Here is a 48341-nt window from a genome sequence, read left to right as displayed (position 1 = left end):
AAACAACACCACCGACGGCACCGCTAACCTTGCTTTAGGTTCTGGCAATACCGCCAAAGGAAAACTCGGACTGGCGTTGGGTAAAAACAACACCACCGACGGCACTGCTAACCTTGCTCTTGGCTCCGGTAACACGGCCAAAGGACAATTAGGCGCGGCTGTCGGTATCAACAACACCACAGATGGAACCCTTAATCTTGCTTTAGGTTCTGGCAATACTGCCAAAGGAAAACTCGGACTGGCGTTGGGTAAAAACAACACCACCGACGGCACCGCTAATCTTGCTCTCGGCTCCGGTAACACGGCCAGTGGTACACATGCCGTTGCTCTAGGTACAGATAACACCGCGAAAGGAACCCAAGTATTAGTTGTGGGCAAAGGCTCTTCCGGCGTTGGTGATAAGGTCTTGGTGTATGGGAATAGCAACTCTGCAACGGGAAATAATGCCGTCATTATCGGTGAGGGGTCTTCAAGCCAAGGGAACAATACCCAGATACACGGCGATGGCTCTTCAATAAAGGGCAATGACAATACCATCGCCGGTAACCAATCCCAGATTGTAGGCAACACCAACAGTATTCAGGGGCATAGCGATCGTATCGAAGGTAATAACAACCAGATTGTTGGCGAGAAATCCAAAATAGTCGGCAATCGTAACCAGATAAATGGCGATGGCTCTACCATCCGCGGCAACGATAGCCAAATAGCAGGAAATAACTCGGCATCAGTCGGCAATAGCACACGAGTGGAGGGTAATCAGTCTTACGCCATCGGTAATAAAACCGCCGTTACAGGTAATAACAGCGTAGCCATTGGACACGGTTCTCAAGCGACAACGGATAATGAATTCTCCGTCGGCGGTAATGAAACCGGCAATCGTCGTATTACGCATGTCGCTCCCGGCATTAATGACAACGATGCGGCAACCGTTGGTCAGACCCGTCAGTGGACTAACCATCTAAACAAAAAGATTGACCACTATCAAAAACGCGCTAATGCAGGGATCGCCAACGCGGTCGCTTTAGGCGCAGTGCCACAAAACTGGAGCTATGACTCTAACTTTGGTATCGGTGTGGGGCAATACGAAGGCGAAAGTGCTTTTGCCGCGAAACTTGGCTTTAAACCTCGAGAGAATATTGCAGTTTCAGTCGGGGCCGGATTTGATTCGCGCAACAATCAGGCATTCTCGGCAGGTATGTCGTTTGGCTTTTAATATATAGATTACGCCCGCTAAATAGCGGGCGTTTTTTTATCGGCAATTTATCATAGGCCGTTGACTAACGGCTCTTAGTTACTTAGCCAATTTATTTGCGATAGCGTTAAACATTAGCGAGGCTTCAAGCGGCTGAGCGTTAAAGGAAGGCTCTGCCTTTGGCCAGGTTGACCACTGAACAATCACCAATTTTTCTTTCTGGTTCACCACAATCATTTGGCCGAAAATACCTAGCGCCCACATAGTGTCTTTGCTTTCCAAACCGTGCTTCGGCGCAACATCACTCGCGGTAGCCGGTACGCTATTATTCCACCATTCATAGCCGTAACTGCCATCAGGATGGGCAGGCGTTACTGATTTCTCTGCGGTATTCCATGTGCGAGCCTCTGCCACCCAGTGATCAGGCAGCATTTTGGTGCCGTTTGGTAAGATACCGTTGTTCATTATGAATAAACCGAATTTCCCCCAATCCTCCAGCGTCGCATTAAATCCGTGTGCTCCCACATCATGCTTACCCAACTGATAGCTGTGCCATACTCCATCATGGATCATTCCATCAGGCTGCCAAATCTTTTCCTGTAGATTTTGTGCTAGCGATTTTCCCGTTGCTTTTTCCAGCGTATCCCCCAGCAGCCACGCACCACCAGATGAATAAGACCAAGTTTGCCCCGGTTTTGCATAGGCTTTACGCTGCGGGTCTTTAACCAATTTGTTTACACAGCTATAGGTATTACTGTTCGCTTCACATTGAGTCAGTTTAGCGAAGTCTGAATTCGGATCGGTATAATCCTCTCCCCAGCTTACGCCAGAGGTATGCTGCAGCAGTTGGCGTATGGTGACATGTTCCCACGCCGTTCCTCGTACATCAGGATTATATTTGACCACTTCATCATCCAGCGACGAAATTTTCCCTTCCTTGAGCGCAATCCCAACCAGAGTAGAAACCACTGATTTTCCAACCGAGCGTGACGTCCACAGCGTGGTTGGCGTATTGCCATTGCCGTAGTAATCCCAAACAATCTTACCGTCTTTGATGACCATCATACCGGTCACACTATTGCGTTTCAGGTAGTCGCTCAGCGTAATATCATTGCCTTGATAGTGATATGTCACCGCTGATAAATCTTGGCTAACGCGAGGAATCGGCTGCGCTTTACCCGCCTTAAACACATCCCCCTCATAGGAGCGGTAATCATTGCGGAATCCCACCACTCGCTGTTGTTGATTCCATGTCAGCATATCTTTCACGTCAGGTAACTGCGCATCCGCTGGCGCAGGACAGGTTGCCAATTGCAACGTTTGGCAATCGTTAGCTGCAGGAGCCGCATTCACCTGTAGTACAGCCCCCAAACAGAAGGCAAGCAGGCAAATTCTGGTTTTTATTTTAATCATTGGAGTTCCTTTAAGTTCGAGTGTTAGCTTGATTGAACAAGCTCACTCTACTGCACTTAACAGGATACGCAGGGTCAGATAGCGAGGGAAAATCCCACACAGCGTTCTGCTAAAACCCGAGAGTTTGAGGTGTAAAGGAAGGAGTGGGAGAAATTGGAAGAGACTGGGTAGGGAAAGCCCCTCTGTCTGAAGCAAAGCCCCAGCGCAGAGGGTAACATGGGTTACAGCGCCATATCGTGCTGTGGAGAATCTTGATGTTTTTCTTCTACTGCTTTTTCCGCAGGAGTATTTGCTTTCATCTGAATCACCGGCGGTTTGGTCAGTTGCAGCGTAGACGCCGTATCATCCCAAACCTGCTGTGTTAACGCAGCATTTCCATTCAGCTTCTGACCGTAGCTCGGCACGATACCGCGGATTTTGCTCTGCCATTCAGGCGAGTTAAACTGCTCAGGGAACATCTGCTTAATCACATTCAGCGTGATAGGTGCAGCAGTGGAAGCCCCTGGTGATGCTCCCAACAGAGCAGAAATGGTTCTCTGTTGATCGACAACCACTTCAGTACCCAGCTTCAGCACCCCGCCCTTCTCTTTGTCTTTTTTGATGATCTGTACACGCTGACCCGCCTGAATCAGTTTCCAGTCCTCTTTACGCGCCTGCGGATAATACTCTTGCAGCGATGCAAATCGGTCGTCATCGCTCAGCATCACTTGGCTGATAAGGTATTTCACCAGATCAAAATTATCCAAACCGACATCGGTCATTGGAATAAAATTGCTGGTCGTCGTGGTGCTCAGCAGATCAAAGAAAGATCCATTTTTCAGGAATTTAGTCGAGAAGGTCGCGAATGGCCCAAACAGCACTACGCGTTTGCCATCGATGAAACGCGCATCAAGATGCGGCACAGACATGGGTGGCGCACCCACGGATGCTTGACCATATACCTTTTCTAAATGCTGTTGAGTAATTTCTGGGTTTTCCGTCATTAGGAAAGAGCCACCGACAGGAAAACCGGCGTAGTTTTTCGCTTCCGCAATGCCGGTTTTTTGCAGCAACTTCAGCGCTCCACCGCCGGCGCCAATAAACACGTACTTCGCGTCAATCGCGTGCTCATCGCCGCTGTTAACGTCTTTAATAGTGACATGCCATGAGTTATCGCCGTTGCGCTTAAACTCGGTCACTTCGGCTGAGGTCTGCAAAGAGAAATTGTCGCTTTTCTTCAGGCTGCCGATCAATTGGCGGGTGATTTCACCATAGTTAACGTCGGTTCCCGCGGGAGTCCAGGTGGCTGCGACTTTCTGACGGGCATCACGCCCTTGCATCACCAACGGTGCCCACTGCTGAATCTGTGCATGATCGGTTGAGAATTTCATCCCTTGGAACAGCGTAGTTTCCTGCAGTGCATCATAACGTTTGGTCAGATAATTGACGTTTTTATCGCCCCACACAAAACTCATATGCGGCGTAGAGTTAATAAAGTCATGAGGGTTATTTAAAATACCGCGCTTGACCTGAGCCGACCAGAATTGACGAGAGATCATAAACTGCTCGTTAATATCCAGCGCCTTGCTCACATCGATGCTGCCATCAGCACGTTCCGGCGTATAGTTAAGTTCCATATTGGCGGAATGTCCGGTTCCCGCGTTATTCCAACCATTAGATGACTCAAGCGCAACGCCATCTAATTTTTCGACCATGATCTGTTTCCACTCGGGTTGCAGCTCCTGCAACCAAGTCCCAAGCGAGGCGCTCATGATGCCGCCGCCAATGAGTAGGAAATCCGTTTTTTGCGTTGTCTCGTCCTTAGCCCAAGTGGCTGAACTGACAAATAATGCAAGCGTGGTGAGCGAAAGAAGAGTTTTATTGAATGCAGGCATAATAAGAATTTTACATAGCATAGATAAACAAAGTGCATATATGTTAACGCATTTTTACGTTAATTTAAAACCGCATTCACAATTTTAATAATCCACACACTTAGTGTTTATATATTTTGCAACAATAACAATGTCGACAGGGGTAATAATTCTATACACGCGCTATATAAATTATCTTTAAATTGGCACTTATCACTCAAATAATTAACCGGCGCTAAACACCACGCCGGTTAATTGACACTCAATATTTCTCAGATTTATTTCATCTTCTTACTGCGTATTTCTTGGGTTATTCAGCGGGTTACTTGCTGATAACGACTTACGTGCGTTAGCGACATCTTGCGTATTAACCGCCGGAGCCTGATTTCCCCACCCGTTACGAATAAAGGTTGCTACATCAGACAGCTGCTGATCATCAAGTTTCCAAGCAAATTCAGGCATCGCTGCCGCAGTTGGGTTACTGTGCGTCGCGACACCTTGCCCCCCTAGCATAAGCGCACGCAATACATTGGTCGCTGATGGTGCCTGAATACCACTGTTTCCCGCAAGCGCAGGGATCATGCCTTCCACACCGCTTCCATCTGCTTTATGGCAGGCCATACAGTTATCTTGGTAAATCTTACCCCCCCGCTGCATTGTTTCCTGCGCTGCCGTTAATGGAACAGAATTATCACGACTGCCCGGCAAGCTTTGCAGATATTCTGCCATCGCGCGTAAATCATCTTTGTTCATATACTGCAATGAATTATCGATTGCCTCTCCCATTGGTCCAGCGGCAACTACGTGGCTATTGCTTCCCGTTTCGAGATAGCTCACGACTTGATCTGGCGTCCAACGGCCAATGCCTTGACGTCTATTGCCAGTAATCTCTGGAGCAAGCCAACCTTGTAGTTCGCCCCCCTGTAGATACTTACCCGACCGATCGGCTCCTAGAAGATTTTTAGGGGTATGACAAGATGTACAGTGACCAAGCCCATCAACCAAATAAGCCCCACGATTCCACTGTGACGAACGCTGTGGATTTGTCTTGAACGGCGCTGCATCGAAGAAAAGCAGGTTCCAGCCCCACATCATTTGCCGGATATTGAAAGGAAACGGCAGATCAGTTTTCGCCACCTGATTATGTACAGCAGGGATAGTATCCAGATAGGCTTTCATATCTTTTAAATCTGCGTCACTAACTTTGCTATAAACATTATATGGCATAGCCGGATAAAGATTTTCACCATGAATCCCTTTACCATTACGCACTGCATCAATGAATTGCTGATCGCTCCACCCGCCGATCCCTGTTTCTTTATCGGGAGTGATGTTGCTAACCATTATCTTCCCAAACGGTGTATCTAGCCCCATGCCTCCGGCATAAGGTTTCCCCCCCTCAGCGGTATGACAGGCAACACAGTCTCCTGCACGAGCGAGATACTCACCACGTTCGAGCGCGGTTTTACCCGTGCTACTCAACGACGGTGGCGCTATAAAATCGTGTTTTTGGCTCGCATTGTGCCAGGTTTTATAGCCGATAAAACCTGCACCAGCGACTACTGCAACACCCACTACAGCGGCAATTACTTTTTTCGCAGTCATGATTACGCCTCCACCAATGGACCCGGCGCCTTCAGATAACGCGTTTTAATGGCCTCTGCAGCCCAAAGCGTTAGCGCTCCTACTGTTCCTGTGGGGTTATATCCCCCATTATTAGCAAATGCTGATGCGCCAACGACGAACGTATTATGTACATCCCAGCTTTGTAGATAGCGGTTTAATGCACTGGTGCGCGGATCGTCTCCCATCACGGCGCCACCTGTGGTGTGTGAAGACAAGTTATCCATTGGTGAAAACGGTCGAGTGGTTGGCTCTGAACGCACCACCGTTTCTGCTCCCATTGCCTTACCCAACTCGACAGAGCGGTCAGCCATAAAGTGAGCCGAACGCTTGTCATTCTCGTTCCAGTCAAAGGTGACTCGCAATAAAGGACGGCCATGGCGATCTTTATACTCAGGGTCCAGATCGAGAAAAACATCGCGATGCGGATAGCTATTACCCTGACAGTACACCGAGTTCGCATTTTGGTAGTTTTGTTGGTAAGCCTGCTTCCATTCTCGCCCCCACTTAGGTGTTCCCGGAGGCACCAGATTGCCCGAAGCAATCGGGCGACCGTTTGTAGAATGCACGAGTGCAACCGCGCCACCGATGAAATCATGCTGGCTGTGATCGAAATTATCACCGTTGAAATCATCAATGGCCTGCGCCAAAGCGCCAGCTCCGATAAACGGATTGAGATGCTCATTTTTGAAGAATACGCTAGCGCCTGAAATAGTTTGGTAAGCGTAGTTTCTCCCGACCACGCCTTCTCCTGTTTGGTGGTTATAAGGTTTACCAATCCCCGACAACAGCATCAAACGCACGTTATCCATTTGATAAGCCGCTATGACCACAATATCTGCGGGTTGCTCCCACTGCTCACCCTCGTTATCAATATAAGTAACGCCCGTCGCCGTCTTTTTATCACTAGTGAGATTGACGTGCAGTACTTCAGATTCAGTGATCACCTGAAAATTATTACGTTGCATCAATGCTGGCAGAATGCATGCTTGAGGACTGCTTTTTGACCAGTTCCCACAGCCAAAGAATTCGCAGTAGCCACAGTAGGTACAAGGGGCCATTTTTATGCCCAGCGGATTGGTATATGCGCCTGAAGTATTCCCCGCGGGAACTGGGAATGGATGGTATCCCAATCCTTTGGCCGCCTGATCAAAGATCTCCGCCATGCGAGTGCGCTCCAGCGGAGGTAACGGATAATCTCGCTGGCGGGGTCCTTCAAAGGGATTCCCCCCTATTTGGATTTTGCCTTGAATGTTCCCTGCTTTTCCCGATGTTCCAGCATAGCGCTCGAACTTATCGTAAAAAGGTTCTAAATCTTGGTAGGAAACGCCCCAATCCTGTACCTGTAGTCCAGGTAAAAACTTATCTTTACCGTAACGTTCGACGGTCATGCTGTAACTCTGAAAATCGTAGGGTAGAAAACGCCACGTCATACCATTCCAGTGAGTCCCAGCTCCACCAACGTTCCAGCCAAACTGGTAGGTGTTCCACTCCCGTAATGGCAGTGCGCGCTGCACTGGCGTATTACGGAAGGTCAGCGTTTCCACTGCAGGTGGTTGCATAATGGCGCGACGGCTGACAAAGCGCAGTTCATCGGTATCAATAGTGGTTGGAAAATCGGTGCTGGTATCGCGCCAAGAACCGCGCTCAATGGCAACGACGTTCAAACCTGCCATCGTCAATTCATTTGCCATGAGCGAGCCTGCCCATCCCAGCCCAACAATGACAACATCAGCCTTTTCTCTTTTATTGCTCATACTCTCTTCCCAACAGAATTCTACTATTTCTTTATTATTAGGCGTCTTTTTGTGCGCCAATCATGCTGATCGGCACAAGATTCAAGTCCTTGCCACGGAGCTTAATCTCTTCGCGATAGTCATACCGAGCCCCAGGAAAACCGAGCATTTTCCAGCCAGCCATATCTTTATTGCCACCGTATAGCGGATCGGCAAAGAAGCCTTCTCGAACGTTTTGAATCAACATGGCAAAAAATGCCTGTCCGTTGAGTCCTGGCAATGCCAGCGTTCCGTTTTCAATGGATTGCAACATTTCAATTTGCTGCTCTTCTTCAAGCTGATGGAACTCTTTTTGGTACTGTTTTTTAGCCACGTTTCCGATCGCCGAGAGCCCCAAACGATAGCGTTCAGCAGGCGTATCTTTGAACTGAGGTCCCTGTTGTGGTAGCCCTTCTACCACTGGGCCAAGGCGATAAACAGTCGTAGCGTTACCAAAGTCACCGCTTAGCTGGCGATCGATAAACAGAGTGCACCCTGCCTCTTTCGCACCAATACTGAGTTCATCAGGAGGAATAATGAGGTCGACCAATGAATCCATCAAAATGACTTCATTATTGTTAAAGAAATGCCACTCGCCGGGGATAACCGGCTGCGGTGGACGCACCGCATGTGCTCGCCAAGGCATCCCGCCGGATATAATTTTTGCTTTCACTTTCAGTGCAGTACTGGCAAGCAAAACCGCCAGTGAAAGGATGAAATGTCTCCTTTTCACCTTCTATCTCCAAATCAAAATCAATCAATATGGCAACCACTATGTCACCGTTTTTTTACAACAAGGCCATTATGTACCAAATGGAACGTTTTTAATGCGTACATTAAGTGCGTATTTTCGCGAGTTCGAAAAAAGAGGAGAATTCACCAAAAAGAAACGTAATAGCAGTAGCGGAATTTGTGTTGCGCTCAATAGGTAGTTATTCTGACATGCAAGAAGATTCCGAAAACGCCAGAGAATGACATCGACATGCCTACAGACAGCAAACGTAAAAACGATCCTGAAGGCCTCAAAAAGAGAATTCTTTCCGGTGCTCTAACGGTTTTTGCAGAGTTTGGCATGCAAGGGGCTCGTCTAGAGCAGATTGCCTCAGAGGCCGCGACCACAAAACGCATGGTGGTCTATCATTTTCAAAATAAAGAACAGTTGTATATTGCCGTGCTGGAGAAAGTCTATGAGCAGATCCGTCAGTATGAGCTCGGCCTTAATCTCTCCACACTCCCTCCTAAGGAAGCCCTCATAACGTTGGTTGAGAAGAGCTTTGACTATCATATTTCTCACGCCGACTTTATGCGCTTGGTATGCTGCGAGAACTTATTGCGTGGCCGCTACATTAGCCAGTCATCCCAAATCCAAAGCGCAAACCAGACTGCGCTTGACGTTCTAGAAAACATTCTAAGCAGAGGCAAAAGTGGCGGTGATTTCTATAGCGATCTGAATGTGATAGATGTACACCGTCTAATCAGCAGCATCTGTGTACATCAGGTATCAAATCGCTACACCTTCAATGCACTATTTCACAGCCAGCAGTCTAATGAAGAAATTCTTGCTCGTAATCGACAGTTAGCTGTGACCGCCGTATTACGCTACGTCTGTATAAAATAAGATAAAGCCACACCCAAGGGCGTAATGCTTGTCAGTTAAGCCTGATTTTAGGGGAAGTACACCGATGGGGTCGTAGCGGCGAAGCCGCCGGAGCGCCCCGCGGTGTGCTAGCCCCGTGTATCTCGATCTCTTAAATGAACAGCATTACACCCAAGCGCACGGCTTTAAAGATGCCGATATAGCATGAATGATTAATTCAACCCCAGCGAATACTGAGCAATTTTGAAGTAAATAATCAAACCGGTGCCGTCGATAAAGGTGGCAATAAACGGTGCAGATACCACGGCAGGGTCGATGCCTACACGTTTTAGCACCATCGGAATGACCGACGAAACAACCGCACTCCACAGCGTGATACACACTAATGTCAGGCTAACAATCAACGTAATTTCAGGGCCAATACCCATCATCCACGCACGCAGACATCCTGCTAACCCGAGGGTGAGTGCAATCATCAGTGACGTCGTCACTTCTTTGCGAATAACTTTACCCAAATCCCTTAAATGCACTTCTCCCAGCGCCATTGATCGAACCAAGGTTGACGTTATTTGTGTACCGCTGTTACCACCGGTGCCGATCAATAAAGGAATAAAGAAGGCTAAAGCAATCGCTGACTCTAACGCATCTTCAAAATGCTGTATTACGCTGCTGGTGTAGGCTTCTGCGACAAACAGCAAAAGCAACCATACTGAGCGTTTTTTCCACAGGGTAATGGGGCTAGTTTCTAGATAAGGTTTATCTAGTGGCAAACTCGCGCCCTGCCGCTGTGCATCTTCAGTCACATCATCTTCCAATAGATGAGCAATTTCTTTTTCCGTCAAACATCCCACCAGCTTCCCATTGTCGATAACGGGAACAATATCTAGCTCCTCTTTTGACAATAATATAATGACGTCCTGCCGCTCATCTTCTGGGCTAACATGATAAAAATTAACGTCCATTAACGCTCTGATCGTCTGCATAGGATCAGACTCTTGCAGCAGCTTTTTAATGGACAAAACACCACAAAATTTATCACCATTAACCACGAAAACCTGAGCTGGAATATCATCATCTTTCAGACGAGATAAAAATACCTCACGAGCTTCTTGAACACAAAGTATATGTTCTAACGCAACAAAGTCAGTGCGCATATATTGTGCAATGGCGTCATCGTCATATTCTTTATTGTGATTATGAATAGCATTCTTTACGCGGTAAGACATAGTTTGATTCCCTATAGAATTAAAACCTCATAGGGGCGAACAAGACTAATATAGGAAGTGAGATCCCTACGTCTTGGGTTTAGCACTATACAACGTATCTAGCAATCTGTTGATTTAACTAGAAGTTACCTTGGCAACACCTTGATTCGATGGATGCCTGTATTTCCCTGTGTGGCCTCTCTCGATGCCATCAGGGCGATAACTTGTGTTTGTATAGGAGCCTCGCCATAACGAGATCGTTAAAAACGAGGCGATCTTACACCGCAAAAAAAAATCAGATTTGATAAATGGATTTTGGTTTATTGAATATTTAGAAAAATCTATTTTTGATTAAAAAAACCATTTTCTTATTTAAAATTAACGCAAACGCCATTACCCTGAACAATGGAAATCCTATTTTTACCTTTTATCCTAAAAAAATAACGCGCTCACTCTCTTCTGCAAGCGGGTTATTTTAGCCAACGATAAATCACACGCTATCGACAAGAGTGACCTAACCGCCACACTCTATTTTTGGCAATTTCGCTTCTGAGGAAATTAAAGATTCAATATCGCTAAACATTGATTCCCACTCATTTTGTTCAATATCCATCAGACCAAAATAACGCAGCATAAAAGCGCCCTCGGTAGCTAAAAAAGCGATACGCGCCTGCTTGCCCGCTGGCGTTGTCATATCTAACTTTGCAATACGATCGCGATACCAATGACGAGTATTTTCCAAATGCTCTTTCGTCTGCATCAATGTCACCAACAAGCCTGCCGCCTTAGCACTAGAGGCCTGATCGTACTTATGCGTGGCCATAACATGAGCCGCTACTCGATTTTCTGGGGAGTCGTCCTGTCTGGCAACCAAATCAAAAACCTGATCGTAGGCCTTCCCCCAGCGTTCAAACATTGCGTCAATGAGCGCATCTTTGTTGCCAAAGCAGTACTGAACCCCACCCTTTGAGATCCCCATTGCTCGAGCCACAGAATCGATAGTCAGCGCCGCCGCACCTTGAGTGGAAATAATCTCTTCAGCGACATCCAAAACCTTTTCACGATCGATGCTACGTTGACGCCCCATTTAAGTGCCCTCGATTTAAATACATACGTATGGATTGAAAGTTAGCATTATAGCCCATAACATGTGGGCCTTGAAATTTAACAGATGCGGCAGTATGCCACATCGCCATTTAGAGACATGATGATGAATGCCAATCAACGCTGGCTAACCTTAGCAATCGTATCCAGCGCATTGTTTTTAATCGTTGTAGATATGACCGTGCTCTACACGGCGTTACCAAAACTTACGCTATCGCTGAACGCAAACGCATCTGAAAAGCTTTGGATTATCAATGCCTATCCGTTAGTGGTAGCCGGTTTGTTACCCGCCGCAGGTATGCTAAGCGATCGTATCGGCCATAAAAAACTGTTTATGTATGGCCTGCCCGTTTTTGCGCTCGCTTCGTTGTGCGCTGCATTCTCACCCAACGCGCCGCTGCTGATCGCATCACGTGTATTCTTGGCGGTGGGTGCAGCCATGATGATGCCACCTACGCTGTCGATTATTCGCCATACCTTTACTGAACCCAAAGAGCGCTCGTTGGCGATAGGCATTTGGTCCGCCGTCGCCTCTGGTGGCGCGGCAATTGGCCCAGTCATTGGTGGAATGCTGCTGGAATATTTCTGGTGGGGTGCCGTATTTCTGATCAATGTTCCAGTGGTGTTGATCGTATTGCCCTTTGCTAAATGGTTAATTCCGACAGACCGTCAGACTAAGCAACGCCCATGCGATTATCTTGGTTCTGTGCAGGTGCTGATTGGGCTAGTCGCGGCGATTTACGCCCTGAAGGAGCTGAGTAAAACGCAGCCTTCGCTTCTGTTAATGCTGACCTCCGCTGCGCTAGGCATCGCATTTCTAACGATTTTTGTGCGTCGCCAACGCCGTTTAGATACACCGATGATTGATTTCTCGCTGTTTAGCAATCGTATGTTTACCAGCGGCGTCGCAATTGCGCTGGTTGCCATGCTGGCCATGGTAGGTATCGAACTCGTATTAAGCCAGCGTCTCCAGTTAGTGGTGGGACTTTCCCCCTTAGAAGCCGCGCTCTACATTTTACCGATCCCATTAGCTGCAGCGCTGGCTGGCCCCTTGGCTGGCGTACTGCAGCCTAAATACGGCGAACGAAATCTCGTGATGGGTGGACTAACGATCACCGCATTAGGCATTGCCGGATTAGCCTTACGCTATAACGAAAGCCTGCTAGAAATTTTGATCTATCTTGCGGCCATCGGTTGCGGTATTGGTGCCTCATTTACCGCGGCATCTACGGCCATTATGTTTAATGCACCGAACGAAAAAGCCGGCATGGCGGCGTCGATAGAAGACGTTGCCTACGAACTGGGCAGCGTGCTGGGTATCACATTGCTGGGTGGAATGATGACCGCGGTTTACAGCAGTAGTCTGGTATTGCCCGCACAGATATCGCTAGATTCTGCCGCATTCGACAGCATTGATGAAACGCTAAAATTGGCTAAAACGCTGAACGTTGAACAAGCCCAGTGGGTCATTGGCCAAGCACATTCAGCCTTTGACAACGCTTTTGTTTACGTCTTGGTATCTGCCGCCATTTTGCTCGTGGTTAGCGCCATTACGCTTAAACGCATTCGCTAGGCGAATGTCCAGATAGGGGCCAAAAGCCTAATGCTGATCGTTTAAGAGATCGAGATACACGGGGCTAGCACACCGCGGGGCGCTCCGGCAGCTAAAGCTGCTACGACCCCATCGGTGTACTTCCCCTAAAATCGCGCTTAAGTGACCAGCATTAGCCAAAAGTCCTATTTCCCGATGAAACGAATACGAATAGGAGGACAACATGGCATGGCTAGAACCGCTATTGGCGCATTTTGCCCTTTATCCAGCGCAGCTGTTCTTATTGCTGTTCGGCATTGCACTTAGCAAATCGACCGTTGCCCTCTCTTCTTTGCTGCCACCTGCTTCAGTGATGCTACTGGCGAGTATCTCCATTAGCCAACCCAGCCTGACGGTTGGCGAAGTGTGGCTAGCCATTACGTTAGGCGCAGCGCTAGGTTCAATTCTAAGTTTTCATCTCGGCGTACTGATTATGCGCAACAAACTGTTCGAGGGATTACTCACTCGGCATGAAGAAAAACTGCAAAACATAAGGCGTAAATTGGAAAATAACAGCCTAGTGGTGCTGTTCAGCTCGCGTTTTATCGCGGTGCTGCGCTATATGGTTCCGCTTGCTGCTGGCATGTTGCCGCTAAACCGACTCAGGGTTTACTGCGTGAGTCTATTTTCAGCGGCAATTTGGGCGGCTTTATTTGTGGGTATTACCTCAGGCGCACTGCTGATTATCCCTGCGATGATCTAATCAAAATGCAGGAAGGGATGGAATCTCGCAAGCCAATACATGTATTATAAATATATATTATACGTATCGAAAAGTGAGTACCAACCGGGGAATAAGCGCCATGCCAGACAATCGTATTCAGAGGGAAAAACTCACCATTCGAAAAATGATTTCGCTATATCAGAGGCGTTGCCCCGAGGCCAAAGCGGATGAACAGCACTACGATCTGCTTTACGCCTATGCGGCCAAACGCCTCGACCGTTGCGTTTTTGGCGCAGACAAACCCGCCTGTAAGCAGTGTCCTGTTCACTGCTATCAACCAGCCAAACGTGAAGAGATGAAACAGATCATGCGTTGGTCTGGGCCGCGTATGTTATGGCGACACCCTATTCTCACCGTGCGTCATCTCATTGACGACAAACGCCCTGTTCCTGAACTGCCTGAAAAGTATAGGCCGAAGAAATAGCGGAACTTTTCAACCTAGGCGTCGTTACTGTCTGCCCGTTTTGAGCGATACCATTTAACCCCAATCAAGATCAGCAGTAGCGCCACCATCAGCACCACAAAAGCAATTCGCCGTTGGTGCTCATGAGCAAATAGACGGAATAACACTTCGCTGGCAGCATAGCCCAGCGTCACCACGCTAAACGCCCAAACCGCGGCGCCTATAACATTAAATAGGACAAATTTACGCAGCTTAACCCCAGATGAACCGATAATAATCGGCCCAACGGTACGAAAACCGTAGGCAAAGCGCATCCCCAAGATCAGCCATGTTTCATGCTCGCGCACTCGCTGCTGGAAGTACTGGATTTTCTTCTGCTGACGGCGAAAACGGCTCAAGATTTGCGTGCCAAATCGACGTCCAACCATATAGAGGGTAAAATCTCCCGCCGTCGCGCCCACGAACGTGAGCAGTAAAACGAGCGGATAAGACAGCAAATGTTTATGCGCTGCAATACCCGCTAAAAATGCAATCGTTTCGCCCTCAATAATGCTGCCGACAACCACCGCAATATAGCCGTAATCGGAAATCCACTGGCCTGCATCTGTCATATTCTTGCCACTCCTACGCGATGTTCACATAGAATGATACCGCAAAAAATACCACTCCATTATTTTTCATCACCGGTGCGGCAGAACTTAAAGACTGGATATAGCGCTCAAATTAGGTACCTGATTACGACGCTCAGTGATGATGGCGCTACACATGGTATCCGGCCCGATAGCTCGCCAGAGGATTCCAAGAGCAGCGACAGAAGCAAAGATAAATATTTTCGTAATGGATACCATTACGGTTTAGCGCTTTAAATGCGTCTTTTAATGTCACAATAAACGCTACCTTTGGCGATCTCACTGAAAGAACATCCATACGGCGATGATTGAAGGTTGGTAATTTCTCATCACACGCATGCATATTGAGTTCAATAAATTGCCTGATGCTGTGATAGTCATTTTCGGTATCTTTTTCATATTTCACCAGATAATAATTCCTATAGTTTTTTCCTCCTGCAGTACCCGCCACACTCTTTAAGGATTGGCTATGTTCAGCAAAAAAAGTGAGGCCCCGACGTTTTTCGTTCTTTCCTTCATAAACCTGTCCACGATTAACATGACCAAAACCAAAATTCTGGTTATTCACTTTGGCATAGGGTTTAAATGATGCTCCCATAAGTGTAGTTAAACCAGGATCAAACAATGCATGTCCATGGGGCCCCAACACATTCAGCGTCGTATTAGCAGGAATGGAAACAGATCCTAGCCAACCCGCAGAGGTGCCGTGACTGGTGATAATTAAATCCTGCCCCTTGCGATTAGTTTCCGTAAAGAGCAGAAATTTATTCTCAAGCTCCCATCCTTGACTGCCAATATTTTTTTTATAATATATTCCCGCATAAGAGCGAAAATTCATTTTAGCCCGAGTACCCGGGAACACACCTGATTCTAACTTTTTCATTAATACTCCTTGTCAAAATGCAAAAAAACACCAACTCATCATTGATGGGGTAACTCACTTTATATTTGAATTAATTTTATGTTTCCATTCTGCCCTTTGGTCACACGAAACCTTGCATTACGTGAAAAAAGATACTCTGACTCATCACCGTTATAATAGACATTGGGTATATACGCAGCTCGTCCGATTATTTCAATGATGATGCCACCGCTATCAGGTGCAAACCGCGTTGCCGTATTGATTGATCGGGAGGCGGCAAAAAATCGCTGGGGTTGATAGATCTCGCCAACGCTTGGGATATATCTCGATGGCATCCCCCTATAAAGGATGGAAGTTTGCGATTTATTCGTTGTGACATAGCGTTCTAACTCTTCGAACATATAAGAGATTGGTTTATTGTCATACTCTTCAATGGCATATTTCAAATAGACCTTGTCATCCGAAAAATAATCAACGCGCATTTCTGATTTAGGGTTTAATTCTTTCAATTTGTTGATGGTTCTTCGAGAAGAAAAATTGCCATAAGGATCATTCTGCGATAGTGAACCTGCAGCCCAAATATAAGCGATAGCTGAACACTCATAGCCTTCTTTTTTGGCTAGCAGTTCATTTTTTTTCTTCTCCCTCTCTTTAGCTTCCTTGTCACTAATATCTCGGTTCGTTCTTAATAGTAGCTGCGCAAATGACTCTCTTCTCAGGGCCGGCACATCAGAATACATATATTCTAAAATGCAAGATTTACTCACACCGGTTCCTAAACGCCTCCGCTCATATTCTTCAATGACTTTATATTGATAAGTAAATACTTCTCGCAACGTTTTACCCCAGTCGCCAAAAGAAACGGAACGATCGAGAAGGATGCTCTCACAACACTCTGTTGCTCTAGGGCCTCCAGGGCGAGTATTAAAGATCTCACCACGACATTTTGTGTATTTTTCACATAACCGACGATAAGCCAAATAGCGCTTCTCATCAATTTCTCCACTACTGAGTGTTTTTTTCTTTTTAGTTGGAAAACAAAAAAATGGCATACTGCCTCCTAAAAATTGAATGTTTAATAGATTAAATTCAAAACCCAAGCAGAGATGAATATTCACATCCTCTGTGAGATAAATATTGTTATTATTCGTCGCCTTTTTTTAGCGACTGTGTTTTAAGCAATGTATATTTTGCCAATAGTGCATTAATTTGCTCTTGTATCTGGTATAGCGCGGCAGGATGAATGTCCTGCCGGTTATCAATATATTGCTGCAGATCGTTAAGCTGATCGCCGACGGGTTCCCCCTGCTGCTCGAAATCTTGCTGTATCTGATAAATCGCCGTTTTGAGTTCAGAAATCGTCAGATATTGGCTATGGGCTTTCTCACTCTGCTGCAAGCGCCCTTCCAGCTGTGCCAACGCCACCATACCGTGCTTCCAATGATTAGACGTTCCTACACTGCCCGCTTTTTCCTGCATTTTTTGTTGCCAACTGGCCGACGCAGGATTTCCCGGATAGATTTCTTCTAACCGCCGCGAAAGGCGTTCACCTTGCATCATCCACTGCTCAGGCGATCTGGTCGCTAGCCACAGCAGTTGCTCACGCATGACAGGAACCGTTTTCTCCCGCTCTTCCCGTGCTTGCTGAATATCAAAGCGCGAGTCCATATCGATTGGCGCGCTAGCACTGCGCTGCAATAAGCCAATAGGCATCTGGATCTTATCCCTCCAGCGGTACGTACTGCCCCACTCCACCAGCCACAACGTCAGTGACGTAACCATAACGCCCACTATGCCGCCAAGCAATGCGGCCCTCAGGTAAGGACGTCTTGGATTAGCTAACGCCGGTGTTGGAGTAAGGGCGGTGAATGGCACCGATTCAGCGATAACCGCATGATTCTCAACAGACTCCTCAGCGCGCCGCTGTCGAACCGCAACGGAGTTACGTACGCTAGGTGCGACGACCGAATGAGTACGCACCTGCAAAAAATAGCGCACGTTTTCCAAAGTAGAATCGCAGCGTGCCTGCAAAACTTTCGCCTGTTCACTGAGTAAACGCAGCACACATTCAATGCGTTGCACCACGGTGATATCTGATGAGGTTATCGGCATGGTGTACATCAACGTAGCGACATGCTGACTGAACCACTCCAAAATATTCTGGCGTAATGCCACTGCGCCAAGCGGCGGCCAGCAACGAGCGCTATGGTTTTCCCACGCGCCCGTGAGCAATTCCAGTGACTGTAACAGACCGCCCCAGCCCTTAAGGTGGCTGTTAATCAAGCAAAACCAAACACCGGTTTGCAAATCATAGCCATAGTCATGAAACTGCTGATAGCACAGCAGTTCTAACGCATCCCAATCAGAAATTTTCTGTACATTTTTATGGCTAAGTGATTCGCTCAGGTACTGAAATGCTTTGCTAAAGCGTGGGTCATGCCCATTGATTTTTAACGCTGTCAAGTTCACCCGAGCTTTCATTGCACCACCGCCTTGGCGCTCCGTCGCGCCGCTTTAAGCACAATGTGGTCATCGCTTAACGACAGTGTGAGCTTGCCTGGTTTCAGCTTGACGCTAAGTAAGCTATCAGCCAGAACGGGTAACAACGCTTGCCCCAGAATGGCATCAATATCGCGAGCCCCGCTTTGTGCCACTAAACAGCGTGCCGCCACATAGTCCACCACCTCAGCCTGATAGCTCAACGTGTAGTCGCCTTGCCCCGCCTGCACGAAGCGCTGAATCAAACGATCCAGTTTTAGACGAATGATGTTAGACAGCGTTTCTCCCTGAAGCGGTAAGTAGGGAATAAGAGTCACTCGTCCCATTAGCGCAGGACGAAACACCCGATCAAACTCGGGTCGAATAATTTGAGTCAATATTTTAATATCATTGTCGCCCATACCCACATGGCCTGCATCCGACTGGGCGGCATTCACATGGTGCATCAGTAAATCAGAAGCTAAATTGCTCGTCATAATGATGAAAGTATTACGAAAATTAATCTGCTGGCCTTCAGCATCCTCCATCACACCTTTATCAAATACCTGATAGAACAGCTCCATAACATCAGGATGGGCTTTCTCAACTTCATCCAGCAATACCACGCTGTAAGGGCGACGGCGTACGGCCTCAGTCAAAACGCCCCCCTGCCCGTATCCTACGTATCCTGGAGGAGAACCTTTCAGGCCAGAAACTGAATGCGCCTCCTGATATTCCGACATATTGATGGTAATCAGACTCTGTTCACCACCGTACATCAAATCTGCTAGCGCCAACGCGGTTTCCGTTTTCCCCACGCCAGAAGGCCCCGCCAGCATATACACACCACACGGTTTGAGTGGATCGTGTAAATTGGCACGCGCAATGCGAATTCGGGTCGCCATCTCCCTCAGCGCATGTGGCTGTCCCATGACTCGACTCTCCAGTCGTTCAACCAATTCGTCGAGCTGATAAGACTGCTGTTGTACTACTCTACCCAACGGAATCCCCGTCCAACCCGCTACAATATCGGCCACGCATACATCATCCACTCGTTCAAAAACTAACGGATGTTGTTGGTGGCTGGTCGCAAGCGCTGAACGCCACTCGGCTTTCTGTGCAGCATCATCGCAGCCGGCAATATTGGCGACTAATTCACGCTGTTGCTCCCACAGCGGCATCAGCAACGTGAGCTGTTGCTCGATCTCCTGCTCGCGCTGCGCAATCCACTGTAACCGCCGCTGATGCCCCTGTTCACCTTCTTGACTCAAGCGCACAGACTCTTGATTCAGCGCCTTAAGCTGAGCATGCAGATCTTCGATTTCTTTAGGCTGATGCGATTGAGAAACAGCCACGCGGGCACATGCCGTATCCAGCAGACTGACCGATTTGTCTGGCAGCAAACGGCCTGTGATGTAGCGTTGCGAAAGCTGAACCGCCGCATTCAACGCGCTTTCCTGAATCTGCACACCGTGGTGAGACGACATGGCCGGCGCCAATGAACGCAGCATCGCGGTTGCCGTTTCAGTATCCGGCTCTAACACTCGCACGACTTCGAAACGCCGAGCCAACGCGGCATCTTTCTCAAAATATTTCTTATATTCCGCCCACGTAGTCGCCGCAATAACACGCAGTTCACCTCGCGCTAGCGCGGGTTTCAGCAAATTAGCCGCATCGTTTTGTCCAGCCTGACCACCCGCGCCAACCAGCGTATGGGCCTCATCAATGAATAAGATCACCGGTACAGGCAACGCCTTAATTTCGCGCAGCAGAGTTTGCAGGCGATTTTCAAACTCCCCTTTTACACTGGCTCCGGCCTGTAATAGCCCCAAATCGAGGGTCAACAGCGCCATGGATTTAATGGCTTCCGGCACCGTGCCTGCCACAATGCGCTGAGCTAACCCTTCAACCAACGCAGTCTTACCTACACCGGCCTCGCCGGTCAGCACGGGGTTGTTCTGTCGGCGCCGTAGCAAAATATCAATCATCTGCCGAATTTCTGCTTCACGCCCTGGCGTGGGGTCTAAAGCACCATCGCGCGCCAGCTCGGTCAAATTACGCGTATATTGCTGGATCGCACTGTTTGACTGGCGAGGATCATCGCTCGATGTCCGGAGGCTCTCACCTTCCATTCGTTCTTCAACGTGGCGTTGGCTTTCGGCGCATAACAACGTTTCTGCGGCATCCGCCTGACAGGTTAGCGCCTGCAATAACGTGGTACTCAACGCAAGGTGACTGTCAGGTGTTTTAGCCAATAGGCACCCCAGCAACGCCGCCGGCGTGAGCTGGCGCTGGTGCCAGTTTACGCTGGCGTGTAGCCACGCTTGCTCGAGATAGGTCACCAGCTCAGCCGACAGCAGTGGACTGCCGCGATGACCGCCACGTATCACCCGCATTGAGGTTTTCAATGCGGCCAACACCTGATCGGCACGTAAGCCACTGGCGATCGATAAACGTTCCCATAGCTCAGTTTGCTGCAGCATCAAGGCCATTAGCATGTGTTCAACCTCAACCTGATGGTGCTGATGCTCAACGGCCAAGCTGATGGCTTTATCCAAACACTCGCGAGTGGGTTGCGTAAAAGTCTCAACGATTTTCTTCAGGTAATGACTCATAAATTTCCTTAGCCGTTATTTTAATTGCTGCATTGGGCGACAGTCGTCGGCACCTGAGACAGATTGCCGGTTAAACGCGGCTGCTGTCGTTGTGCCTGAGCGTTTTGTAGCACTGTCCGCTGTTCATTTGTCTGATTGAGTTGTTCTGTCGTCTGCTGCCATAATCCCCACGCCTGTTGGGTTGGCGCCCAATCGGACAGTTGATAGCGCACCAGAATGTTGCTTATACCTAAAGCTCGCAGTTGGGTTTGTTGATCGTCAAACTCGTCAGCGGAAAACGTGTGCTGTCCCTGAGAAAAATCGCGTAGAAAATTAGGCCACGCGGCGTCTCCAAGGTAGTCGTAATGCAGATCGAACTGAGGGAAACGGATCACTAACTCAACGTGTGAACAGTGCGCTGGACGCCAGTGGAAACGCGCCTGTTCACTAAAGTTCATGCTGGCCAGCGTGACGCTTTGATCGTCACAGGTCAGCGTCAGTTTGGTACCCGTTGGCATAATTCGCGCCATTCCCGGAACGGTGGCAGGCTGGCTGTTGAGCGTGACATCGACAGACTGTGACTCCAGCGCCGTTTTCTGAGCGATGAGCGTTTTTTGCTGCTCGTCCAGTCGCGCCAGCTCATCCTGATTTTTTGACTCGGTGCTTAACGGCGTAGCCAGCACATCGTCAGGACGAAGTACGTGATTCACTAATGAGAGAAATTCGGGGGTAAGCGGTAAAGCCTGTCCACGAAAACGCGCCGCCTGAGCTTCTCCCTGCGTCATATCCAGCAAGCCTTTTGCCGTACCACGCATGAAGTTTTGCACGCTTTGTGAAGCCAGCATGAACGGGTCATCGGGAGTCTGTTGTTGATTATTGTTCGTCAGTGGCCATAACACCTGTTGCTGCCAGCGTTGCTGGACTTCACAGGCGGCGCTGTTAATGGCATGAGCCAGTAGCAAATCCGCATCGCTTTGGTACAGACTCCACAGCACGTTGATGGCGTAGTCATCGCGCTCGGGTGAAATGCTTTGGCGCAGCTGTTCAAAGCGACTGTACATCTGGCGAATTGCGTTATCCGTTGGGATATCCTGCGGGGCAAATAGCCCGCCGATCAGCATCAGACTTTTTTCCGGCGCGGCCAACGCAGCGGCCGTGGCATGACGCTCGCTGCTGCGCCACGCCAACCATGACGCCGCCATACTTGGATTAAAGGCGCGAGGCGTCGTTCCTCCCGTGTTTTTCAGCACGCTAGCGGTTTTTTGGCGTAGTTTTTGATCTAAGCGCGACAGTTTGCCAAGATAAACGGCCTGCGTAGCCTGCTGCTGTAGCTGTTGTAAATAACGTAATTCCTGTAGCCATGGCTGTGCCTGCGCGTCATTGAGATCGGCCAGATCCTCATGCATGGCTCGCGCCAAACGCATCGCCGGACTGTTGCCACGATCAATATCCATTAGCAGTGCTTGCCGCGACTGAGAGCCATCGACGTGAAACCCTTCATGGCTTAGCGCCAATAGCCACTGTAGCCAATGCGACTGCCGCAGTTCAGGCAAGCGCTGTAGCTGCGTATCCAGCACAGGCTCAAGCTTCGATTGCGCTAGCGCCTGCATCACCAATGCCGCACGGGCATGAATTTCATCACTCCCTTGGCGCGTCCAAATCCCGTCAAGCCTTTGCGATGAATCAGATTTGAAGCCAAAGTCACCCGCGCTTACCGTCGACAGGTGACTGTCGGCAGCAAACAACCACTGAGGATTAGATTCCACTAAGCGACGCAAGAGCTGGCGCTGCGCAGTTAGGCGTGTATCTGATCCCGCTTGATTTAGCAATGCACGTTCGAGCGCGAGTTCGGTATCCGTAGATCCCGCGTCATCCATACCCGTAATGCGCAATTCAACTGGGATCGGAGGCTGCTGCTTAGCGTCTACGAGCAGCATGCCCTGCCGTAGGTTTTGCTCACTCACGATGCTTTGCGCCAACTGCATAATCAGGCGATATTGTTCGTCTGGAACAGCGGTCATTACCCGTTGTTGGTAAGACGCCAATTGCGCTGTGGTATTCTGCATCGCCTGAGGCGTTTGCAGCAGCAGGCGGTTTTCTAACCATTGGTGCTGCAGATCGAGTAATGGGATAAAAGGAAGATAGCGCCATACTGCCTGATGCCAACTTTCGTTGCGCTCTAGCTGATTAACCAGCTCATCGCGGCTGAGCGCTTTCGGTTGCCAAGCAAACAGACTCGCGCTCATCACGGCGCTGGAACCCAATCCAGCAAGGCAAAGCAACATAAGAAAACGACGCCCCAAACGGCGCGAGCGATAATGAATATCGGCCAAGGCGCGCCGGTGATAGTGACTAAGCATGGGTAAATGGCGGCTGACAAGCTCATGCATAAACAGCGATCGTCGTTGCTGGCTGTGCTGGCTTAGACGCTCACTCGCAGTAAACCAAACCCCACCCAGCATGCCAGGCTCAAAATAAGCATCAGGTTGCGCCAAGGCGCTAAGGTAGTGATTCAACGCAGGCTGTAGTTGGGATATTTTTTCAGGAAAATCTAATACGGGTAATGCCTCGGCATCGCTGTTCAAGCTCGAAGCCATGGCCACACGCGCCAAATCCATTCCTTTGCGAAGCGCATTAAATAAATCATTAAGACAAGCGGGATCTTTGCTGTCCATAATTGGCGGGCGATCCCAGTGATGCCCCAATGCCTGCTGGCTCTGCGCGGGTGAAAGCTGGCGTACCCAAGCACTAAAACCGGGGATTTCATCACAGCAAGTTATCAGGATATAAATCGGCAGATGTCGCCCTAATGACCGAGTCAGCGGTTCAAGCTGGGCGCGGATCTGGCGCGCATCAAGATGCAACTGCATAGCATCATTGCGTAATAGATCGGCTACCGAGAGACAAACAATAACCCCAGCCGGTGGCTGTCGACGGCACCAGCGGGTGAGATGCCGCCAAGCACGTTCATAGGCGGGGCTTTTCAGCAAAAAATGGCTGGAAAGGTCGAGGAAGGCGATCGTCTTAAAAAAACTCCAACGTAATGTGCGCGTGGGAACAATAGGTTCATGCTCTGTACGCGCAGAGACGATTGGCAGCCCCGCCCCTGCCACTAACGTGGTTTTGCCACACTGTTTTCCCATCAGCACAAACCACGGTAGCGCGTGCTTGCGGCGCACAATACGCTGTACCACGGCAAGTCCCTGATTCCACTGTTCAAGCAACACGCGCTCCATGCGCGTTAAGCGATGCCGAGAAAATAGCGATGTTATTTTCCCTTCATGGTAGAGGCGTAATAAATATAAACCGACAGCGCGCAATAAAATGGTTAAAACAATTAATGCGGTCCAAAGAAGCAGCGCATAAGGTGTTGCCCAATTTAACCATACCGAAATAGCCAAGCTAAATGTCAGTAAAAGGCACAAAAGAATGCCCCATCCTAAAAAGGAGATGAGTTTTAAAAACATCGTAATAACCTATGAAAAATAGATAAAACCGCTTAAGAGCATTAACCCATATGCACTGACAGGAATAATTAGCCACAGCCATCGGCTATTTTTGATTATTTGCCAATGCGTTAATTGATTAATTTTGAGCTGCTGCCCTGCCAAGGTTAAATGCGCTTGATTAGGCCAATCGCGCCACTCCGGTGGTAAACACGCTTTCGTTTTTTCAATTCTCTGCTTTAATCGAGTTTTATCTTGCTGGGTATACTTTCCATGAAACCCTGTTAATAGGCAGAATAAATAAACCCGATGCAGTGAAATATTTGCATCAGGGATCGCCGCTAATCGGGTAAAAAACAGCTCACCGCCAATAGATGTCTGGAAAAGCTGCATCTGTAATAATGCCGAACGCCACTGGGCAACACAGGATAACGTTGAACACAGCACTCGCTCATCCAACCAAATAACCACGGCTAATAGCGCCGATTCGCAGTCGCTTTTATCGTGTTCAAGCTCAGCATTTAGTGCACTCTGTTTTAGCAACTCAATACATGTTTCACGCAAAAATGCGTAATCTGCATATTTTTCAGGATGTTGAGTAAATTCATATCCCAGCCGGAAAACGGGTAAATAACAATTTAAAAGCTTCATCATTGAGCGGCCATAAATACGATTTGTACTTGAAGATCGGCCGGGGCTTCCGGCCAGTAAAATGCAATGCTTTGCTCTTGCAATGCGTTTTTCCACAGGTCGCTATCTCGGGTCAGCTCCCAATAGCAGGAGTCGCTGCGATTTGGCACACCACGTGGAACCGGTTGGCATAATTTCAGCGGAATACCCGGTAGCGCGTGCTGGATAAGCGCTTCTAACGATTGCCTTGACGCAAGTTTTAAGCTTTCCGTTGGCTCGCTGGCACGATGCTTAGTAAACAGCGCTGAACGCAGCAGTAGCAGGATACTTCCCACTGGCGTTTGACCCAGAGGCTGATCCAAGGCGCAGTGATAAACGCCATGGTGCTCATGCTCCAGCGTAACGTACGTGTTTTCTTCAAGAACCAATCCATTGAGCAGCGCGACAATCGCCTTTTTGGCGCTGCCAAAGCAAGCAATCAGATTCTGGTGATCGTACGGCAATAAGGCGTCGCCGCCCTGATGCCATTCGCCAAGAAATGAGCAGGCGTCGTTGAATGATGACAATTCCCCCACCAACTGACACAACAGGCCATAAACCTCCCATGGATGGACACGGCGCGCATCACGATAGTGTTTTAGCATCGGCAAAGCCCGGTTCAGCGAACGCATAGCTAACAACTGCGTCATTTGATCGTCACCGCCGCTGACGCGCGTTAACCGTTCGGGGCGCTTGTACTCTTCTAATTTTTTTGCTCGGTGGCTAAGTTCGTAATAGATGTCATCAATCACTTTTCCTAGCATTGGCATGGCATACAACGTAAGCGCTGGGGGGGAGAAGTCAGCATCAATAGACACACCATCATCGTCGTAGCGTAAACGCAACAACGGTATGCACTGTGCATCAACAAGGTTGTCACGTTCCTGATCCCAGACGATACGTGCGTTGTAATAAATACGCGCGATAGATGCATCTGGCCCACGGTCATAAACGTCTTTCATCACGCTTTCATCACCCGCATTGATCCAACGGGTATTCGTCTGCTCTCGATCGTCACCGGCAATGGCCACGTTACAATGTGCAGGATCAAATTGTCGCAAAGCTAACCACAGTGTGAATGTCTGTTCTTTTTGTTTCCATGCATCTCGGAATATACGCTTTTCGACGCGGCAATTTCCCGGATACATTAAATGCTCGCCGTGCGGTAATATCACGCTTAGCGACTCGATATCGATAATATAGTCGGACAATACGCTCTGGTTAATTCGACAATCAATGACACCCGCATAATAAGGATGAGCAAGGCAACGCTGCTGCGCTAATATCCACTCTTGATGCAAATCCATCGACTGAAAATGTTGTGGCTGTAAATACAACCCCGAATACCAATAAACTTTTTGCTGTTCGGCATAAATGCCCTGCCCTGAGTTTCTTGGCGGCGTTACATATGGCTGCTGTTCGATATTCATATAATTAGTCCGCCGTCTTTTCTGACGCAGGAGTACCGTTGTCACCCGCATCAGCATTGTCGTTATCGTCAGACAAATTAACCGTTTCGGCCTTCACCAGTGCCTTACCACCTAACGTAATATTCGCTTGCAACGGCGCTAGCTGCGCCTGCCACTGAGGGCTTATCCATCCGTGGCTACTGGTCGCAACGGGAATAGCAAAATGCGCCATGTGTTTCTTGCTGGGGAACGGAAAATATCCTGCCACGATTGCGATATTTCGGGTTTTCTCAGCGCGATCGATATGTAGCGTATTTTTTTGCCCCGGCATGACGGTATATCGATCAACCTGTAAGATCTCATCCGCTGTACCCGCGCCGTTGAACAGACTTTTTAGCTGCATCGGGTCATCGAGAATTTTGTCCAGTGCTGGATTGTTGGCCGCCTGAATCACCAACACGGTGCAACTGTTGGACATTTCGTTCCATAGGTTGAGCTGTGGCTCGGCGGTCAAATTGAGCGTTATTGCGCTGGCTGCAAACGGTGCCGTTACTTCCGCAATAGCTTGCTTTTCCTGCTGCGTACTCTCTGCGCAGCCCGACAGTAGCGTAACCGCCAACGGCAGCATGAACACCAGCCAAAATGCAAAACGGTTACGCGGGATCATTCACGCTCGCTCCCCTTCAAGACATGATTGATATCGCGCAGGCTGCTGTCGTCTTGCAGCATCTCTTCTAACCACTCGGTTAGCGTCATATTTGCCCAACGCGCTGCGCGCTCCATCAAAAAAGGCACTGGGCTTGATGGCTCGGTTTGGCGGAAGAAATGCGCAATGGTCAGCATTTGGCTGACGGCTAAATCACGCGACATGGTTTGACGTGCCATATCACTCGTTTCTGCATGTCCCAGCGGCGCAGCATCGGGCTCTAGCACGTTTATCATCATCACATCGTCATAGTGGGTTGCCGTCTGTTCACCAATTCGCTGTAGAAATGCATCCATCTCCTCCAATGTCTGCGCGGTAGCGCTGAGCATATCGCTATGTATATCCGCATGGTGTCGCTGATAACTTGTCTCAAACTCAACCCGTGCGGCGCTAACCTGCGCTAAAACCTGAACAGCCTGCGCAACCGTTGCCGCAGACATACCCGCCGCCCAGCGCTGGAACGTGGACAGCGAAAAATCCCCTTCGTTAAGCAGCGCTTCGCGCTGGTCAGGATACATCGCGACTTTATGTTCAAAGGCTTGTACCTGACGCCAATATTCCAGCGTGCTTTCCGGCTGCCCCAACAACGGCAAGCGCATCAAAGGCAGCTGCAGTTGGCGGTCGAGCCATTGCAGTTTGTTGTGATGCAGACTCTCGCCGTCTTCGTCCGGCTCCGGCCAGCAGCTATCGCCATAAGCCTGCACAAACGCCTGCATAAACTTGATGCCGCTCGCCAAGCCCGCTAACCCATATTGATGAAGCAACGCTTCGGTTAACCAACACACCACCTGCAGATCTTTGCTCTCATGTCTTAACAATTTCTGGCTAAGACGGATGACTTGTAACCAATCCGCCTTGCGCAATACGCTCGACCATTCATCCTGAGGTAAATCATCCGGATCGCTTTCTCTCGCTTCACGAATAGCATCGTAGCCAGCCTCAAATTCCATATTGCAACCACGAGGATTTTCCGGCGCAATAGGCGCCAGCATGGATCCAAGATCCAGATTCAATGTAGACATAACGTTTCTTTTCACTGGTTAACTAATTAAAACCGTTGGACAGCCGGCGACGATAGTGCCGCCATGGGCACAACTGTCACCCATGCGCGCTGCGGGCTTGCCGCCAATCATCACGGTCGTGCTGCCCATCACGATACTGTCTGGCGGACCGACACAGACGGCCATCGATCCCAAGGCTGCAGCGGGCACTCCGCCGATCATCACCGTGGCGCAGGCTGGACTAGAAATCGGCCCCCCAACGTGTGGAATCGGAGGTACACCCGGTGTCACCATCGGGCATACGTGCATATCGCCTACGCGAGCGGCAGGTTGTCCCATGACATGCTCCCCTGTTGAGATTGACTCTGTTGTCCAAACCAGTGGCTAAGCAACCTATGTGCTCCCTGCGGTAATGTGTCGTCAGCGGCGAGCTCGCTGCAAAGCAGCTTAAGCGCACAGAGCAGCATCAGTCCTGACAGATGAGGTTGTGGATAAACCGGCTCAAGTTCGGCCGCAGTCATGCTGCCTTGCGACCAAAATAGCGATAACCCCAGTGCGCCGACGACATGGCTAAAACCAATGGTTTGTGCCTGAGTAAATATCTGGCGCCGGAGATCTTCGTCTGGCTTGGCGATCCAACGACGCATATCGTTTAAGCAGCGCTGGCTCTCAGGGTTTTCATCAAGTGGGAAATTTACTATCCACGCGAGTACGTCCTGATAGGGATAACGCTCGGTAAAATCACGCAGCGTTTCCTCCCACTCGCCTGCGGCCAAAGAACGGCTGAGCGCAGTGGCAACGGTCTGTTGTTCGCAGGGGGTCGCGGCGGATATCAATGAGTAACCATTCATTCTCGTTTCTCCAGCTATCCAATCATGATGACGCCGCCCTTGAGCTCCGCCATACCACTTCCGTTAATCGTAACCATGGCCCCTTTCAGCTCCGCGGTGCCCGTACCTTCAATGCTCAGCGTGGTGGCGCTTAAGGTGATGCCCGTCGGCGTAATGCTGATCTTGCTGCTGCCGACTTTAAGTTCGATGGACTGCATCGACTCCAGTGACATCGCCTTATCCGTTTTCATCTGACTGCCGCCACCGGACACCGATAGTTTGTGGTCACCGTTGCTTAACGCCGCATTGAGATTACCCATCACATTGAGCGCATAGTTGCCCTGATTCAGCGCCAGTTGGTAATCCCCCTGTTTGAGCGTCAGGTTGTCATTGCCTTTGGTGATTTCAACGCTGCGATCGGCACCAATTTTGCTGGTTACCGTTTGGGTAACATCGCTAACCACCGCGTTTTTTACCGTTAGGCTGAGATCTTTTTGTGCGACGATAGTCAGCTTCTCTTCGCCCTTTTTATCGTCAAAACTCAGAGTGTGACCTTCATCCACCGCGCCGTTTTGACTGCTACGCGATACAAACCCCGATAGCGTTTTATCACCGGGTAAACTCATAGGGGGATGATTCAGTCCGTTGTAAACGCTGCCGGTAACCATTGGCATATCAGGATTACCTTGAATAAAGCTCACGATAACTTCGCTGCCAACGCGCGGTAAAAACACCGCGCCAAAACGTTCTCCAGACCATGGCTGTGACACGCGAACCCAGCAGGAGCTGCTGTCATCGCGCTTGTTCTCTTTATCCCAAGGAAACTGGATCTTGATCCGTCCGTACTCGTCGGTATAGACCTCCTCAGACTGGGGGCCGACCACGCTGGCGGTTACCACGCCCGAAACCTGCGGCGCTGGCGTGCGATTTTCTGGGCGATATGTTTTATCGTTATCCAGCGCGGTGATTTGGCACTGATAATCCGTAGTGTCTTGCTCCAGATTGCTGGTAATCGACAACGTTAATGAACGGATGCGATAGTCTCCCGTCGCCGACGGATGGTCGGTCAACGTGAAACGCTCGCCGCAGGAAAGCCAGTAGGCGTTGATATCCCCCGTGAATAGTTGGGTATCAGACTCTAAGCGCTCCATTTTCAGACGCGCCGCCGCCGAGAGATCGTCACGCTGAGCGCACCAAACCGCATCGGTGAAGGTGACTCCGTCAGCGCTGTGGCCCGCATCAATGCTGAGAGATTCCCCCTCAATCGCCGCTGCCTGATCGGGATTGTATCCAGACAGTGCAACCCCAGAAGCCGACATCCCACTGCGGATATTCCAACTCAGTACGCCCATCCCGTCCTGCTTACCCGCCACGGGGTGAAAAGGCAGGCTCGCCGTCGTGGCACTGGAGTGACTGGATGGGTGGTCAGCCAACACCAATGTGTGTTGGCCTGCTGCATGCTGGAAGTAGTAGTAAATGCCCTCTTGCTCCAGCAGACGGTTAATAAAATCGAAATCGGACTCACGATACTGGATGCAGTACTCGCGAGGCTGGTAGCTGGAACGCAGCCGTAAGTCGATCTGGCTGATGTTATGTTCACGCAGGATCTTGCTGACAATATCCGGCACCGCAATTTTTTGAAAAACCCGCAGATTGCGCCCCAAGCGCAACAGAGAAATCTGCGGCTCAAGCGTCATGACAAAGGTGCTAATCCCCTGCATATTGTTCACTTCTTCCAACGCGGTCACCACGCCGTGAATATAGCGACTTCGCTGCGCATCACCGATCTGGCAGGCCAGAGGTTTACCCAAATAGCGAGCCGCCTGCGCCGAGGTTTGCGTACTGCGTGAATAGGCGCGATAGCAATATGGCTGTGATAGCTGCTCTTCTCCCGAGAGTTCAAACAGCGCAAAATCATTAGCCGTGTCACCTACCCAGCGAATCAAACGTTGAGCCTGTCCTAATTGCATGTTGTTACCTTAATTCAAGTTAACCGGCAAACTGACGCGACGAAACTCCGGCGCCATTTGGGGTCCAAGACAAATATCAAAACCTAGCTCGCCGCTGCCTAAACGCGTCGCCGCGCTCTGCTGGTTTTCGATAAGCAGATCCAACCCGAAATCCAGCCCGATGCCGACGTAATCACGTACGTGACTGAGAAAGCGCTGATACTCTTGTCCTAGGGTTAAAAAGCTCCGCGCATCCTGTTGCGATAACGGCCCCAGTTGGATGGTGAAATAAGTTTGGCGATCCCAGAACACCGCGCCAATCGCGGGCGATTGGCTTAACGTTTGCCTCGCATTGCCTAGCTGGCAGCAATCGCTCGTTTCAAGTGCACTCCAGCGACCAACAAACGGTTGAATCTGTACCGGCAGTGAAAACCGGTGCTGTAGCCACTGCTCAAGGCAGACCAGCGATCGCACCGATTGAGAAAACAGCCCCGCGTATTCTTCTTGCTGCATTCTTGCTGAGCTCTGCAACACGCCAGATAAAGCACGTACCGGCAGCGTTAACAGCGAAACGCCGTTAAACTCATGGCTGGCATAAAAGTGATATTTTTGCCACGCCAGAAAACGCAGGGTATGCAAACGGTGGTTAAAAATATCGATGAACGCTTTACCTGCGCGGTCGCCATAGCGGTAATAACGTTCGATCAACCATTCCGTATACGCCGTGGGCATGGCTCCCAGCGCTCCCGTCAGCCCCTGGGTACAAACTTCAACCTGCCAACCTTGCTGATGCTTTAACTCGCTGACCTCGCCCACTTCACCTTTTGGTGCATCAAGAGAAAGCGGAGAAACAAACTGAAATTGCTCCTCTAGCAAACGCTGCTTTTCTTCAGGTTCTGAGTGCCCAGCCTCTACGCGCGATAATTTGCGCAGCATCACGCGCACCTGTTGGAAAAAATAGCTGCGGCTAAAAACCTTGATTACAGCCATAGCAAGCGCCCCGCACGAATCGGCCAACGCCGTAACGTTGCGTCATTTGACACAATCGCAGTTACGACTTGCGAGAAGCTATTCACCGGTGCATAAAGCGCCAGAAAATGATCTAAAAATTGGCATAGCAGGAAATATTCAGCCTCTTGGCTCGCCTCACGCGCAAAAACAATGCTGATTTCCACTCCCCGCGCCACCGAACGAGGATCGGCGGCGGTGAGTCGTGCCATGATCGGCTTGACCTCAATCTGTGAAATGAGATCGATCAGCCGCTCGTTGGCCGGATTTAAGCTATAGAGGGTGAGCGTTTCTTTTAACACCCGAAGACCTTCTGGACCGCTCAGCAATTGATGGTTCAGCGCCAACTGTGAAATCAAACGCCAGCGCATTGCCTGTTCTTGCTGTGGGCGAATCGGTGCCGTTGGCCGAGTTAATGCCGAAATTTTTATGCCCGCCAGCGGCAGCGTGGATTCAAAATCGCCGTTAGGATCGCCATTGATCAGGTGAGCAGGCAAATTACGATTAGTGCAGGTCAAATTCAGCCGAACCATATCGCACTGCGGTGCGGACAGCTTTTCGTAGCGATCTGAAAATGCGATAAACCAATCGACAGAGACGCCCTGATCGAGCACGCTTTCTCGCAAAATGGCCTGCCACCAAACATCCATCTGGGATTCACGCTGGGAGTGATCGATACCAAACAGAGGCAAAATCGGCTGAGAGATCATCTCATTGCCTTGTTTGTGGAGGGCAAGCACGCTGTCTATCGCCCACACCTCTAGATAAGACTGATAGCGCACATCGGGGATGACTGGATACTCCAGCGTACTATCGTTAAGCGTGATCGGCTCAGCACGTTGGGAAAAAAGATTAATCGCCGGTGAGCAACCGAGTTTGAAGAAATCGGCATCAATCAAATTCGCCATGCTCTCTAAATATTTTACGCTTGGGCAGGCGTTGAATAAAAAATCCAAAGTGAACGAAGTCTGACCTACCGCGCTAAACGCCTCTGGCAAGCGAATATCAATAAAATGAAATTTCTTCTGAAACCAAAAGTACTCTTGCAACAGTGAGTGAGCAGGTGAAATCGCGGTATTGGCTCCCAGTAGACTTTCATCTTGCGCAAAACCCACTGGCGTAATATTCCCCTTCGCCAGTGACATCACGCGGCCATCAACGGAAACTGAGGCCGACGACACTTCACTGCATAACAAGGTGTAAAGTACATTAACAACCGGTGTCGCACCGTTGAGATAAAAACGTAGCGTATCTTCTTCCACCCGCGCTTTAGGCCATACCGTAAAACGCAGCTGTAACCGCCAGCTCATATCATTTTCGTTTTGATTTATCTGAGCCTGCTCTAATGTCATGGGGAACAAAGACAGCGGAAACACCGTGCGAAATCGGCATGCCTGCCCTTCGACCGGACGAGAGTAAAGTTCCGTCCCCGCTTCAACGAGGCTTTTAGCCGTCATCGCCGCTGCGCGTGAGTCCGGCTTCATTTGAATAATGCAAACCGAGGGTAACTGACGTAAAAACTGAGGAGCCAGCGCGGTAAACAGCGCATGAGTCACCTCCGGCATATCTTCATCAAGTCTTTGCTGTACGTTAGCGCATAATAAAGCGAAGGATTCAATTAGGCGTTCAACGTGCGGATCTTCAGACAACCCTTCGGAAATCCCCAATCGACGAGCAATCTTAGGAAAACGCAGCGCAAAGTGCGCCCCTTTCGTTTTCAGATAGGCGAGCTCTTTTTGATAATAGGCCAGCAATTTGCTCGTCAACATGGGTGGTTACCACTTAAGTATGCAGAATCAGTAATGACAAAAAAAATGGCTCATGGCGTCGTCCCAAACCAACGTAAATTCCAGCGGTTGGTTTTGACTCACGCCTTTAATAATGAACGTGATGCGAGATAACGATTCAAAATGCGACGTTACGTCTACGTCTTGTAACCGTGACTCGAACCGTTGCAGCGCAACCACAATTCGCTCTTGTAATATTCGCGCACGGTCAGTACGCGAAATATTTTCGCTAAAATGTTCGTCAATGCCGTAATTCAGCACCGACGTATTAAGCCCTGGTATTGACTCGATATATCCAAGACGTGGACGAGAGGACAGCAGCATTACGATTTCATCAATAAAATCGTGTGCATTATTTTTCTCACTCAAATTATCTTCCACGCTGTCGGGAAAATTATCTGCCAGTCTTAGTAACAATGAATTCAGCATTTCTAGAGTGAAAGACAGTGACTAACACTGCCTTTCTCCAAATTACATTTTAGTATTTTCTAACAGATTCCAACCAACCGGCCCCTGCTTACTCACTTTACCGCCAGGTTCAACGGTGTTGGTTTCGAAACTGACCGAACTGAAGGCAAAGCTAATGCTCTCACTTGGATTACCGGACGTGTTTTGTACCGAAATAGAATAGCCATTGAAGATACAATCGGTATATGTCCAACGAACCATTTCATGGTTTTTATCATCGGTTTTGACGGCAAAAGCCACGATGATTTTTTTAACGTTTGTCCCTAATGCCACCATGTTTGAAATTTGCGTGGAGGTTGAATCCATATCTTTAGAAAAAGAGATGTGTTCAAAATTAACGCCATCGCTATTCAGCTGGCCACTACCATTATCGATGTTAACGGAGCTGAATACGCCTTGATTAATATGCTCAATGGCAATCCAGTCTTTGTACTGTTTGTCACTTACCGTTCCCTTCACGCCATCAATTTGCATAAAAATAGTTGCTGCCTGAGCCATATAAATACCTTGTATTAGTCATTAATTTAAAAAAATTACGCGTTGGTTGAGTTTGGTAACTCTGCAACCAAGCGTAACGACAAACTAAGCCCTTCCAATTGGAAATGAGGTCTTAGATATGCAACTGCACGATATTTTCCTGGTGAGCCGGGAACATCTAATACTTCTACACGCGCCTCTCGAAGCGGATGGCTTGCTTTTATTTGTGGCCCAACGTTATCTGAACCAACCACATATTGATTTATCCAGCCTTGCAAATAGGTTTGGCATTCAGTACGCGACATGAAGCTACCGACTTTATCGCGTACAATGGCCTTCAAATAATGGGCAAAGCGCGACGTCGTTAGAATGTATTGCAACTGGCTAGACAGTTTGGCATTCGCGTTAGCGAGGTCAGAATCATATTTACGAGGTTTATTCACGGATTGCACAGCGAAAAACGCCGCATAGTCCGTCCCCTTGCAATAGACCAACGGAATGAAGCCCAGCTCGGCTAACTCTTTTTCTCGGCGGTCTGAAATCGCCACTTCCGTCGGGCATTGCATAACACGTTCACCTGTTTGAGAGGTGTAGTTATAAGCCGGCAATGATTTCACCAAACCGCCTCCTTCTACGCCACGGATAGCCGCGCACCACCCATACTCTTCAAAGGCTTCGACCATGCGCCCAGCCAGCTCATATGCGGCATTAATCCACAGGTAGCTCGCGCCATGATTGTCTTCACGGATTTGCTCTTCAAAATTGAAAAGTTCGACCGGTACAGTTTTACTGCCATACGGCAAACGGCCCACGATTCGAGGCAATGTGAGGCCGACATAACGGGCATCGTCAGTTTGGCGAAATGACTTCCAGCGAGCGTAGTCAGAGGTGTCGAACAGCTTGCCTAAATCACGCGGACGCGGCAGTTCGGTATAATGGCTTAGGGCAAACATCCCTGCATTGGCAGCGCTGAGAAATGGCGCATGAGCAGCAGCGGCCACATGTGAAATTTGTTCCAGCAGCACAATATCTTCAGGATGGGCACCAAACTCAAAATCGCCCACAAACGCAGAGTAAGGTTCACCACCGAAGGTGCCATACTCACTTTCGTAAATACTTTTAAATAATGCCGACTGATCAAAATCAGATGCAGATTTAAAATCTTTTAGCAGCTCTTTTTTAGTGCAATTAAATACGCGTACTTTGGTATTTTCTGTCACACTGCGCTGAACCAGTCCTTGTAAACCACGCCATGATGACTCCATTTGCTGGAATTCTGGTGCATGGATAATATGGCTGATTTGCTCTGATAATAGAGCATCAATAGCGGCAATTCGGTCCTCAATACTCCCAACCAAATCGCTAGAAATGACAACAGCGCCTGAGGATACTTCAGCCAAAAAACTATTTAGCTGATTCTTGACTTTTTTTCTATCAGCTTCACGATAAATGGCCTGTGTATTATCGATAATGTCATCTAAATATTGGTCAGACGACAGCAACACTGGATTTTGATTTTCTGCTGCTACGGACTCCATAACTATTCTTCCTCCGCGCTGGCATTGACTTCAGATTCATTCAGTCGCTTTGCTAATAGCTCAGCCAGTTCGTCTTTGAGGCGATCGTTACTCGCGGTACGATTGCGTAAATCACTTAATTGCTCGCGCAGCTCAATGAGTTTTCTCAATGGCTCAACCTGCATAGCAATATTTTCTGGGGAGAAATCATCCATGGTATTAAATGACAGAGAAACCGGTAATTTCCCCTCTTTTTCAGGCAGCGCACTTTCTACCAATAAAGAAATAGACGGGCTCATCCCTTCCATAATGTCATTAAAGTTATCTTTATTGATGTGCAAAAAACGGCGATCTCTTAATGCATTCTCATCCTCAGCAAAATTTCCTATTACGCCTAAAACCAGAGGCAATTCTTTTTTGTTTTCAGCCCCCCCTATTTCGACATCATAGGTAATTTGTACCCTCGGTGGCCGCGCCTTATCTAGTTTGTGCTGTGTATTAGACACACGTTCTCCTCTCCACTGAAGATGGATTCTTAAATTAAGTATTGTTGGTACGCATGAATGATATCAACTGACATAAAAAACATTCGACGCGCTGTTAGGTGAGGGAGTATAGCGGTGAAAAAAATATTAACTCAAACATTTTGTCGGTCTATATTTGGAGTTTTGTAATAATTTAAAACATATTCACCTAGTGTAATTCAAATAAATTAACGGTTTTAAATAGGCTATTTAATCCTTAGGATGGAATTAGTTTTGAACTTATTAGTCACTACTGAAATTAAATCCATAGTGAAAATCTGTTCCATTTCACCCTGCAAATAAACGCTCCCCCTATAGCACTATGAAACCTTCGCACCAGCTCATTTGCCCCAATATCATGATTTAAGTCAGCAGACCGTGATAAAAATGCATAAAATAAGTAAAGCTAAGTAAAAACTAATCGAGAAAATCGTTTTTTTTGATAGGCTGTGCATAGTTTTATCGAACTATTGATTGAGTTTTACGATGAAGCTTTGCGATTGACCGCCTGCGCCTAGTGATATGGAGAATAATCATAATGAAGTCAGAAACTGAAGCATGCCGAGTAAAAACGCGGCATAGCGAGTACTCATTAGCCCTACCTGTTATTGCCTTAGTGGTTCTTACTCTTTGGGGAAATACCCAGAATTTACCTGCTATCGCAGGCATCAATATTCTGGCACTGATCGCTATCCTGAGCAGTGCCTTTAGCGTAGTACGTCACGCTGACGTGCTGGCTCACCGTTTGGGTGAACCCTACGGTTCGTTAATTCTGAGTCTGTCCGTGGTTATCCTCGAAGTCAGCTTAATCTCCGCGCTGATGGCTACGGGAGACGCCGCCCCTGCGTTAATGCGTGACACGCTCTACTCTATCGTGATGATCGTCACCGGCGGTTTGGTTGGTTTCTCTTTGCTGCTGGGTGGGCGTAAATTTGCTACCCAGTTTGTAAATCTGGCCGGTATTAAGCAGTACCTGATTACGCTGATCCCTCTGGCGATCATCGTGCTGGTACTGCCAATGACGTTCCCTAACGGCAATTTCACTACCGGTCAGGCGCTGATGATTGCAGCAATCTCTGCGGCGATGTATGGCGTATTCTTGCTGATTCAGACTAAAACCCACCAGAGCCTGTTTGTCTATGAACATGAAGACGATGGTGATGACCCTGCCGATCCCCACCATGGCAAGCCATCAGCGCACAGCAGCGCATGGCACGCAGGTTGGCTGATCGTACATCTTATTGCGGTTATCGCGGTGACTAAGTTTAACGCCAACCCGCTGGAAAGCCTGTTGAGTACGCTGGACGCGCCGAAGCAGTTCACCGGCTTCTTGGTTGCATTGCTGATTTTGTCACCGGAAGGCTTAGGGGCGTTAAAGGCGGTTCTCGCAAATCAGGTACAGCGCGCAATGAACCTGTTCTTTGGTTCTGTGCTGGCGACTATTTCTCTGACGGTGCCTGCGGTAACTATCATCGCCACGCTGACGGGTCAGCCGCTGATCTTTGCGTTGGACGCGCCACAGATGGTCGTTATGGTTGCCGCACTGATGTTGTGTCAGGTGTCATTCAGTACTGGACGCACCAACGTGCTGAACGGTGCGGCGCATTTAGCGTTATTCGCCGCCTATCTGATGACGATCTTCTTGTAATCGTCCCACTTCATGTCAAACGGCGCGATTATCGCGCCGTTTTTATTGGCTGGAACCTCAGGTTTTACCCCAACCGCGATAGCATCACGCCCGTAACAATCACGAGACTCGCGGCGATTCTGGCTCTCCCCATCGGCTCTTTGAGCAGCCATACCGAGAAAATCATCGCAAACAACACGCTACTTTCACGCAGAGCTGCAACAACGCCAATCGGAGCTTGTGTCAGCGCCCAAATGACGATGCCGTAAGCGAGCAGCGACATCGCTCCACCAGCCAATCCGGCACGCCAGTTACGCTTGATCTGTACCCACGTTTTCCCTCGTTGATGGGCCCATAGCAACGGCAGCATAATGACGCCGTTAAGCGCGAACAGCCACAGCGTGTAGGTTAACGGCGCTTGTGCCGCACGCGCACCGGCACCATCAGACAGCGTATAGCCTGCGGTAAACATGGCCGTAATGAGTGCATAGCGCACCGCTTTGGCGTTCAATTTTTTACTGCCACCGCCGCGTAGCGCCATCAGCAAAACACCGGCCACTAAAACCACGGCACCGATGATCCCTAATAGCGGAGGATATTCACGTAGAAACAGCGCGCTGAGGATCATCGCCAGCAGCGGCGCACTGCCTCGTGCTAACGGGTAAATTTGCCCTAAATCACCTTGCCCATAGGCGCGACTGAGAAAGAGACAATACCCAGTATGTAATACCAGAGATAGCAATAGCCACGGCAGCGAGGCCATATTGGGTAGCCCTACCCACGCCAAACCGCAGAGTGATACCGCACCGGAAAACACCGCTATCAGCGCCACGCCGACAAAGCGTTCCTCACCAATCTTGACCAACGTATTCCAACTTGCATGCAGTAGTGCCGCGCAAAGTACGGCCAAGAAAACTGCGGTAGACATAATCCTGCTCACTAAAAAAACCGAGATACCAATAGGATAAGATCTGCGCGCACGATTGTCACAAATACGTCATAGAAGTGTTATGTGTAGAGGATTAAATAAGCAAGGCCACCCGAAAGTGGCCCTGAGAAGCAAACAGGATTAACGATAAAACTTATTGGTATGCGTTTAAGGTGCGCTGGCAAAGCGCCGAGCGAACGCAGTCTTGGCTGTCAAAGCGGACGATACTCACCATCCCATCCTCAGTGAAGCGTTGCAGCGCATCTTCGAGGCCGGATTTCACTCCGCGGGGTAAATCACACTGGGTTATATCGCCGTTAACCACCACGGTGACATTCTCACCCAGACGAGTCAGGAACATTTTCATTTGGCTAGCGGTGACGTTTTGCGCCTCATCAAGGATCACAAAAGCATTTTCAAAGGTACGGCCACGCATATAGGCAAAAGGCGCAATTTCTACCTTACCAATTTCAGGCCGCAGACAATATTGCAGGAATGAAGCCCCTAAACGCCGAACCAACACGTCGTAGACCGGGCGGAAATAAGGCGCAAACTTCTCGGAAACATCACCCGGCAGAAAACCGAGATCTTCGTCGGCTTGCAGCACAGGACGTGTGACAATAATGCGATCAACCTCCTTATGGATGAGTGCTTCCGCCGCTTTCGCTGCGCTAATAAAGGTCTTGCCACAGCCCGCTTCGCCGGTGGCAAAGATTAACTGTTTGGATTCAATTGCAGACAGATAAGCGACCTGCGCTTCCGTTCTGGCCGTGACTGGCGCGTTATCGCGTTTTTCCCGCGCCATGCCAATGGTTTCAATACCGCCCATCTGAACCAGAGAGGCAGCCTGATCTTCCTCGCGCTGACGTTGACTACGGCCATCACGTTTTACGACACGTTTAGCTTCACGACGCGCTCTGATAACAGCTTTCTGTTTTCCCATTTTGGCACCTTACAGTTGGTTTCAATCGTCATTCCACGTTTCATGAACGAACTGTCACTCGTTTATCCGCTAACCTCCTCAGTGAGGGTTAACCTGCTTGATACGAACACACGCGCGAAGCCAATCCCTGCGGCGCGCAGTCGTAATAGGGGTGGAACAGATAGGAGAGTTAAACTATTGAGTGGGGAGTAAAGCCGTGACGCAGATTTTGCTGAGTCGATATTCTTGCTGTCACAGACAGCCTGAAGTGTGGTTCTTGATTGACATCGTGCTAGCCCAAGTAAGGACTGTCTCATCCGCGCTCCTCACAAACCTGCTGGTTCAATAACCTGCGTTAGTGTGAATACTGCTGTCGCCTAATGAAAATTTACTGCTTGATGATGACAGTATAATGACAGTGTTAATATTATTGCCACTAATTGTTAAAAAAGATTTAACTTTACTATTTATTGCCATGAGCTCAGCCAAAAGCGCCATAATTATGTTATAAACAGAGTTAATATTCTTACTCACTCGCGACTTCATGAAATTAACGACTTACACCGATTTTGGCCTACGAGCCTTGATGTATCTGGCCTCCATGCCCTATGGTCAACGCACCAGCGTGGGTGAAATCGCCAGCCATTACGATATCTCGCGTAATCATATGGTGAAAGTCGTCGCACAGTTGGTCGGGTTGGGCTATATCCACGCAGTACGCGGCAAAGGCGGCGGTATTGAGCTAGGCAAACCCGCTGCGGACATCAACATCGGTCAGGTCATTCGCGCCTTGGAGAGCAATCTGAACGGCATTGACTGTCATTCACCGGGTTGCAAACTGATTAAGGTATGTAAATTACAGGCCGCATTGAAGGTGGGGATGGAGGCCTTTTTGACCGCGATGGAAGATTACACGCTTGCCGATCTGGTCAGCAATCGTGGGGAGATTATTGCGATTTTAGGCATACCGGCAGAATAATGTTTACGGCTGAAAACGGGGCTTTGCACAATTATCTATAGTGTTATTTTAGCGCGATGTTGCTGATAAGCAGCGGCATTGCTATCACGATACCGCTGCTTCTTTCGTTAAAACCCTAAACTTCCCAACAAATCATCAACCTGCTCCTGATTTGCCACAATGCCAGGGCCGTTTTGGTTCATCTGTGGGCCATTGAGTAAGCCATCGTTTTCGCGTTTAGGCTTGGCCGAAACATCTGGGATATTTTCAACCAACACCGCCAATAGCTCTTTCTCGATCTCCTGAACCACACCCATCATACGCTTAATAACCTGACCGGTAAGATCTTGGAAATCCTGCGCCATCATGATCTCAAGCAGCTGAGCATGAGTAAATGAAGTGTGTTCAGGGACAGCAGCCAGATAACTGCGGGTATCAGAAACCAATACGCGCGCGTCGGAAAGCTCGATAGGATTAGCAAACCACTCATCCCAACGCACTTTCAGATCGGTCGCCCCTTTTTCCAATGAGGTTTGGCGCGGCTGCGCGGCTTCAACGCAGTTTAATGCGCGTTCGGCAGCCTGTGCTGTCATCTGTACCACGTAGTCCAAACGATCGCGGGCATCGGGTATCGCTTCTGCCGCTTGAGCAATTGCCTGATCCAGACCAAGCTCTTTCAAGCTGTCACGCAGCATGCGCGTCAACTGGCCAATTCGAGCAATAATATCGTTGGCAGTGGCCGCATCAGTTGCGGGCATAGGATGTTCGTTCATTGTGACTCCTTAGATCCCCAACTTTTCAAAAATCTTATTCAGCTTTTCTTCTAACGTTGCTGCCGTAAACGGTTTAACCACATAACCGCTGGCTCCCGCCTGCGCGGCGGCAATAATGTTTTCTTTTTTCGCTTCTGCCGTCACCATTAGCACCGGCAACGCGCCGAGGCTTCCATCAGCCCGAATCGCCTGTAGCAGTTGTAGACCGTCCATGTTGGGCATGTTCCAGTCAGAAACCACAAAATCAAATGCGCCAGCGCGTAGCTTGGTTAAAGCATCTGCGCCATCTTCCGCTTCTTCTACGTTATTAAAACCCAGCTCTTTAAGCAGGTTTCTTACGATGCGGCGCATTGTGGCAAAATCATCAACAACGAGAAAACGCAGATTTTTATCCGCCATACTGACTCCTCAAAGGTCCCCTACTCAGGGAACGTTAAATACGCAGTGCCTGTCCGGCACTAATTTGCGTCAGCATACGCTGACTGATTTGTTGCAGATCGACCACTTCATCGACGCCGCCCGTTAAAATGGCCTCTCTTGGCATACCAAATACCACGCAGCTGGCTTCGTTTTGCGCGATGGTATAAGCCCCTGCCTGATGCATTTTGAGCATCCCCGCGGCACCGTCATTTCCCATTCCGGTGAGGATCACCCCTACCGCATTTCGCCCTGCATAGCGTGCCACCGAATCAAACAGCACATCGACCGAAGGACGATGGCGGTTAACCGCCGGTCCTTGATGCAGCCGCACGATGTAGTTCGCGCCGCTACGTGCTAGCTCAAGGTGCATATCACCCGGCGCAATATAGGCATGACCGGGTAACACTCGCTCCCCCTCTTCCGCCTCTTTCACCGTGATCTGGCAAAGCTTATTCAGCCGCTCAGCAAATGAGCGAGTGAACCCCGGAGGCATATGCTGAGTGATCAGCAATGCCGGGCTGGAGCTAGGTAGCGGCTGCAGCACATGGCGAATGGCCTCGGTGCCACCGGTGGATGCACCAATGGCAATCAGCTTTTCACTACTGAGCAGCGGCGTATGGCTAAGCGTCGCTGGCTTCACCGGCAGAGAACCGCGCGCTGGCAGGCGCGCTTTCGCCGCCGCCCGCACTTTATCGGCAATCATTTCGCTGTAGGCCAGCATTCCTTCGCGAATACCCAGTTGAGGTTTAGTGACGAAATCTACTGCCCCCAGCTCCAGCGCTTTCAGCGTGATTTCCGATCCTTTTCCCGTTAGTGAAGACACCATAACCACCGGCATCGGCCTGAGACGCATCAGCTTTTCAAGGAAATCAATGCCGTCCATGCGCGGCATTTCTACGTCAAGCGTTAGCACCTGAGGGTTAAATTTTTTAATCAGATCGCGCGCCACCAGCGGATCTTGTGCCACTGCGACCATTTCCATATCGGGATGACTATTAATAATTTCCGTCATCAGCTGACGCATCAGCGCCGAGTCATCAACACACAACACCCGAATTTTACTCATCGACTCTCCTTGGACAGCCCATACACGGTTTGTCCGCGCAAATAAAACTCTTGGCTGATATGGCTAAAGTTTTCCGAATGGCCTGCAAACAACAATCCACCAGGTTTCAGCAGTTTGATAAAACGATGGAGAATGCGAGCCTGAGTTTCTTTATCAAAATAGATCATCACGTTACGACAAAATATGGCGTCGAACGGCCCGGGCAAATCCCACTGCGGCGACAGCAAATTGAGCATTTGAAAATGCACGCGCTGTGCTAATTCAGGTCGAACACGTACAAAACCCTGCTGCGGCCCCGTCCCTCGCAGAAAAAAGCGCTGAAGCTGAGACGGCGTGAGATGCTTAGTTTCTTCCTGCCGATAAACACCACGCACGGCTTTTTCCAACACCTGAGTATCAATATCGCTGGCCCAAACCTGTGGCCCGACCGGCGTGGTACCCAATGCTTCTGCTAACGTCATGGCAATCGAGTAGGGTTCTTCACCTGACGATGCCGCCGTGCTCCAAACACAGTAATTGTGCGGACGTTTGCGCGCATGTTCCGCCAAAATGGGAAAGTGATGCGCCTCGCGAAAAAAAGCCGTTAAGTTGGTCGTTAGCGAGTTAATAAACGTCTGCCATTCACCGTGACTTTGGCTACTTTCCAAAAGTGCTAAATAGGCGCCAAAATCATTCAGATTCAGCGCTCGCAGGCGTCGAACCAGCCGGTTGTAAACCATTTCTCGTTTGTGGTCGGCTAATACAATGCCGGCATGTTGATAAATAAGCTGACTGATGCGACGAAAATGAACGTCTGCCAAGGGGACTCGCTGCATCATCAATGCGGGAGCCTGAACATCATCGTTTCCTGACTGTGTAAATAAATTCGCCATCACTCACCCAATTTACAATGGGCGAACGACCCAAGGCCGTTCACCATTAACTACCGCTTTAGCCCTGCTAAATCGGTTGCCATACATCTTTGTCCTTGGGCAGCTTCTGCGTAGATGTTGCGATACGTTCATCAACAACTCTCGCAGCGGGTGCTGATACCAGATGGAACGCGGCAACAGAGCGCGTCAGAGCATTTGCTTGCTCTTCCACCGCCTGTGTCGCTGATGCAGCTTCTTCGACCAGTGCCGCATTTTGCTGCGTCACCTGATCCATTTGCGTTACCGCCAAAGCAACCTGTTCGATGCCTCGGCTTTGTTCATCGGAAGCAGAGGAAATTTCGCCCATGATGTCGGTGACGCGAGCGACCGAACGCACAACTTCTTCCATGGTATTACCTGCATTTTCAACTAAGGCAGATCCTTGCTTCACACGGCTGACTGAATCATCGATCAGCCCTTTAATCTCTTTGGCCGCCTGCGCGCTGCGCTGCGCCAAATTACGCACTTCCCCAGCAACGACCGCAAAACCGCGCCCCTGCTCCCCCGCTCGAGCCGCTTCAACCGCCGCGTTCAACGCGAGAATATTGGTCTGGAAAGCGATGCCGTCGATAACGCTGGTGATATCACCGATTTTCTGTGAGCTGCTAGCAATCTCATGCATGGTGCGCACAACGTTACCGACGATTTCGCCACCTGAGGTCGCCGTACCTGACGCTTCTTTCGCCAAGCGAGCCGCCTGACGTGCGTTATCCGCATTCTGTTTAACAGTTGCCGTGAGTTGTTCCATGCTGGCTGCCGTTTCTTCCAGCGACGCCGCTTGCTGCTCTGTGCGCGAGGAGAGATCGTTATTGCCTGAAGCGATCTCTTGTAGGCCGTTATAAATAGCGTCAGAACCCTGACGTACGGTTAATACGGTTTTCGCCAACGACTGCTGCATTTGCTGCAAGCTGGCAAACAATAAGCTGAGCTCATTACGCCCAAACACGTTGATTTCACCCGACAAGTCACCGTCTGCTATGCGATCAAAGTGGTCACGCATAGTATTCAGCGGAGAAATCAGCATCTTGCGTAGCCAATACAGCGAACCCAGAACGACAACAATCAGCATGACAATGGCACCCGCGACCATCAGCATTGAGAGGGTGTAGGCGTTTTTGTTTTCGGTTGCCGTTTTTGCCAGTACATCATCAACATGCTGGGTATAGGCCTGCGTCTGTACCTCAAACAGGTCTTGTATTTTTTGTGTCGGCTGATCCATAAAACCTTGTAGATCGCCTTGCTCCAGCAGAACAATGAGTTCTCGCAACGTGGTACGTAATTTTTCGTAGCTCTGCTTGGTTGTTTCTGTCAGCTCCACGCCTTCCTTCGTGACACGAGGAACAGCCAAGAACTGGTTAAAATAGAGATCAGCCTTCTGCAATGATGAACGGGCCCCCGCCATCAGCTCATTAACTTTCTCTTGTGGCACTTTGAGTGCGGCACGGGTGCCTGCTCGGTTGAGCGTATTGCGCGCCTGTAATAACGCCACCCATGACTGATTCAGCGCTTCACGCTGATCGTTAACCACCTGCACGTTAGAAAAGTTATTGTTATCGGAACGAATCGACATAAATGACAAGCCGGTAGATCCCAATTGCAGCAGGCAGAACAGCATAAGCAGCAGGAACAGACTGGTTGATACTCGGATTCGATTAAACACGATGCTTTCCTTTTGGGCCGGTTCATTTGTAGGGTACCCGGCGCTGTCACGTTTTAATTATTCCCAACGCGCGTAGCGGCTTTGTCATCAGCGTCGCCACACGCGTGGAGATACATACTCAATAGATTTCAAGGTGTAGTTCACTTGAAACATTCATCCATGCCGTAGCCTGAAGAATGAAGAGTAAAAAAGTGCTTCAGCTTATCCCCGCTATGCAGGTAGGGTGGTCTTTGCCACCCTTTTCATTTTTATGACTACGGTGTTTAGAAGGTTTCCCAGTTATCACCCGCATCGGTCGCCGCAATAGCACGAGGCGCCGGAGTGGCAATCACAGGCTTAACGCTACGACTTTCGCTGATGTCTTCTTTGAAATCATGCTGGATGCGGAATACTGAAACCGCCTGCGTCAGCATGCTGGCCTGTTCTTCCAGAGCGGCAGCCGCAGATGCGGATTCTTCCACCAACGCGGCGTTCTGTTGGGTCACGCGATCCATTTCAGACACGGCCTGACCAACCTGATCGATACCGCGGCTTTGCTCATCAGAGGCCGATGCGATTTCGCCCATAATGTCCGTCACGCGAGTCACCGCACTGACGATATCGCCCATGGTTTCGCCCGCGCTTTCGACCAGCACTGATCCCATATCGACACGATTTACTGAGTCTTCGATAAGACCTTTGATTTCTTTCGCTGCCTGAGCACTGCGCTGCGCCAGATTACGTACTTCACCCGCCACGACCGCAAACCCACGCCCCTGTTCACCGGCTCGTGCCGCTTCAACCGCCGCATTCAGTGCCAGAATATTGGTTTGGAAAGCGATACCGTCGATGACGCTGGTGATATCAGCAATCTTCTGTGAGCTTCCTGCGATGTCATGCATGGTTTGCACTACGTTCGCCACCACTTTGCCGCCTTTCTGTGCCGTTTCAGATGCGCTAAGCGCAAGATGGCTCGCCTGACGTGCATTTTCGGCGTTCTGTTTCACCGTTGCGGTCAGCTGTTCCATGCTGGCTGCCGTTTCTTCCAGTGAGGCCGCCTGCTGTTCGGTACGAGAAGAGAGATCGTTGTTGCCAGCTGAAATTTCGCTCGCGCCGCTGTAGATCGCATTAGCACCTTGACGCACATTACCTACGGTGCGAACCAGTTCACCCTGCATGTGTTTTAGGCTGGCGGCGAGTTGCCCCATTTCATTGGTACCATGCACGTCAATGCTCCGCGCCAAATCACCGCCCGCGATATGTTTGATGCTATCGATCAGGCGATTTAGCGGAACAATCAGCGTTCTTTGAATACCGAACCAGACCAGAACAATCGCAACGGCCACCAGCGCAAGCACGCCGATCAGAATCCACATTGCCATGCTGTACGAACTGTTATTATCGTTCACCGCCTCCTGATACAAACGATCGTTTTGCACCAAATAATCGACATAACTTTTCTCAAATCCGTCTTGATAACCTTGCGTCGGCTGGTCAAAGAACTCATTGATTTTGCCGGTAGAAAGCAGTTGGATTAGCTCAGATAATGCACCGTGCAAGATGTCGTAATTACGCTTTAGCTGCTCGACAGACTCTTGGCTTTGACGTGGGTCGATAGGCAGCGCCTCGTATTCCCCCCAACGTCCTTCCGCCTGCTGCAGAGAGGTTTTAGCGATTTGCAGCAAATCATCCACCGTCGCACCGCTACCCGTTTTATTCACATCCATCATGTAACGGATGCCTGCACGGTTAAGCGTATTTCGCGTTTGGAGTAATGCTACCCAGCTACCATTCAGCGTGGACTGTTGCTGGCGGATGGTTTGTAAAACAGTGAAGTTTTCCTTGTCGTTTTTCAGGGCGTTAAAGAACAATCCTCCGGATGTCATTTGCAAAATACCAAACAACCCCAGCACCAACAGCAAACTGGTGACAACTTTTATACGGTTTAACATGGTTTCTCATTCTCGGTACGTCGGATAGAAGGGATATCGGCGGGGCTCTAGAAAACTTTAGGGGGGAATTTAGTTTAGTGGGGGGATAGGTGGGTTTTTGCTTGCCGATCGTTTATGAGACACCGGTGTCATGTTTCGTTCGTCTGTCGTTTATGTGACACCGGTGTAATATTTCGTTCGCCGGTCAGCAAATGCGTTGCTCCGGTTTGGGAACTCCACTATGCAAATATTGTGTAATATTCCGCCCGCCTGTCGTGTATGAAACACCGGTGTAATATTTCGTTCGCCGGTCAGCAAATGCGTTTCCATGA

41 protein-coding genes and 1 riboswitch are annotated in these 48341 nt (G+C 49.4%); of the genes, 7 read left to right on the top strand and 34 right to left on the bottom strand.

Translation table 11 applies throughout. From position 1 onward, the window contains the following. On the top strand, positions 1-1213 hold a 1213-nt coding region (locus HMPREF3091_RS20155; RefSeq protein WP_210403577.1), incomplete at its 5' end, for a YadA family autotransporter adhesin. A gap of 78 nt (positions 1214-1291) precedes the next feature. Here the strand turns inward: HMPREF3091_RS20155 and HMPREF3091_RS20150 are convergent. The 5 genes from HMPREF3091_RS20150 to HMPREF3091_RS20130 form a co-directional block, all read right to left on the bottom strand. Then, positions 1292-2605, bottom strand: coding sequence for a serine hydrolase domain-containing protein (locus HMPREF3091_RS20150; protein ID WP_083321475.1), 1314 nt, complete (start codon positions 2603-2605; stop codon positions 1292-1294). Between the two features lie 221 nt (positions 2606-2826). Beyond that, positions 2827-4479: a malate dehydrogenase (quinone) gene (mqo, locus tag HMPREF3091_RS20145; RefSeq protein ID WP_139146234.1), complete on the bottom strand. Its 1653-nt coding sequence runs from the start codon at positions 4477-4479 to the stop codon at positions 2827-2829. 270 nt (positions 4480-4749) lie between these two features. After that, complete coding sequence (locus HMPREF3091_RS20140) at positions 4750-6063, bottom strand: cytochrome c (protein WP_070718484.1); 1314 nt, start codon at positions 6061-6063, stop codon at positions 4750-4752. Between the two features lie 2 nt (positions 6064-6065). Then, positions 6066-7838, bottom strand: coding sequence for a GMC family oxidoreductase (locus tag HMPREF3091_RS20135; protein ID WP_070718481.1), 1773 nt, complete (start codon positions 7836-7838; stop codon positions 6066-6068). Between the two features lie 37 nt (positions 7839-7875). Next, complete coding sequence (locus HMPREF3091_RS20130) at positions 7876-8589, bottom strand: gluconate 2-dehydrogenase subunit 3 family protein (RefSeq protein WP_070718480.1); 714 nt, start codon at positions 8587-8589, stop codon at positions 7876-7878. A 249-nt stretch (positions 8590-8838) separates the two neighbouring features. On the opposite strand from HMPREF3091_RS20130, the gene HMPREF3091_RS20125 reads away from it, so the two are divergent. Beyond that, positions 8839-9474, top strand: a complete 636-nt coding sequence (locus tag HMPREF3091_RS20125; RefSeq protein WP_070718476.1) for a TetR/AcrR family transcriptional regulator — start codon at positions 8839-8841, stop codon at positions 9472-9474. A 191-nt stretch (positions 9475-9665) separates the two neighbouring features. Here the strand turns inward: HMPREF3091_RS20125 and HMPREF3091_RS20120 are convergent, their stop codons facing one another. Together HMPREF3091_RS20120 and HMPREF3091_RS20115 are read right to left on the bottom strand one after the other, a co-directional pair. Beyond that, positions 9666-10679, bottom strand: coding sequence for a magnesium transporter (locus HMPREF3091_RS20120; protein WP_004091492.1), 1014 nt, complete (start codon positions 10677-10679; stop codon positions 9666-9668). A gap of 57 nt (positions 10680-10736) precedes the next feature. Next, positions 10737-10921, bottom strand: a riboswitch (M-box (ykoK) riboswitch). A 251-nt stretch (positions 10922-11172) separates the two neighbouring features. After that, positions 11173-11745: a TetR/AcrR family transcriptional regulator gene (locus HMPREF3091_RS20115; protein ID WP_004091488.1), complete on the bottom strand. Its 573-nt coding sequence runs from the start codon at positions 11743-11745 to the stop codon at positions 11173-11175. A 123-nt stretch (positions 11746-11868) separates the two neighbouring features. Between HMPREF3091_RS20115 and HMPREF3091_RS20110 the strand changes: the two genes are divergently transcribed. The 3 genes from HMPREF3091_RS20110 (at position 11869) to HMPREF3091_RS20100 (ending at position 14501) form a co-directional block, all read left to right on the top strand. Then, the gene (locus HMPREF3091_RS20110; RefSeq protein ID WP_070718488.1) at positions 11869-13335 is read left to right on the top strand and encodes an MFS transporter; all 1467 of its coding nucleotides are present in this window, start codon (positions 11869-11871) and stop codon (positions 13333-13335) included. A gap of 202 nt (positions 13336-13537) precedes the next feature. Further along, positions 13538-14056 carry a DedA family protein gene (locus tag HMPREF3091_RS20105; protein WP_070718473.1) on the top strand — a complete coding sequence of 173 codons (519 nt, stop codon included), beginning with the start codon at positions 13538-13540 and terminating at the stop codon, positions 14054-14056. Between the two features lie 100 nt (positions 14057-14156). Next, positions 14157-14501, top strand: a complete 345-nt coding sequence (locus tag HMPREF3091_RS20100) for a nitrous oxide-stimulated promoter family protein (RefSeq protein WP_070718470.1) — start codon at positions 14157-14159, stop codon at positions 14499-14501. A 14-nt stretch (positions 14502-14515) separates the two neighbouring features. Here HMPREF3091_RS20100 and HMPREF3091_RS20095 read toward each other — a convergent pair whose 3' ends face one another. The 19 genes from HMPREF3091_RS20095 to tssB all read right to left on the bottom strand — a co-directional run bounded on the left by HMPREF3091_RS20095 (position 14516) and on the right by tssB (position 36816). Further along, positions 14516-15091 (bottom strand): DedA family protein, encoded by a 576-nt coding sequence (locus HMPREF3091_RS20095; RefSeq protein WP_070718467.1) that lies wholly within the window; start codon positions 15089-15091, stop codon positions 14516-14518. Positions 15092-15239: 148 nt separating this feature from the next. Beyond that, positions 15240-15992: a putative adhesin gene (locus tag HMPREF3091_RS20090; RefSeq protein ID WP_070718464.1), complete on the bottom strand. Its 753-nt coding sequence runs from the start codon at positions 15990-15992 to the stop codon at positions 15240-15242. A 59-nt stretch (positions 15993-16051) separates the two neighbouring features. Then, positions 16052-17023, bottom strand: coding sequence for a hypothetical protein (locus tag HMPREF3091_RS20085; RefSeq protein ID WP_139146233.1), 972 nt, complete (start codon positions 17021-17023; stop codon positions 16052-16054). Positions 17024-17114: 91 nt separating this feature from the next. Beyond that, a complete protein-coding gene (locus HMPREF3091_RS20075; RefSeq protein ID WP_070718454.1) occupies positions 17115-18452 on the bottom strand; it encodes a VasL domain-containing protein in 1338 nt (445 codons plus the stop codon). Next, on the bottom strand, positions 18449-21064 hold the full coding sequence (gene tssH, locus HMPREF3091_RS20070) for a type VI secretion system ATPase TssH (protein ID WP_070718451.1): 2616 nt from the start codon (positions 21062-21064) through the stop codon (positions 18449-18451). The genes HMPREF3091_RS20075 and tssH overlap by 4 nt, the downstream gene beginning before the upstream one ends. 20 nt (positions 21065-21084) lie before the next feature. Further along, positions 21085-24510 carry a type VI secretion system protein gene (locus HMPREF3091_RS20065; protein ID WP_070718448.1) on the bottom strand — a complete coding sequence of 1142 codons (3426 nt, stop codon included), beginning with the start codon at positions 24508-24510 and terminating at the stop codon, positions 21085-21087. A 9-nt stretch (positions 24511-24519) separates the two neighbouring features. Further along, entirely contained in the window at positions 24520-25236 is a 717-nt protein-coding gene (locus tag HMPREF3091_RS20060; protein ID WP_139146232.1) for a DotU family type IV/VI secretion system protein, read from the bottom strand. Next, positions 25140-26588, bottom strand: a complete 1449-nt coding sequence (tssK, locus tag HMPREF3091_RS20055) for a type VI secretion system baseplate subunit TssK (protein WP_004091475.1) — start codon at positions 26586-26588, stop codon at positions 25140-25142. The genes HMPREF3091_RS20060 and tssK overlap by 97 nt, the downstream gene beginning before the upstream one ends. 4 nt (positions 26589-26592) lie before the next feature. Beyond that, on the bottom strand, positions 26593-27234 hold the full coding sequence (tssJ, locus tag HMPREF3091_RS20050; RefSeq protein WP_070718439.1) for a type VI secretion system lipoprotein TssJ: 642 nt from the start codon (positions 27232-27234) through the stop codon (positions 26593-26595). Beyond that, on the bottom strand, positions 27231-28295 hold the full coding sequence (gene tssA, locus HMPREF3091_RS20045) for a type VI secretion system protein TssA (protein ID WP_070718438.1): 1065 nt from the start codon (positions 28293-28295) through the stop codon (positions 27231-27233). The genes tssJ and tssA overlap by 4 nt, the downstream gene beginning before the upstream one ends. Positions 28296-28313: 18 nt before the next feature. Then, positions 28314-28613, bottom strand: a complete 300-nt coding sequence (locus tag HMPREF3091_RS20040; protein WP_070718435.1) for a PAAR domain-containing protein — start codon at positions 28611-28613, stop codon at positions 28314-28316. Then, complete coding sequence (locus tag HMPREF3091_RS20035; protein WP_070718432.1) at positions 28589-29125, bottom strand: DUF6931 family protein; 537 nt, start codon at positions 29123-29125, stop codon at positions 28589-28591. The genes HMPREF3091_RS20040 and HMPREF3091_RS20035 overlap by 25 nt, the downstream gene beginning before the upstream one ends. Before the next feature lie 14 nt (positions 29126-29139). Continuing rightward, positions 29140-31074 carry a type VI secretion system Vgr family protein gene (locus HMPREF3091_RS20030; protein WP_070718428.1) on the bottom strand — a complete coding sequence of 645 codons (1935 nt, stop codon included), beginning with the start codon at positions 31072-31074 and terminating at the stop codon, positions 29140-29142. A gap of 9 nt (positions 31075-31083) precedes the next feature. Continuing rightward, on the bottom strand, positions 31084-32043 hold the full coding sequence (gene tssG / locus HMPREF3091_RS20025; RefSeq protein ID WP_004091468.1) for a type VI secretion system baseplate subunit TssG: 960 nt from the start codon (positions 32041-32043) through the stop codon (positions 31084-31086). Further along, positions 32034-33830 (bottom strand): type VI secretion system baseplate subunit TssF, encoded by a 1797-nt coding sequence (tssF, locus tag HMPREF3091_RS20020; RefSeq protein ID WP_070718426.1) that lies wholly within the window; start codon positions 33828-33830, stop codon positions 32034-32036. The genes tssG and tssF overlap by 10 nt, the downstream gene beginning before the upstream one ends. Positions 33831-33857: 27 nt before the next feature. Beyond that, complete coding sequence (locus HMPREF3091_RS20015) at positions 33858-34217, bottom strand: GPW/gp25 family protein (RefSeq protein ID WP_168168199.1); 360 nt, start codon at positions 34215-34217, stop codon at positions 33858-33860. A gap of 102 nt (positions 34218-34319) precedes the next feature. After that, positions 34320-34814: an Hcp family type VI secretion system effector gene (locus tag HMPREF3091_RS20010; protein WP_004091465.1), complete on the bottom strand. Its 495-nt coding sequence runs from the start codon at positions 34812-34814 to the stop codon at positions 34320-34322. A 35-nt stretch (positions 34815-34849) separates the two neighbouring features. Beyond that, on the bottom strand, positions 34850-36331 hold the full coding sequence (gene tssC, locus HMPREF3091_RS20005) for a type VI secretion system contractile sheath large subunit (RefSeq protein ID WP_070718420.1): 1482 nt from the start codon (positions 36329-36331) through the stop codon (positions 34850-34852). A 2-nt stretch (positions 36332-36333) separates the two neighbouring features. Continuing rightward, positions 36334-36816, bottom strand: coding sequence for a type VI secretion system contractile sheath small subunit (gene tssB / locus HMPREF3091_RS20000; protein ID WP_070718417.1), 483 nt, complete (start codon positions 36814-36816; stop codon positions 36334-36336). Between the two features lie 556 nt (positions 36817-37372). Here tssB and chaA point away from each other — a divergent pair. Next, positions 37373-38482, top strand: coding sequence for a sodium-potassium/proton antiporter ChaA (gene chaA, locus HMPREF3091_RS19995; RefSeq protein ID WP_004091462.1), 1110 nt, complete (start codon positions 37373-37375; stop codon positions 38480-38482). A gap of 64 nt (positions 38483-38546) precedes the next feature. Here the strand turns inward: chaA and HMPREF3091_RS19990 are convergent, their stop codons facing one another. Both HMPREF3091_RS19990 and phoH read right to left on the bottom strand, forming a co-directional pair. Then, positions 38547-39389: a DMT family transporter gene (locus HMPREF3091_RS19990; protein ID WP_004091461.1), complete on the bottom strand. Its 843-nt coding sequence runs from the start codon at positions 39387-39389 to the stop codon at positions 38547-38549. 154 nt (positions 39390-39543) lie between these two features. Further along, positions 39544-40332, bottom strand: a complete 789-nt coding sequence (phoH, locus tag HMPREF3091_RS19985; RefSeq protein ID WP_004091460.1) for a phosphate starvation-inducible protein PhoH — start codon at positions 40330-40332, stop codon at positions 39544-39546. A 523-nt stretch (positions 40333-40855) separates the two neighbouring features. Between phoH and HMPREF3091_RS19980 the strand changes: the two genes are divergently transcribed. Beyond that, entirely contained in the window at positions 40856-41290 is a 435-nt protein-coding gene (locus HMPREF3091_RS19980; protein ID WP_004091457.1) for an Rrf2 family transcriptional regulator, read from the top strand. A 107-nt stretch (positions 41291-41397) separates the two neighbouring features. Here HMPREF3091_RS19980 and cheZ read toward each other — a convergent pair whose 3' ends face one another. The 6 genes from cheZ to tsr all read right to left on the bottom strand — a co-directional run bounded on the left by cheZ (position 41398) and on the right by tsr (position 48030). Further along, the gene (cheZ, locus tag HMPREF3091_RS19975; protein WP_004091456.1) at positions 41398-42042 is read right to left on the bottom strand and encodes a protein phosphatase CheZ; all 645 of its coding nucleotides are present in this window, start codon (positions 42040-42042) and stop codon (positions 41398-41400) included. Positions 42043-42051: 9 nt separating this feature from the next. Next, a complete protein-coding gene (gene cheY / locus HMPREF3091_RS19970) occupies positions 42052-42441 on the bottom strand; it encodes a chemotaxis response regulator CheY (protein WP_004091454.1) in 390 nt (129 codons plus the stop codon). 34 nt (positions 42442-42475) lie between these two features. Then, entirely contained in the window at positions 42476-43528 is a 1053-nt protein-coding gene (locus HMPREF3091_RS19965) for a protein-glutamate methylesterase/protein-glutamine glutaminase (protein WP_070718414.1), read from the bottom strand. Then, a complete protein-coding gene (gene cheR / locus HMPREF3091_RS19960) occupies positions 43525-44400 on the bottom strand; it encodes a protein-glutamate O-methyltransferase CheR (RefSeq protein ID WP_004091450.1) in 876 nt (291 codons plus the stop codon). The genes HMPREF3091_RS19965 and cheR overlap by 4 nt, the downstream gene beginning before the upstream one ends. Positions 44401-44467: 67 nt before the next feature. Next, a complete protein-coding gene (locus HMPREF3091_RS19955) occupies positions 44468-46099 on the bottom strand; it encodes a methyl-accepting chemotaxis protein (RefSeq protein ID WP_070718411.1) in 1632 nt (543 codons plus the stop codon). A 263-nt stretch (positions 46100-46362) separates the two neighbouring features. Beyond that, positions 46363-48030, bottom strand: a complete 1668-nt coding sequence (gene tsr, locus HMPREF3091_RS19950) for a methyl-accepting chemotaxis protein (RefSeq protein ID WP_008813168.1) — start codon at positions 48028-48030, stop codon at positions 46363-46365. Positions 48031-48341: the final 311 nt, after the last annotated feature.

The organism is Hafnia sp. HMSC23F03, from assembly GCF_001816025.1.
Classification (GTDB): domain Bacteria; phylum Pseudomonadota; class Gammaproteobacteria; order Enterobacterales; family Enterobacteriaceae; genus Hafnia; species Hafnia paralvei.
The sequence above is the reverse complement of the archived record's forward strand: the minus strand, read 5'-3'. Positions and strand labels throughout refer to the sequence as shown.

What these genes read in the sequence shown, in the direction of transcription:
- HMPREF3091_RS20150 (WP_083321475.1), bottom strand. Translation starts at nt 2,605, where the DNA reads ATGATTAAAATAAAAACCAGAATTTGCCTGCTTGCCTTCTGTTTGGGG.
- mqo (WP_139146234.1), bottom strand. Translation starts at nt 4,479, where the DNA reads ATGCCTGCATTCAATAAAACTCTTCTTTCGCTCACCACGCTTGCATTA.
- HMPREF3091_RS20140 (WP_070718484.1), bottom strand. Translation starts at nt 6,063, where the DNA reads ATGACTGCGAAAAAAGTAATTGCCGCTGTAGTGGGTGTTGCAGTAGTC.
- HMPREF3091_RS20135 (WP_070718481.1), bottom strand. Translation starts at nt 7,838, where the DNA reads ATGAGCAATAAAAGAGAAAAGGCTGATGTTGTCATTGTTGGGCTGGGA.
- HMPREF3091_RS20125 (WP_070718476.1), top strand. Translation starts at nt 8,839, where the DNA reads ATGCCTACAGACAGCAAACGTAAAAACGATCCTGAAGGCCTCAAAAAG.
- HMPREF3091_RS20120 (WP_004091492.1), bottom strand. Translation starts at nt 10,679, where the DNA reads ATGTCTTACCGCGTAAAGAATGCTATTCATAATCACAATAAAGAATAT.
- HMPREF3091_RS20115 (WP_004091488.1), bottom strand. Translation starts at nt 11,745, where the DNA reads ATGGGGCGTCAACGTAGCATCGATCGTGAAAAGGTTTTGGATGTCGCT.
- HMPREF3091_RS20110 (WP_070718488.1), top strand. Translation starts at nt 11,869, where the DNA reads ATGAATGCCAATCAACGCTGGCTAACCTTAGCAATCGTATCCAGCGCA.
- HMPREF3091_RS20105 (WP_070718473.1), top strand. Translation starts at nt 13,538, where the DNA reads ATGGCATGGCTAGAACCGCTATTGGCGCATTTTGCCCTTTATCCAGCG.
- HMPREF3091_RS20100 (WP_070718470.1), top strand. Translation starts at nt 14,157, where the DNA reads ATGCCAGACAATCGTATTCAGAGGGAAAAACTCACCATTCGAAAAATG.
- HMPREF3091_RS20095 (WP_070718467.1), bottom strand. Translation starts at nt 15,091, where the DNA reads ATGACAGATGCAGGCCAGTGGATTTCCGATTACGGCTATATTGCGGTG.
- HMPREF3091_RS20090 (WP_070718464.1), bottom strand. Translation starts at nt 15,992, where the DNA reads ATGAAAAAGTTAGAATCAGGTGTGTTCCCGGGTACTCGGGCTAAAATG.
- HMPREF3091_RS20085 (WP_139146233.1), bottom strand. Translation starts at nt 17,023, where the DNA reads ATGCCATTTTTTTGTTTTCCAACTAAAAAGAAAAAAACACTCAGTAGT.
- HMPREF3091_RS20075 (WP_070718454.1), bottom strand. Translation starts at nt 18,452, where the DNA reads ATGAAAGCTCGGGTGAACTTGACAGCGTTAAAAATCAATGGGCATGAC.
- tssH (WP_070718451.1), bottom strand. Translation starts at nt 21,064, where the DNA reads ATGAGTCATTACCTGAAGAAAATCGTTGAGACTTTTACGCAACCCACT.
- HMPREF3091_RS20065 (WP_070718448.1), bottom strand. Translation starts at nt 24,510, where the DNA reads ATGTTTTTAAAACTCATCTCCTTTTTAGGATGGGGCATTCTTTTGTGC.
- tssK (WP_004091475.1), bottom strand. Translation starts at nt 26,588, where the DNA reads ATGAATATCGAACAGCAGCCATATGTAACGCCGCCAAGAAACTCAGGG.
- tssJ (WP_070718439.1), bottom strand. Translation starts at nt 27,234, where the DNA reads ATGATCCCGCGTAACCGTTTTGCATTTTGGCTGGTGTTCATGCTGCCG.
- tssA (WP_070718438.1), bottom strand. Translation starts at nt 28,295, where the DNA reads ATGTCTACATTGAATCTGGATCTTGGATCCATGCTGGCGCCTATTGCG.
- HMPREF3091_RS20040 (WP_070718435.1), bottom strand. Translation starts at nt 28,613, where the DNA reads ATGGGACAACCTGCCGCTCGCGTAGGCGATATGCACGTATGCCCGATG.
- HMPREF3091_RS20035 (WP_070718432.1), bottom strand. Translation starts at nt 29,125, where the DNA reads ATGAATGGTTACTCATTGATATCCGCCGCGACCCCCTGCGAACAACAG.
- HMPREF3091_RS20030 (WP_070718428.1), bottom strand. Translation starts at nt 31,074, where the DNA reads ATGCAATTAGGACAGGCTCAACGTTTGATTCGCTGGGTAGGTGACACG.
- tssG (WP_004091468.1), bottom strand. Translation starts at nt 32,043, where the DNA reads ATGGCTGTAATCAAGGTTTTTAGCCGCAGCTATTTTTTCCAACAGGTG.
- tssF (WP_070718426.1), bottom strand. Translation starts at nt 33,830, where the DNA reads ATGTTGACGAGCAAATTGCTGGCCTATTATCAAAAAGAGCTCGCCTAT.
- HMPREF3091_RS20010 (WP_004091465.1), bottom strand. Translation starts at nt 34,814, where the DNA reads ATGGCTCAGGCAGCAACTATTTTTATGCAAATTGATGGCGTGAAGGGA.
- tssC (WP_070718420.1), bottom strand. Translation starts at nt 36,331, where the DNA reads ATGGAGTCCGTAGCAGCAGAAAATCAAAATCCAGTGTTGCTGTCGTCT.
- chaA (WP_004091462.1), top strand. Translation starts at nt 37,373, where the DNA reads ATGAAGTCAGAAACTGAAGCATGCCGAGTAAAAACGCGGCATAGCGAG.
- HMPREF3091_RS19990 (WP_004091461.1), bottom strand. Translation starts at nt 39,389, where the DNA reads ATGTCTACCGCAGTTTTCTTGGCCGTACTTTGCGCGGCACTACTGCAT.
- phoH (WP_004091460.1), bottom strand. Translation starts at nt 40,332, where the DNA reads ATGGGAAAACAGAAAGCTGTTATCAGAGCGCGTCGTGAAGCTAAACGT.
- HMPREF3091_RS19980 (WP_004091457.1), top strand. Translation starts at nt 40,856, where the DNA reads ATGAAATTAACGACTTACACCGATTTTGGCCTACGAGCCTTGATGTAT.
- cheZ (WP_004091456.1), bottom strand. Translation starts at nt 42,042, where the DNA reads ATGAACGAACATCCTATGCCCGCAACTGATGCGGCCACTGCCAACGAT.
- cheY (WP_004091454.1), bottom strand. Translation starts at nt 42,441, where the DNA reads ATGGCGGATAAAAATCTGCGTTTTCTCGTTGTTGATGATTTTGCCACA.
- HMPREF3091_RS19965 (WP_070718414.1), bottom strand. Translation starts at nt 43,528, where the DNA reads ATGAGTAAAATTCGGGTGTTGTGTGTTGATGACTCGGCGCTGATGCGT.
- cheR (WP_004091450.1), bottom strand. Translation starts at nt 44,400, where the DNA reads ATGGCGAATTTATTTACACAGTCAGGAAACGATGATGTTCAGGCTCCC.
- tsr (WP_008813168.1), bottom strand. Translation starts at nt 48,030, where the DNA reads ATGTTAAACCGTATAAAAGTTGTCACCAGTTTGCTGTTGGTGCTGGGG.